45 protein-coding genes (1 of these 45 running past the window's edge) are annotated in these 57671 nt (G+C 69.2%); 22 read left to right on the top strand and 23 right to left on the bottom strand.

Annotation, left to right across the window (positions count from 1 at the left end; genetic code table 11):
• On the top strand, positions 1–340 hold the end of the coding sequence (locus AAEX57_RS14260; RefSeq protein ID WP_342093011.1) for a winged helix-turn-helix domain-containing protein. 875 nt of this gene lie to the left of the window's left edge; only the last 340 of its 1215 coding nucleotides appear in the window; the start codon falls outside the window, past its left edge; its stop codon occupies positions 338–340.
• Positions 341–384: 44 nt separating this feature from the next.
• Entirely contained in the window at positions 385–3129 is a 2745-nt protein-coding gene (gene secA / locus AAEX57_RS14255) for a preprotein translocase subunit SecA (RefSeq protein ID WP_446721172.1), read from the top strand.
• Here secA and AAEX57_RS14250 read toward each other — a convergent pair.
• On the bottom strand, positions 3104–3631 hold the full coding sequence (locus AAEX57_RS14250) for an Rv3235 family protein (RefSeq protein WP_342093010.1): 528 nt from the start codon (positions 3629–3631) through the stop codon (positions 3104–3106). The two genes, secA and AAEX57_RS14250, sit on opposite strands and share 26 nt — an antisense overlap.
• A gap of 98 nt (positions 3632–3729) precedes the next feature.
• On the opposite strand from AAEX57_RS14250, the gene AAEX57_RS14245 reads away from it, so the two are divergent.
• The 3 genes from AAEX57_RS14245 to AAEX57_RS14235 are packed head-to-tail and all read left to right on the top strand — an operon-like array spanning position 3730 to position 5274.
• Positions 3730–4212 (top strand): DUF6912 family protein, encoded by a 483-nt coding sequence (locus AAEX57_RS14245; RefSeq protein WP_342093009.1) that lies wholly within the window; start codon positions 3730–3732, stop codon positions 4210–4212.
• Position 4213: 1 nt separating this feature from the next.
• Positions 4214–5065, top strand: coding sequence for a non-homologous end joining protein Ku (ku, locus tag AAEX57_RS14240; protein ID WP_342093008.1), 852 nt, complete (start codon positions 4214–4216; stop codon positions 5063–5065).
• A complete protein-coding gene (locus AAEX57_RS14235; RefSeq protein ID WP_342093007.1) occupies positions 5065–5274 on the top strand; it encodes a hypothetical protein in 210 nt (69 codons plus the stop codon). Before ku ends, AAEX57_RS14235 begins: the two co-directional genes overlap by 1 nt.
• A gap of 18 nt (positions 5275–5292) precedes the next feature.
• Here AAEX57_RS14235 and AAEX57_RS14230 read toward each other — a convergent pair whose 3' ends face one another.
• Positions 5293–5769 carry a DUF2505 domain-containing protein gene (locus tag AAEX57_RS14230; RefSeq protein ID WP_342093006.1) on the bottom strand — a complete coding sequence of 159 codons (477 nt, stop codon included), beginning with the start codon at positions 5767–5769 and terminating at the stop codon, positions 5293–5295.
• A gap of 116 nt (positions 5770–5885) precedes the next feature.
• Here AAEX57_RS14230 and AAEX57_RS14225 point away from each other — a divergent pair, with 116 nt between their 5' ends.
• From AAEX57_RS14225 to trpS, 3 genes are all read left to right on the top strand, one after another.
• A complete protein-coding gene (locus AAEX57_RS14225) occupies positions 5886–10604 on the top strand; it encodes an NAD-glutamate dehydrogenase (protein ID WP_342093005.1) in 4719 nt (1572 codons plus the stop codon).
• 21 nt (positions 10605–10625) lie between these two features.
• On the top strand, positions 10626–11477 hold the full coding sequence (locus AAEX57_RS14220) for a PHP domain-containing protein (RefSeq protein ID WP_342093004.1): 852 nt from the start codon (positions 10626–10628) through the stop codon (positions 11475–11477).
• A gap of 110 nt (positions 11478–11587) precedes the next feature.
• The gene (gene trpS / locus AAEX57_RS14215; protein ID WP_446721171.1) at positions 11588–12712 is read left to right on the top strand and encodes a tryptophan--tRNA ligase; all 1125 of its coding nucleotides are present in this window, start codon (positions 11588–11590) and stop codon (positions 12710–12712) included.
• A gap of 6 nt (positions 12713–12718) precedes the next feature.
• Here the strand turns inward: trpS and AAEX57_RS14210 are convergent, their stop codons facing one another.
• Complete coding sequence (locus AAEX57_RS14210; RefSeq protein WP_342093039.1) at positions 12719–14335, bottom strand: DEAD/DEAH box helicase; 1617 nt, start codon at positions 14333–14335, stop codon at positions 12719–12721.
• A 232-nt stretch (positions 14336–14567) separates the two neighbouring features.
• On the opposite strand from AAEX57_RS14210, the gene AAEX57_RS14205 reads away from it, so the two are divergent.
• Entirely contained in the window at positions 14568–15269 is a 702-nt protein-coding gene (locus AAEX57_RS14205) for a ferritin-like fold-containing protein (protein ID WP_342093003.1), read from the top strand.
• A gap of 27 nt (positions 15270–15296) precedes the next feature.
• Here the strand turns inward: AAEX57_RS14205 and AAEX57_RS14200 are convergent, their stop codons facing one another.
• Genes AAEX57_RS14200 through AAEX57_RS14185 form a run of 4 tightly spaced genes read right to left on the bottom strand, consistent with a single transcriptional unit; the run spans position 15297 to position 17576 of the window.
• On the bottom strand, positions 15297–15521 hold the full coding sequence (locus tag AAEX57_RS14200; RefSeq protein ID WP_342093002.1) for a DUF3107 domain-containing protein: 225 nt from the start codon (positions 15519–15521) through the stop codon (positions 15297–15299).
• A 9-nt stretch (positions 15522–15530) separates the two neighbouring features.
• On the bottom strand, positions 15531–16373 hold the full coding sequence (locus AAEX57_RS14195; protein WP_342093001.1) for a PP2C family protein-serine/threonine phosphatase: 843 nt from the start codon (positions 16371–16373) through the stop codon (positions 15531–15533).
• A 46-nt stretch (positions 16374–16419) separates the two neighbouring features.
• Complete coding sequence (ligD, locus tag AAEX57_RS14190; protein ID WP_446721174.1) at positions 16420–17325, bottom strand: non-homologous end-joining DNA ligase; 906 nt, start codon at positions 17323–17325, stop codon at positions 16420–16422.
• A gap of 47 nt (positions 17326–17372) precedes the next feature.
• Positions 17373–17576 (bottom strand): cold-shock protein, encoded by a 204-nt coding sequence (locus AAEX57_RS14185; RefSeq protein WP_342093000.1) that lies wholly within the window; start codon positions 17574–17576, stop codon positions 17373–17375.
• A gap of 135 nt (positions 17577–17711) precedes the next feature.
• On the opposite strand from AAEX57_RS14185, the gene AAEX57_RS14180 reads away from it, so the two are divergent.
• From AAEX57_RS14180 to nudC, 3 genes are read left to right on the top strand one after another with little or no spacing between them, the layout of a single operon-like run.
• A complete protein-coding gene (locus AAEX57_RS14180; protein WP_342092999.1) occupies positions 17712–20903 on the top strand; it encodes an ATP-dependent helicase in 3192 nt (1063 codons plus the stop codon).
• The gene (locus AAEX57_RS14175) at positions 20900–24121 is read left to right on the top strand and encodes a UvrD-helicase domain-containing protein (RefSeq protein ID WP_342092998.1); all 3222 of its coding nucleotides are present in this window, start codon (positions 20900–20902) and stop codon (positions 24119–24121) included. Before AAEX57_RS14180 ends, AAEX57_RS14175 begins: the two co-directional genes overlap by 4 nt.
• Positions 24122–24131: 10 nt before the next feature.
• The gene (nudC, locus tag AAEX57_RS14170; RefSeq protein WP_342092997.1) at positions 24132–25019 is read left to right on the top strand and encodes an NAD(+) diphosphatase; all 888 of its coding nucleotides are present in this window, start codon (positions 24132–24134) and stop codon (positions 25017–25019) included.
• Between the two features lie 15 nt (positions 25020–25034).
• Here the strand turns inward: nudC and recD are convergent, their stop codons facing one another.
• From recD to AAEX57_RS14155, 3 genes are read right to left on the bottom strand one after another with little or no spacing between them, the layout of a single operon-like run.
• Positions 25035–26891 (bottom strand): exodeoxyribonuclease V subunit alpha, encoded by a 1857-nt coding sequence (gene recD, locus AAEX57_RS14165; RefSeq protein ID WP_342092996.1) that lies wholly within the window; start codon positions 26889–26891, stop codon positions 25035–25037.
• Positions 26888–30244 carry a UvrD-helicase domain-containing protein gene (locus AAEX57_RS14160; RefSeq protein ID WP_342092995.1) on the bottom strand — a complete coding sequence of 1119 codons (3357 nt, stop codon included), beginning with the start codon at positions 30242–30244 and terminating at the stop codon, positions 26888–26890. Before AAEX57_RS14160 ends, recD begins: the two co-directional genes overlap by 4 nt.
• Positions 30241–33417 carry an exodeoxyribonuclease V subunit gamma gene (locus AAEX57_RS14155; RefSeq protein WP_342092994.1) on the bottom strand — a complete coding sequence of 1059 codons (3177 nt, stop codon included), beginning with the start codon at positions 33415–33417 and terminating at the stop codon, positions 30241–30243. The genes AAEX57_RS14160 and AAEX57_RS14155 overlap by 4 nt, the downstream gene beginning before the upstream one ends.
• A 59-nt stretch (positions 33418–33476) precedes the next feature.
• Here AAEX57_RS14155 and AAEX57_RS14150 point away from each other — a divergent pair, with 59 nt between their 5' ends.
• Positions 33477–35603: an ATP-dependent DNA helicase UvrD2 gene (locus tag AAEX57_RS14150; RefSeq protein ID WP_446721170.1), complete on the top strand. Its 2127-nt coding sequence runs from the start codon at positions 33477–33479 to the stop codon at positions 35601–35603.
• Positions 35604–35927: 324 nt separating this feature from the next.
• The gene (locus tag AAEX57_RS14145) at positions 35928–36245 is read left to right on the top strand and encodes a WhiB family transcriptional regulator (RefSeq protein WP_446721169.1); all 318 of its coding nucleotides are present in this window, start codon (positions 35928–35930) and stop codon (positions 36243–36245) included.
• A 16-nt stretch (positions 36246–36261) separates the two neighbouring features.
• On the opposite strand, the gene AAEX57_RS14140 is transcribed toward AAEX57_RS14145, so the two are convergent.
• Together AAEX57_RS14140 and AAEX57_RS14135 are read right to left on the bottom strand one after the other, a co-directional pair.
• Positions 36262–37176, bottom strand: a complete 915-nt coding sequence (locus AAEX57_RS14140; protein WP_342092992.1) for a TOMM precursor leader peptide-binding protein — start codon at positions 37174–37176, stop codon at positions 36262–36264.
• Positions 37177–37327: 151 nt separating this feature from the next.
• Positions 37328–37492 (bottom strand): DUF5679 domain-containing protein, encoded by a 165-nt coding sequence (locus tag AAEX57_RS14135; protein ID WP_094765022.1) that lies wholly within the window; start codon positions 37490–37492, stop codon positions 37328–37330.
• 281 nt (positions 37493–37773) lie between these two features.
• Here AAEX57_RS14135 and AAEX57_RS14130 point away from each other — a divergent pair, with 281 nt between their 5' ends.
• A complete protein-coding gene (locus tag AAEX57_RS14130) occupies positions 37774–38385 on the top strand; it encodes a M48 metallopeptidase family protein (protein ID WP_342092991.1) in 612 nt (203 codons plus the stop codon).
• A 3-nt stretch (positions 38386–38388) separates the two neighbouring features.
• Here AAEX57_RS14130 and AAEX57_RS14125 read toward each other — a convergent pair whose 3' ends face one another.
• Positions 38389–39741, bottom strand: a complete 1353-nt coding sequence (locus AAEX57_RS14125) for a zinc-dependent metalloprotease (protein WP_342092990.1) — start codon at positions 39739–39741, stop codon at positions 38389–38391.
• Positions 39742–39817: 76 nt separating this feature from the next.
• Between AAEX57_RS14125 and AAEX57_RS14120 the strand changes: the two genes are divergently transcribed.
• Genes AAEX57_RS14120 through AAEX57_RS14110 form a run of 3 tightly spaced genes read left to right on the top strand, consistent with a single transcriptional unit; the run spans position 39818 to position 44308 of the window.
• On the top strand, positions 39818–40867 hold the full coding sequence (locus tag AAEX57_RS14120) for a YlbL family protein (protein ID WP_342092989.1): 1050 nt from the start codon (positions 39818–39820) through the stop codon (positions 40865–40867).
• Positions 40861–41400 carry a PPA1309 family protein gene (locus tag AAEX57_RS14115; RefSeq protein WP_342092988.1) on the top strand — a complete coding sequence of 180 codons (540 nt, stop codon included), beginning with the start codon at positions 40861–40863 and terminating at the stop codon, positions 41398–41400. The genes AAEX57_RS14120 and AAEX57_RS14115 overlap by 7 nt, the downstream gene beginning before the upstream one ends.
• Positions 41401–41404: 4 nt before the next feature.
• Positions 41405–44308, top strand: coding sequence for a UPF0182 family membrane protein (locus AAEX57_RS14110; protein ID WP_446721168.1), 2904 nt, complete (start codon positions 41405–41407; stop codon positions 44306–44308).
• On the opposite strand, the gene AAEX57_RS14105 is transcribed toward AAEX57_RS14110, so the two are convergent.
• Positions 44282–45658 carry a M16 family metallopeptidase gene (locus AAEX57_RS14105; protein WP_342092986.1) on the bottom strand — a complete coding sequence of 459 codons (1377 nt, stop codon included), beginning with the start codon at positions 45656–45658 and terminating at the stop codon, positions 44282–44284. The genes AAEX57_RS14110 and AAEX57_RS14105 overlap by 27 nt on opposite strands.
• Entirely contained in the window at positions 45655–46956 is a 1302-nt protein-coding gene (locus AAEX57_RS14100; protein WP_342092985.1) for a M16 family metallopeptidase, read from the bottom strand. Before AAEX57_RS14100 ends, AAEX57_RS14105 begins: the two co-directional genes overlap by 4 nt.
• A 162-nt stretch (positions 46957–47118) precedes the next feature.
• Here AAEX57_RS14100 and brnQ point away from each other — a divergent pair, with 162 nt between their 5' ends.
• Positions 47119–48459, top strand: a complete 1341-nt coding sequence (gene brnQ, locus AAEX57_RS14095; RefSeq protein ID WP_342092984.1) for a branched-chain amino acid transport system II carrier protein — start codon at positions 47119–47121, stop codon at positions 48457–48459.
• A 70-nt stretch (positions 48460–48529) separates the two neighbouring features.
• On the opposite strand, the gene AAEX57_RS14090 is transcribed toward brnQ, so the two are convergent.
• The 3 genes from AAEX57_RS14090 to AAEX57_RS14080 form a co-directional block, all read right to left on the bottom strand.
• Positions 48530–49024, bottom strand: a complete 495-nt coding sequence (locus AAEX57_RS14090) for an FBP domain-containing protein (protein ID WP_342092983.1) — start codon at positions 49022–49024, stop codon at positions 48530–48532.
• Between the two features lie 10 nt (positions 49025–49034).
• Positions 49035–49520 (bottom strand): SRPBCC domain-containing protein, encoded by a 486-nt coding sequence (locus AAEX57_RS14085; protein ID WP_342092982.1) that lies wholly within the window; start codon positions 49518–49520, stop codon positions 49035–49037.
• Positions 49521–49660: 140 nt separating this feature from the next.
• On the bottom strand, positions 49661–50476 hold the full coding sequence (locus tag AAEX57_RS14080) for a helix-turn-helix domain-containing protein (protein ID WP_342092981.1): 816 nt from the start codon (positions 50474–50476) through the stop codon (positions 49661–49663).
• Between the two features lie 50 nt (positions 50477–50526).
• Between AAEX57_RS14080 and AAEX57_RS14075 the strand changes: the two genes are divergently transcribed.
• Positions 50527–51042 carry a VOC family protein gene (locus tag AAEX57_RS14075; protein WP_342092980.1) on the top strand — a complete coding sequence of 172 codons (516 nt, stop codon included), beginning with the start codon at positions 50527–50529 and terminating at the stop codon, positions 51040–51042.
• A 97-nt stretch (positions 51043–51139) separates the two neighbouring features.
• Here AAEX57_RS14075 and AAEX57_RS14070 read toward each other — a convergent pair whose 3' ends face one another.
• The gene (locus AAEX57_RS14070) at positions 51140–52300 is read right to left on the bottom strand and encodes an acyltransferase family protein (protein WP_342092979.1); all 1161 of its coding nucleotides are present in this window, start codon (positions 52298–52300) and stop codon (positions 51140–51142) included.
• Positions 52297–52902, bottom strand: coding sequence for a TetR/AcrR family transcriptional regulator (locus tag AAEX57_RS14065; protein WP_342092978.1), 606 nt, complete (start codon positions 52900–52902; stop codon positions 52297–52299). Before AAEX57_RS14065 ends, AAEX57_RS14070 begins: the two co-directional genes overlap by 4 nt.
• Positions 52903–53067: 165 nt before the next feature.
• Between AAEX57_RS14065 and AAEX57_RS14060 the strand changes: the two genes are divergently transcribed.
• Positions 53068–53568: an SDR family NAD(P)-dependent oxidoreductase gene (locus AAEX57_RS14060; RefSeq protein ID WP_342092977.1), complete on the top strand. Its 501-nt coding sequence runs from the start codon at positions 53068–53070 to the stop codon at positions 53566–53568.
• A 401-nt stretch (positions 53569–53969) separates the two neighbouring features.
• Here the strand turns inward: AAEX57_RS14060 and AAEX57_RS14055 are convergent, their stop codons facing one another.
• Together AAEX57_RS14055 and AAEX57_RS14050 are read right to left on the bottom strand one after the other, a co-directional pair.
• Positions 53970–54800, bottom strand: coding sequence for a VOC family protein (locus tag AAEX57_RS14055; RefSeq protein WP_342092976.1), 831 nt, complete (start codon positions 54798–54800; stop codon positions 53970–53972).
• A 43-nt stretch (positions 54801–54843) separates the two neighbouring features.
• The gene (locus tag AAEX57_RS14050) at positions 54844–55584 is read right to left on the bottom strand and encodes a helix-turn-helix transcriptional regulator (protein WP_342092975.1); all 741 of its coding nucleotides are present in this window, start codon (positions 55582–55584) and stop codon (positions 54844–54846) included.
• Positions 55585–55950: 366 nt separating this feature from the next.
• Between AAEX57_RS14050 and AAEX57_RS14045 the strand changes: the two genes are divergently transcribed.
• Entirely contained in the window at positions 55951–57081 is a 1131-nt protein-coding gene (locus AAEX57_RS14045) for a tyrosine-type recombinase/integrase (RefSeq protein ID WP_342092974.1), read from the top strand.
• 35 nt (positions 57082–57116) lie between these two features.
• Here the strand turns inward: AAEX57_RS14045 and AAEX57_RS14040 are convergent.
• Positions 57117–57671: IS3 family transposase (locus AAEX57_RS14040; RefSeq protein WP_342092973.1), on the bottom strand; the 555-nt coding region annotated here is incomplete at its 5' end.

Raw genomic sequence — 57671 nt, 5'->3', positions numbered from 1 at the left:
CTCGCTGATCTTCGAGCGCAACCGCGCCCTGGCCCTGTTCGGTCTGGACTACAAGATCGAGATCTACGTGCCGGAAGCCAAGCGCCGCTACGGCTACTACGTCTACCCCTTCCTGCTGGGGGAGGGCTTCGCTGCGCGGGTGGACCTCAAGGCCGATCGGGCGGCGGGCGTGTTGCGGGTCAAGGCCGCCTGGCTGGAACCCGGGACCGGCCTGGCGCCCGAACTCGTCGCCGGCGAACTCCTGGCCGAATTGCGCAGCCTGGCCGGATGGTTGGGTCTGGCAAGCATTGACGTCGAGCCGCGGGGCGACCTGGCACCGTTGATTCCGGTCACCCCCTAGGATGGGTTGAGTCTGACACCATCTCGGCAAAAGGAATCGACCACATGGGCTTCATGGACAAGCTGCTCTCCGTCGGCGAAGGCCGCACGCTGAAGAAGCTGCAGAAAGTGGCCGAGCAGGTCAACAGCATCGAGGACGACTACGTCGCCATGAGCGACGACGAACTGCGAGCCCAGACCGAGCAGTTCAAGCAGCGCCACGCCGACGGCGAGAGCCTGGACGACCTCATGCCCGAGGCCTTCGCCACGGTCCGCGAGGCCTGCAAGCGCGTGCTGGGCAAGCGCCCCTATGACGTGCAGATCATGGGCGGTGCCGCCCTGCACCTGTGCAACATCGCCGAGATGAAGACCGGTGAGGGCAAGACCATCGTCGCCCTGATGCCCGCCTACCTCAATGCCATCACCGGCAAGGGCGTGCACGTGGTCACGGTCAACGACTACCTGGCCCGCTACCAGAGCGAGCAGATGGGCCGTGTGCACCACTTCCTGGGTCTCGAGGTGGGCGTGATCCTGTCCAACATGGATCCGGTGGAGCGCCGCGCCGCCTACAACGCGGACATCACCTACGGCACCAACAACGAGTTCGGTTTCGACTACCTGCGCGACAACATGGCGCTCAGCATCGACGAGTGCGTGCAGCGCGGCCATTACTTCGCCATCGTCGACGAGGTGGACTCCATCCTGGTGGACGAGGCCCGAACCCCGCTGATCATCTCCGGCCCCGCCGAGGACGACCACTCCTGGTACCCGGAATTCGCCAAGCTGGCCGCCCGGCTGGAGCGCGACGTCGACTACGAGGTGGACGAGAAGAAGAAGACCATCTCGGTCACCGGCAGCGGCATCGAGGCCGTGGAGGACCGGTTGGGCATCACCAACCTGTACGAGAGCGCCAACACCCCGCTGATCGGCTACCTGAACAACGCCATCAAGGCCAAGGAGCTGTTCAAGCGGGACAAGGATTACGTCGTGATGGACGGCGAGGTGCTGATCGTCGACGAGCACACCGGCCGCACCCTGATCGGCCGGCGCTACAACGAGGGTCTGCACCAGGCGCTGGAGGCCAAGGAATCGGTCGAGATCAAGGACGAGTACCAGACCCTGGCCACCATCACCCTGCAGAACTTCTTCCGGATGTACACCAAGCTCTCCGGCATGACCGGCACGGCCAAGACCGAGGAGAGCGAGTTCCAGAAGATCTACGGCCTGGGCGTGGTGGTGATCCCCACCAACAAGCCGATGCAGCGCATCGACCAGAAGGACCTGATCTACCGCACGGAGCAGGCCAAGTTCGAGGCAGTCGTCGCCGACGTCAAGGAACGCCACGCCAACGGCCAGCCGGTGCTGATCGGCACCGCCAGCGTGCACAAGAGCGAGATCATCTCCCAGATGCTGAAGCAGGCCGGGGTGCCGCACGAGGTGCTCAACGCCAAGCAGCACGAGCGGGAGGCGGGCATCGTCGCGATGGCCGGCCGCAAGGGGGCCGTCACCGTGGCCACCAACATGGCCGGCCGTGGCACCGACATCATGCTCGGTGGCAATGCCGAGTTCCTGGCCGACCAGGTGCTGCGCACCAAGGGCCTGGATCCGGTGGAGACCCCCGAGGAGTACGAGGCGGCCTGGCCCGAGACCTTGGCGGACATCGAGCAGCAGGTGGCAGCGGAGCACGAGGAGGTCGCCGAGGCCGGCGGCCTGTATGTCGTCGCCTCCGAGCGGCACGAGTCCCGACGGATCGACAATCAGCTGCGTGGCCGTTCCGGCCGTCAGGGTGACCCGGGCGAGAGCCGTTTCTACCTGAGCCTGGGTGACGACCTGATGCGGCTGTTCAAGGCCGACGTCGTCGAGCGCGCCATGATCACCCTCAAGGTGCCGGACGACCAGCCGATCGAGCACAAGTGGATCAGCAACTCCATCGAGAGCGCCCAGAAGCAGGTGGAGGCGCAGAACTTCGAGATCCGCAAGAACGTCCTCAAGTATGACGACGTGATGAACCGCCAGCGCCACGCCATCTACGCCGACCGGCGCAAGGTCCTGGAGGGCACCGACGTCGAGGAGCAGCTGCGCGGCACCGTGAAGCGCGTGGTGGAAGCCGGCGTCCGGGCCCGCACCGAGGGCTTCCACGAGGAGTGGGATCTGGAGGGCCTGTGGAATGACATGCGCACCCTCTACCCGGTGGGCATCATCGAGGAGGAATTCCACGGCGAGCAGGACGTGCAGGCTATCGTCGACGCCTTCATCGAGGACGCGATGGGCGCCTACGACGAGCGCGAGGAGGAACTCGGCGAACAGAACATGCGCGAGCTGGAGCGCCAGGTGCTCCTGACCGTGCTGGATCGCAAGTGGCGCGAACACCTCTACGAAATGGACTACCTGCGCGAGGGCATCGGCCTGCGGGCCATGGCACAGCGTGACCCGCTGGTGGAATACCAGCGCGAGGGTGGCGTGATGTTCAACGCCATGATGGAGGCCTTCATGGAGGAGGTCGTCGGCTTCCTGTTCAACTTGGAGGTGCAGGTCAACCAGGAGCCGCAGGTGGGCCTGATGACCGGCGAGGATGGCCAGGCCGTCGACGTCGACTCCCTGCTGGGCCAGCAGAAGGCCCCGCAGATCGAGGCCAAGGGGCTGGCGCCGCGACGCGCCCAGCAGCTCACCTACACGGCTCCCGACGAGCAGGGTGAGGCCGAGGCGCACACCGACGGCCCGGCCGAGGATCCCTACGCGGGGGTGGGGCGCAATGCCCAGTGCCCCTGTGGCTCCGGCAAGAAGTTCAAGCACTGCCACGGCAAGAGCTGAGCCGTGAGCCCGCGGCCGGTGGCACCATCACCTCGAAGACGGTGACGTGCCACCGGCCGTAGCGTTGCTCCAGTCGCAGCAGCACCGGGAAGGCACGCTGCGCGTCATGCAGCAGCGCGGTGCCCTCCACCACGGTGGCTGCCACCCGGCAGGCGCGCACCGTGAGGATCCGGGTGGCCAGCCAGTCCCGCTGCCGGGACCAGGCCACCAGCAGCAGGTGGCACGGTTCGTCCATCCACATCGCCAGCTGGGCGGGGGAGCGGCGGCGCTGCAGCACCTCCAGCAGACTGCGACTGATCGAGGCCACCAGGCGATTCGCCTCGGCCTGGCCGTCGTCCTTGGCCGGATCGGAGTCGGCGGGTGAGCAGCGCAGCAGCGGATCGCGCTCCAGGGCGGTGGGCAACGGCGCCTGCGCCAGCCGCGGCAGGTCGCCGTGCGGGAGCGGCGGGACCATCAGCCAGATCTTCTGGCCCTGCAGGGTCAACTGGGTGGGACGATTCATGTCCACCAGCCTTGGCGCCCCCCGTGCGGCTTGCCAAGGCCCGTCGCAGAATCTGTGGATAACTCCCCGATCCGGTGGGACGGTCTACTGTGGTGGCCATGAGTGGTGTCCTCGTCTTCGTCCCCTGCACGGCCGATCAGGCCGCCATCCTGTGGCGCGATGGCTCGCTGCCGGGCTGTCAGGCCTTCAGCGTCACCCCCCAGTTGCAGCAGACCCTGGGTTATGGCCCCGCCGATGCCGAGGATGCGGAATATGCCTGCTTGGTGCTGGCGTCGGTGCACGGCCTGGCCAGTCATGGGAGCCGGCTGGTGCTGGTGGCCGAGGTGGCGCCCGCCACCGTCAAGCCCGGCGCCGAGACCGACAATGGTGGGGTGCGTCTGACCGGGCTGGCCCGCAACTCGGTGCGCAGCTTCTTCACCGACCAGGATCCGCAACCGCTGCTGGCTCCGGCCCTGGCGGCGGTGACCGGCCTCTCACTGGACGAGGCCTGGGAGCGCGACGAGGTGCAGGCACTGATCCGCGACGCCGACCTGCTGTGGCACTCGGTGGAAGAACTGGCCGTTCTCGGCAAGGATGTGTGACATGCCTCGTTCACTCTGGAAGGGCGCGATCTCCTTCGGCCTGATCACCATCCCCGTCAAGCTGTACGGCGCCACCGAGGAGAAGGACATCTCCTTCAAGCAGGTGCATCCGGCCGACGGCGGCAAGATCAAGTACAAGCGGGTCTGCGAGAAGTGCGGCGCCGAGGTGCCCTATGCCGAGATCGGCAAGGGCTACGAGGCGCCCGACGGCCGGATGGCGGTGCTGACCAAGGAAGACCTGGAATCCCTGCCGCTCACGTCGGCCAAGACCGTCGACGTGGTGCAGTTCGTCACCGACGAGCAGATCGACCCCACCTACTTCGAGAAGAGCTATGTGCTGGAGGCCGAGGGTCCCGGTGCCAAGCCCTATGTGCTGCTGCGCGACGCGCTGGCCAAGACCGGCAAGAGTGCCGTGGTGAAGGTGGCGCTGCGCAGCCGTGAGTCGCTGGCCCTCATCCGCCCGCAGGGGGACGTGCTGGTGATGCACTCCATGCTGTGGCCCGACGAGGTGCGCGACTCATCCTTTGCCGCGCCCAGCGACGAGATCAAGGCCTCCGAGGCGGAGGTGGCGATGGCGGAGATGTTCATCACCCAGATGGAGGGTGAGTTCAACCCGGCCGACTACACCGACTCCTACCGGGAGGCCCTGGAGCAGGTGGTGCAGGCCAAGCTCTCCGGCGTCGCGGTGGAGGAGAAGGCCGAGGCTCCCACCAGCGGTGGCGGCGAGGTGGTTGACCTGGTGGCCGCGCTGAAGGCGTCGGTGGAGGCAGCCAAGGCGAAGCGCGCGGCGGCCGCCGACAAGGCCGCGGAGCCCACGACAGCAGACGACGACGAGAAGAAGGCGGCCAGCTGATGGTGTCCCGAATGCACTTCGACGACGAGGACGAGGCGATCAAGGCCGCGGAAGCGATCGACGCCGCCGGTCACGAGGTTGCCCTGATCAAGGAGCGTTTCGCCGGGGAGGACGACGACGAGGCCGTTGACTACGTCGTCGCCACTCCCGCGGATCCCGATGCCCTGCGCCCGCTGGTGGGCGAGGACACCTTCATCGAGACGGACTGACGCCCCTCCCGGGCAAGGTCAGCGGTGGGAGATCAGCCATTCGTCGCCGACCTCCTGCTGAGCGTCGATCGCGTCCTTGACGTAGGGCGCGGCCTGCTGCTCGATCTTCTTGCCCATCAGGGGGATGCTCACCTTGAGCTCGCCCTGGTAGTCGACGATCGTTCCCTTGCCACCCGGGTAGAGCCTGGCGGTTCCGTCCATCTTCACCGGCATGCCGGGAACCTCGATGGTCAGGCTGCCCTCGCGGGAGTCATCCGCCGCGGGATCGCCCCAGGTCACCACCTGGTTGAGCTTCAGCGCGCTGCCGACGAAGCGAGCCATCTCGCCGGGCGCGGGCAGGGTCATCTCCACCCGGGTGGTCTGCCCGGCAATGTCGATCGAGTGGCTGGTGGCCTCCGAGCGGCTCACCAACTGCTCGAGCCAGCCCTTGTCGGTCAGCATCAGGTAGGTGGTCTTGGGGTCGGCCTCGAAGTCGAGGCGGGAAGAGATCTCCATGCCCTCATTCTTACCGGCTGCGACGCCCCGCTGTCTGGCTCTTCGCCCACGGCGCAGCGTTGGGTAGGGTCATGGGTGGACGGCAACGCGGCCGCTGACCCGATGGGAGTTTGCGAATGATCTTCGCTGGCCAACAGCGCACCGGAATCCTCGACGACCTCACCGCGCGCCTGCAGGACAAGCTGACGGGGATGCCCTCGCAGCGCCTCCGGCAGATGCTGGAACAATGGCTCTCGCACGTTCGTGACGAAGACCTGACTGCCCTGGACTCCCAGGTCTTGGCCGACCTGATGCAGGGCCACCTGGAACTGGGCATGACGCGTCGGACCGGGGAGGATCTGGTGCAGGTCACCGCGCCGCGTCGCCCCGGGGCACCCACGCTGATCCAGGTGGTGGCCACCGACCGGCCCTTCATCGTGGACACCGTCGCCATGGCCCTCACCTCGTCGGGCTGGAGCGTGGTGGAACTCTTCCATCCGCAGTTCCGGGTGGTGCGCGACGACAAGGGGCGTCTGCTGCGCGCCGACCTGACCGAGGACGAGCACACCACCGATGAGTCCTGGGTGGGGGTGTTGGCCACCCCGCCGCTGGGCGGTTCGATGGACGCATTGGTGCCGGCCCTCGAGCAGCGGCTGCGGGTCGGTCTGCGGGATCTGGGCCGTGCGGTGGAGGACTTCGAACCGATGCGTGACACCATGCGGCGGATCGCGGACGAATTGCCCTCCCGCCCCGGGCCGGCCACCGAACAGCAGCGCAATGCCGCTGCGGAGTTGCTGCGCTACCTGGCCGACGAGCGTTTCACCTTCCTGGGCTACCGCGAGTACGACTATCGCGATGGCACGGCGGTGCCGATCCCTGGCACCGGACTGGGAATCCAGCGGGGAAATGAGGAACCCGACGAGTTCAACGCGATGCCCACCTATGATCCGGTGCTGCTGCTGGCGATCACCAAGGACTCCCGGCATGCCACGGTGCATCGCAATGTGCTGATGGACTACCTGGCCATCCGGCGTTTCGACGAGGACGGCAGGCCGGTGGGGGAGCAGCGCTTTTTGGGCTTGCTCGGGCAGCGCGCCTTCACCGAGAGTGTGCGCACCATCCCGGTGCTGCGGGACAAGGCGCAGCAGATCATCACCGACTTCGCCTACGACGAGGACAGCCACGGCGCCCGCACGGTCTGGTCGGTGATGGACGCCTTCCCGCGCGAGGAGCTCTTCCATGCCACCGTCGAAGAGCTCAAGCCCGTGGTCTTCGACGTCAGCCAGCTGAAGGAACGTCGACAGGTGCGGCTCTTCGTCCGCAAGAGCCGTTGGCCCGGCCGGATGAGCGCGCTGGTCTACTTCCCCCGCGACCGCTACAACACCGACGTCCGGGAGGCGATGCAGAAGATCCTCCTGAAGGCGACGGGCGCCACCGGGATCGACTACCAGGCGCAGGTGACCCAGTCGGTGTTGGCCCGGCTCTACTTCACATTGGACCTGCCTGCCGATTCCGACGTCGAGTTGGACGTGCCCGCCGTCGAGGCCCAGCTGACCGAGGCCACCCATCACTGGGACGATGACTTCATCGACTTGGCCTCGTCGATGCCCTCGGAGGAACGCGGTGTGCAGTTCCCCGAGACCTACAAGCAGCTGTACACGGCGCGCCAGGGCGTCGCCGACCTGAAGGCGCTCAACCAGGTGACCGGCGAGGACGGGATGCAGTTCGCGGTCTACGCGCCGGATGCCCCGGAGGACCAGTCCGACCTGCGGCTGAAGGTGATGCGCGTCGGGCAGACGATGCAGTTGCAGGACGTGATGCCGCACCTGACCAGCCTGGGCGTGCGGGTGCTGGACGAGCACCCCTTCGAGGTCACCCTGCGCGGAAGCCAGGCGATGATCTACGACTTTGGGCTGGATCTGGCCGGGGGCCGGGACGGTTGGGACGAGACGGCCCGACGCCGCTTCACCGACGCCTTCCACGCCTCCTGGCGCGGCGCCACCGAGGTGGACGCGCTGAACGCGCTGGTCACCGAGGCCGGGATGACCTGGCGGCAGGTGATGGTGCTGCGCGCCATCGGCCGCTACCTGCAGCAGCTGGGGACCCCCTTCAGCCAGACCTACATCGCACAGACGTTGCGGGCCAACCTGGCGGTGGCCAAGCACCTGGTGGGGCTCTTCGAGACCCGCTTCGATCCGGATCTGGGGGGTGACCGGGAACAGGCCATCGCGCTGCGCCTGACCGAGCTGGACGCCGAACTGGACGAGGTGGCCTCCTTGGACCAGGACCGGATCCTGCGCTACTTCCTGGAGGTGATCCAGGCGAGCGTGCGGACCAACTTCTTTGCCGCCGACGCGCCGGCCTTCGCGATCAAGGTGTTGCCCGGCCAGCTGTCGCTGGCGCCGCAGCCCCGCCCGGCCTTCGAGATCTACGTCCATTCACCGCGGGTGGAGGGCGTCCACCTGCGCTTCGGCGCCGTCGCGCGCGGCGGCCTGCGCTGGTCCGACCGGCCGGAGGACTTCCGCACGGAGGTGCTCGGCCTGGTCAAGGCGCAGATGGTGAAGAACACGGTGATCGTCCCGGTGGGTGCCAAGGGTGGCTTCTTCGCCCGGAAGCTGCCCAACCCGGCCGTCGACCGGGCCGCCTGGCTGGAGGAGGGCAAGGCCTGCTACCGGCTGTTCATCGGCAGCCTGCTCAGCCTGACCGACAACATCGTCGACGGCGAGGTGCGGCCGCCCGCCCGCGTGGTGCGCCACGACGCCGACGACCCCTACCTCGTCGTGGCGGCGGACAAGGGCACCGCCAGCTTCTCGGACATCGCCAACCAGATCTCCGTGGAGCGCGCCTTCTGGATGGGCGACGGCTTCGCCTCGGGCGGTTCAGTGGGCTACGACCACAAGGCGATGGGCATCACCGCCCGCGGCGCCTGGGAATCGGTCAAGCACCACTTCCGTGAACTGGGCATCGACTGCCAGAACGAGGACTTCACCTGCGTCGGGATCGGTGACATGGCCGGCGACGTCTTCGGCAACGGGATGATGCTGTCCCGGCACACCCGCCTGGTGGCCGCCTTCAACCACCTGCACATCTTCCTGGATCCGACGCCCGACGCGGAACGCAGCTTCGAGGAGCGGGTGCGGCTGTTCAACCTGCCGCGCTCCAGTTGGGCAGACTACGACGCGGAGCTGATCAGCGAGGGCGGCGGCGTCTTCTCCCGACAGGCCAAGTCGATACCGATCTCCACGCAGGCGCGCGAGGCGTTGGGGCTGGACGACGGCGTCGAGCACTTGACCCCCACCCAGTTGATCCGCGCCATCCTGGCCGCGCCGGTGGACCTGCTGTGGAATGGCGGCATCGGCACCTATGTCAAGGCCGCTTCCGAGACCCATCAGGACGTTGGTGACAAGGCCAATGATGCGGTTCGGCGCAATGGCTCCGAGATCCGCGCCCGGGTGGCCGGCGAGGGCGGCAACCTGGGCTGGACCCAACTCGGCCGGATCGAATACGCCCGCACGGGTGGACGGATCAACACCGACTTCATTGACAACTCGGCCGGGGTGGACACCTCCGACCATGAGGTGAACATCAAGATCCTGCTGGACGGTGAGGTCCGGGCCGGCCGGCTGGAGAAGGAGGAGCGCGATGCGCTGCTTCCCCAGATGACCGACGACGTTGCGGCCCTGGTGCTCAGCCACAACGTGGACCAGAACCTGGCGTTGGCCAATGCCCGTTTCCAGGCCCCGTCGCTGGCTGGCGTGCACGAGGACTGGATGACGGAGCTGGAACAGGCCGGCTACCTTGACCGCACGGTGGAGAACATGCCCTCGACGGCGGTGATGAAGCAGCGGATCGGGGAGGGCTCCGGCCTGACCAGCCCGGAGCTCGCCACCCTGTTGGCCTGGAGCAAGATCTGGCTCTCGGACAAGATCCTGGCCTCCGACCTGCCCGATGATCCCTTCGTCGCGGATCGGCTGGTGCAGTACTTCCCGCCGCTGCTGCGGGAACGCTACCGGGAGCGGATGCCCGAACACCGGCTGCACCGCGAGATCATCGCCACCGTCGCGGTGAACCGCTTCGTCAACTCCCAGGGCATGACCGCCTGCCACCGGCTGGCCAGCGAGACCGGGGCGGAGCCGGCGCAGGTGGTCCGTGCCCAGCTGGCCGCCCGCAGTATCTTCGACGCGGGCCGGGTGGAGGTCAACACCCGTCGGGCCGCGCTGGATGCCGAGTTGCAGACCCGGCTACGCCTGCGGCTGCGGATGCTGGTGGAGTACGGAGCCCGCTGGCTGCTGCACCACTTTGCGGAGGGGATCGACATCCAGGCGGTGATCGACCGCTTCCGCGACGGGGTGCGGGGCCTGTTCCGGGTGTTGCCGGAGCTGCTGGCCAGCAAGGCCCGCGCCAGCTACGACGAGCAACTGGCCCAGGTGCTCCAGGCGGGAGTCGACGAGGACCTGGCGGCCGTGGCCGTCGGGGCCGGCTGGGCGCACCTGCTGCTGCCCTGCGTGGAGATCGCCCAGGATCAGCAGCGGGACGCCGCTGAGGTGGCCACGCTCTTCTTCGAGACCTCCGAGCGGCTCGGCCTGGACCGCATGCTGGAACGGATCGAGGGCCTGCCCCGCACCAACAGGTGGGACACGATGGCCCGCTCCGCGCTGCGCGACGACCTGTTGGCGGTGCAGAGCCAGTTGGTGGCCCAGATCGCCCCGCACGGGGATCTGGACGCCTGGTGGGCCACCACACCCGCTGTCGAACAGCGCAGTCAGATGCTGAACGAGATCCTGGACAGCGAGCCGGACCTGGCCCGGATGTCGGTTGGTCTCAGAACGGTGCGCTCGCTCATGACGAACGCGTGACGAGTCGGGCATGATAGGACCATGCGGATCGATCTCCACACTCACTCGGTAGTCTCTGACGGCACCGACACGCCCACCCGACTGGTACTCAAGGCGATGGAGGTGGGGCTGGACGTCATCGCGCTCACCGACCATGACACCTTCGACGGCATTCCCGAAGCCATTGAGGCCGGCAAGCGGATCGGCGTGAAGGTGCTGTGCGGCATTGAGATGTCCACCCAGGTGGATGGCCGCTCGGTGCACCTGCTCGGTTACGGCTGCGACCCCTTCCACCGGCCCCTGGTGCAGGAGCTGGCCAAGATCCGGGTGGCGCGCACAGGTCGGCTGAAGGCCTTCGCCGAACGGATGACCGAGCTGGGCATGCCGCTGACGGTCGACGACATCATCACTGCCGCTGGTGCCTCCCCATCCATCGGCCGCCCGCACGTCGCCGATGCGCTGGTGGCCAAGGGCTACGTCAAGGATCGCGACGACGCCTTCGACCAGTGGCTGCGCGACGACAAGCCCGGCTACGTGCCGCGCTACGCCTGCGAGCTGGGTGCCGCGATCGACCTGATCCACGACGCGCACGGCATCGCGATCCTGGCGCACCCGTGGGGCCGCGGCAACGAGCAGGTGCTGACCGCGCCGCTCATCGAGAGCCTGGTCAACGAGCACGGTCTGGAGGGGATCGAGGTCAACCACCCCGACCACGACGAGCGCGCGCGTGAACTGCTCTTCGCCCTGGGTGGTCGGCTGGGCCTGATCCGCACCGGCAGCTCCGACTACCACGGTCTGGGCAAGCGCAACAACCCGCTGGGCTGCGAGAACACCCGCGACACCGCTTACCGCGAGATCCTGCGTCGGATCCGGTTGCGCGGCGGCATCGTCTGAGCCAGCATCCCGAGCATCGACCCGCGGCGTCGCCCCCCAGTGGGCGGCGCCGCGTTCGTCGTGCAGGAAAGGTAAGCTCGCCTGCTGTGGGTGAGCGAGGAGAGGACATCATGAGCCAGGACAAGGTCGGCATGCAGTCACAGGCCGAAGAGGTGCTCAGCGAGGAGATCAGCGACGCGTCGCTGAACCGATCGCTGGAGCGCAGCCGCCAGATCGAGGCCGACATTGCGGTCAATCCGGGCAAGTACCGGATCCTTACCGGAGATCGGCCCACCGGCAAGCTGCACATCGGCCACTACTTCGGCTCGCTGGCCAACCGCGTGCGGCTTCAGAACCTGGGTGTCGAGACCATGCTCGTCGTGGCCGACTACCAGGTGATCTACGACCGCGATGGCGTCGGCACCCTGCAGGACAATGTGCTCAACGGCATGGCCGACTACCTGGCCTGCGGGATGGATCCGGAGCGCTCCACCATCTTCACCCACTCGTCGGTGACCGCGCTCAACCAGCTGCTGCTGCCCTTCCTGAGCGTGGTCACGGTGCCCGAGCTGCACCGCAATCCCACGGTCAAGGACGAGATGGCCAACAATCCCAACCGGCCGATGAGCGGGCTGATGCTCACCTTCCCGGTGCACCAGGCCGCCGACATCCTGTTCTGCAAGGCCAACCTGGTGCCCGTCGGCAAGGACCAGCTGCCGCACATCGAGATCACCAGGGTGATCGCCCGTCGTTTCGACGAGCGTTACGGCCGCGTCGACGCCGAGAGCCCCGTCTTCCCGCAGCCCGATGCCCTGATGAGCCCCGCCCCGGCGATCCTGGGCCTGGACGGCACCAAGATGAGCAAGTCCAAGGGAAACACCATCGAGATCGGGATGACCGCTGACGAGACGGCCAAGCTGATCAAGCGCGCCAAGACCGACTCCGAGCGGCACATCAGCTACGACCCGGCCACCCGGCCCGAGGTCAGCAACCTGGTGCTGCTGGCTGCGCTGGCCACCGGGGGCGACCCGGTGCGGATCGCCGACGAGCTGGGCGATGCCGGCGGCGGCGGCCTGAAGAAGCTGGTCACCGAGGCGATCAACGAGCACTTCGCGCCGATCCGGGCCAAGCGGGCCGAGCTGGCCGCCAACCCGGACCACCTGCGCGCCGTGCTGCGCGCCGGCAATGAGAAGGCAAATGCGATCGCGGAGCAGACCCTGGATGAGGTCCGCTCCGCGATGCAGATGAAGTACTGACCGGGGTCAGGCCTCGGGGGAGTCGCCGGCCGACGGGGCGTCGGTACCCTCCGGCTTGGCGCCGCCGCGGCCGCGGCTGCGGCGACGACGACGGGGCTTCTTCTCGCCGTCGGCCGGGGCTTCGGCCTGCGGGGCTTCGGCCTGGGCGGCCTCGGCGGTGGCCTGCTCGGTGCCGGCCTCGACGGGCTCGCCATTCTTCAACCGGCGACGGCTGCGCTTGGGGCGCTCCTTGCGCTCCTCACGAGGACGTTCGGTGCCCTCGTCGTCGCTGGCCGTGTCACGTCCCCGCCCACGGCCGGCGTCGCGCCCACCGCGTCCGCGGCCACCATCACGGCCGCCGCGATCGTCGTCGCGCTTGGGACGATCCTTCGGCACGGCACCGGCCAACTTGCCCTTGGTGCCCTCGGGAATGTCCAGATCGGTGTACAGGTGCGGGCTGGTGGAGTAGGTCTCCACCGGATCGTCGAAGTCCAGCTCGAGGGCCTTGTTGATGGTCTTCCAGCGCACGATGTCGGCCCAGTCCACCAGGGTGATCGCGATGCCCTTGTTCCCGGCGCGGCCGGTGCGGCCGATCCGGTGCACATAGGTCTTGGCATCTTCCGGGCACTCGTGGTTGATCACGTGGCTGACGCCGGTGACGTCGATGCCGCGGGCGGCGACGTCGGTGGCCACCAGCACCTTCACCTCACCGGCGCGGAAGCGCTTGAGCGCCTTCTCCCGCATCGCCTGGTTCAGGTCGCCGTGGATGCTGGCGGCGTTGAAGCCGCGATCCTCCAGGTCGTCGGAGAGGCGCTGGGCGGCGCGCTTGGTCTTGCAGAAGACCATCACCTTGTCGACGTCATTGCTCTGCAGCACCCGGGCGATGATCTCCGGCTTGTCCAGGTTGTGCGACTGGTAGACGAACTGGGTGGTGTCCGGCACGGTGGCCTGGGCGTCGTGGCCCTCGGCGCGGACATTGATCGGCTGGTGCATGTGTGCGCGGGCCAGGCCGACAATGGCCGACGGCATGGTGGCGGAGAACATCAGCATCTGCCGGTCGGCCGGGGCCTTGCCGATCAGGGTCTCGACGTCGGGCAGGAAGCCCAGATCCAGCATCTCGTCGGCCTCGTCCAGCACCAGCATCCGCAGCCAGGACAGGTCCAGCGTGCCCCGGTCGGAGAGGTCCTTCAGGCGGCCGGGGGTGCCGACGACCACGTCGACGCCCTTCTCCAGCGCCTCCAGCTGCGCGTCATAGCCGACTCCGCCATAGACGGTCAGCACCCGCACCTTGCGTACGGTGGAGGCCACCTGCAGGTCCTTGGAGACCTGCAGCGCCAGCTCACGGGTGGGGCACATCACCAGCGCCTGCGGCTTGCCCGGGGGCATCGCCAGCTCTTCATAGCCCTCGTCGCCCTCCAGCAGACAGCGCTGCAGGATGGAGATGCCGAAGGCCAGCGTCTTGCCGGTGCCGGTACGAGCCTGACCCATCAGGTCGGTGCCCATGATGGCAATCGGGATGGCCAGCGTCTGGATGGGGAAGGGGTGGGTGATGCCCTGGGTCTCCAGCGCCTGCTGCACCTCGGGCAGCACGCCCAGATCGTCCCAGGTGGTCTGCACATCAGGCTTGGGCAGGTCGGAGTGCACGTCGTCGCCGACGAGGGCGTCGACGCGCTCGGCGTCGACATTCAGGTTCTCGGTCACAGCTCAGGTCTCTTTCGATCCACCGATCGTCAGACCGGCGCGTTTGCTGCAGGTGGCCACATCCGCGTGTGCGGGGCTCGACCTGCGGTTGCACGGGAACGTGCAACACAGCAAGGCTACCGGTTCGCGGTGATCCCCGTCGTGCAAGGCACGCTGGGCGACTAACCTGTGCCTCGTGATCGCGAACAAGATGGCAGCAGAGCATCAGCCACCGGGCAACCAGGCAAGTATCCGCACCGCGGAGGTGGAGCTCCTGGGGCTGGTTGCCTACGGCTCCCTGGCCGCCTTCGAACGCACCGCGTCGGCGGCCACCGAGGCGCCGAGCATCAAGGACAAGCTGGTGCTGGCGCGGATCGCGGCCCAGCGGTTCAGCCATCTGGGCCGGCTGGAACGCGAACTGCAGACCCGGGGCAGTCACCTCCAGGGCGCCATGCAGCGCTTCATGACGCCGGTGGACGCCTTCAACGGGCACACCGAACCCAAGACCTGGGCGGAATCCCTGGTGAAGCTGTGCATCATCGGCGGGTTGGTGCGTGACTTCGCCGACGGGGTGGGCGGCAACCTGTCCGCCGAACTGCGCGAGATCCTCACCGGCTCCATCGACGACGCCGAGTTGGCGTCGGAGCCCGGCCGGATGCTGGCCGAGGCGATCACCGCGGACCCGGACCAGCGGGGTCGGCTGGCCCTGTTCGGCCGTCGGCTGCTGGCCGAGGCGCTCAGCCAGGCCCAGCGAGTCGCCGCCCGCGAGGGCGAGCTGACCACGATGCTCACCGGGCTGGGAGAAGGACAGGGCGACGACCTGGCGGCGATCAGCGCTCTGATGTCCCGCCTGGCCGCCGCCCATGGCGAACGGATGGAGCTGCTGGGGCTGACCTGACCAGCCCCCGGCTTTCGGCCTGCCGTCTCAGAGGTTGCCGAAGCCGACCGGACGGCTGTGTTCCTGACCCAGATCGACGTAGCCGATCTGGGCGGCCGGCACCAGAACCTTGCGGCCCTTCGCGTCGGTGAGGGTGAGCAGGCCACCCTCGGTGAGGGCGGTGCGCAGCGCCTGTTCGACCTGATCGGCCGAGGCCTCGGTCTCGATGCTGACCTCGCGCGGGATGTTGTTGACACCAATCTTGATTTCCACGGCCCCAACCTACCCGTTGTCGGCAAGCGTGCCGTCCCCGACGCGGGTCAGGGCGACGGTGATGTTGTCCCGGCCGCCCTGCTGGTTGGCCCAGCCGACCAGCGCCTCCACGGTGGCCGCCACCTGCTGCTGGCAGTCGGCGGCGGTGCGCAGCACCAGATCGCGCATCTCATCCTCTGCGGAGCAGTAATTCCACAGCCCGTCGCTGCAGATCATCAACCAGCCTGCGCCGGGGGAGTCGATGGTGGCCTGGCGAGGGGTGACGTCGGCGCTCTCGGGCCCGAGCCAGCGGGTGATGGCGTGCGCCTGGAAGCTGCGTTCGGCTTCCTCCCGGCTCATCCCGAGCTCGATCCGGGCCTGCGCCAGGGAGTCGTCGACGCTGAGGATCTGCGCCTGGCCGTCGTCCCCGATCCAGTAGCCACGGCAGTCGCCGACATTCCCGACGGTGATCCGGCCATCATTGAGCACCGCGCCGATCAGTGTGCAGGAGCCCGGCTCCGGGCCGGGGCCCTCGCTGGCCAGCACCGCACCATTGGCCTGGTGGAAGGCGGCCGTCAGGCCCGCCTGCACCTGCTCCGCCGTCGCATGCGGCTCCTCGCGCAGCATCGCCACCAGGGATGCCGAGGCGACCTCCGCCGCCAGCGCCGCCGACAGCTCGGAGCCGAGCGAGGTGGAGACCCCGTCGCTGATCACCAGCACCGCCAGCGGACCATGCGCGGTCTCGCGGCCGGCCAGCGCCAGGGCGTCCTGATTGGTCTCGTGCCGTTGTCCCCGATCGCTGCAGCCTGCCAACCACGGCAGGGGTTGCAGCGTGTAATGGTCTCGCTCCGGACCTGCCGGCTGCTCTGTCATGGGGGTTAGTCCACCATGCGGTGGGCCGATGGTGCCAGTCACGGGTTCAGATGTCGCTGCGGGCCGGTGGCAGCGGGGCCGCGAGCGCGGGATCGAGCAGGTCGGCCCACAGGTCGCCGTGCTGTTCGACGCGGTGCAACACCTCGTCGGCGCGGAACTGCAGCGCATCGGGGGAGTCCACCGCGGCCACCTCATCCCAGGTCAGCGGCGTGGAGACCGACTCGAAGGCACGGGCACGCAGCGAATAGGGTGCGATGGTGTTGCGCGCTGCCTGGTTCTGCAGATGGTCGACGAAGATCCGGTTGGGGCGTTCCTGCTTGGCCATCACCGCCACGAAGGTCTCGGGATGGCGCGCGGCCAGCTGGATGGCCAGTGACCGGACATAGCCGGCCACCCGCTGCCACGGTGTGGGCTCGATCGCAGCGAAGATCTGCAGGCCCTTGTTGCCGGAGGTCTTGACGAAGGGCACCAGGCCGTCGCCCGCCAGCTCGGTGGCCACCATCATCGCGGCGCGGCAGGAATCGACGATGGTGGTGCCCGGCCCCGGATCCAGGTCCAGGACGACGCGATTGCTGCGCACCAGGTTCTGCGCGTCGAGCCTGATCGTCCTGCTGGGAGAACCGGGGCCACCGGCCAGGTCCTGGACCCGCCATTGGGGGGTGTGCAGTTCCAGGGCGGCCAGGTTCGCCAGCCAGACCAAGGTGGCGGGCGAGTCGGCCAAGGGGTAGCTGATCGGCACGTCGGAGGCGTCGACCAGTTGCGTCGTGACCCACTCGGGGGCGCCGTTGGGCAGGTTCTTCTCGTAGAAGGACTCCGCTGACGCCCCTTGTGGAAAGCGCTTGCGGGTCAGGCAGCGGCCCTCGAGATGGGGCAGTGCCACCGAGGCGATCCGCAGCTGGTAGTCGATCACCTCGGCCTTGGTGAAGCCGGTGTCGAAGAGCTGCCGATCCAGATTGGTGAGGCTGAGGCTGCGGCCGTCAACCTCCGTCAGCAGCTGGCTCAGAGCGGGCGGACGTGATCGGCCTGCTGGCCCTTGGGGCCCTGCACCACGTCGAACTCGACGGGCTGACCCTCATCCAGCGAACGGAAGCCCGAGGACTCGATCGCGCTGTAGTGCACGAAGACGTCCTCCTGGCCGCCGTCGACGGCGATGAAGCCGAAGCCCTTCTCCGCGTTGAACCACTTGACGGTGCCGGTTGCCATGCTGTTCTCCCTTGATGGAACTTGGTTGCTCCAGCCTGTCACAGATTCCGGTTGAGGCACACCCACCCGGGGGGGGGGAGTGCCCGCATCGGGTGGCGGGCGAAAAATGTCAGAGGGCTCTGATTGCATGTTCCCGTGGCAGATCGCAGCTTCATCCTGGTTCCTCCCGTCGCCTCCGACGGGCAGCGCGTCGTGCTCGACGACGCCCAGCAGCGGGTGGTGGACACCGCCCGGCAAGGTGGCGCGCCGTTGCTGGTGGTGGGCGGGCCGGGCACGGGAAAGACCAGCACCCTGGTGGAATCCGTCGCGGCCCGTGCCGTCGACGGTGACCTGAGCCGGCACCTTGTGCTGACCTGGTCCCGGCCCGCCGCCCAGGAGCTGCGCGCCCGGCTGGTGCGGCGCGTCGGGCGTAGTCAGGTGGCGCCGAAGGTGATGACCATCCACGGCTTCTGCCATGCGCTGCTGCGTCGCTTCAGCGATCCGGAACTGGTGGGGCAGGTGAAGCTGCTGACCGCCCCCGAGCAGGAATTCCGGGTGCGGGAACTGCTGGCCGGGCACGACACCACCGGTTGGCCCGATGACCTGCTGGCCGCCGCCGGAACCCGCGGCTTCGCCACCGAGGTGCGGGCCGTGCTGGCCCGGACCCGCCAGCTGGGGATGGATCCGGCGCAGGTGGCCGACGCGGGCCGGGCGGCCGGCCGTCCGGAGTGGGTGGCGGTCGGCACCTTCTACGACGCCTATCTGGACGTGTTGGACGCCGAGGGCAGCCTGGACTATTCCGAGCTGGTGCACCGCACGCGGCTGTTGCTGCTGGATGAGCAGGTGCGCAGCAGCGTGGCCGCGGAGCTGGAGAGCGTGCACGTCGACGAGTTCGCCGAATGCGACCCGTCGCAGATCGCCCTGCTGGCTGATCTTGCCGAGCTGGGCCTGGGGCTGGTGGCCTTCGCAGACCCGAGTACCACCGTCTTTGCCTTCCGCGGGGCGGACCTGCGGAGCGTGACCGACTTTGCCCGGACCTTCGGCCGCGCGGGCGTCACGCCCGAGCGGATCGAGCTGCTGACCAACCACCGCAACTCCCGGGAGGCGACCAAGGCCTGCTCGCTGGTGGCCGCTCGGCTGCCCCGCAATGGCGCAGCACACGGCCAGCAGCCCCGTGAGGGGGCGCCGAAGGGGGCGGTGCGTGCCCGGGTCTACGAGAGCTTCGGATCGATGCTGGAGCACGTGGCCGAGGTGCTGCGTCAGGCCCACCTGGAAGGGGGGCTGGCCTGGCAGGAGATGGCGGTGATGACCCGCTCAGGGCGGGGCGACCTGCCCGCCCTGACCCGCGGCCTGAGCGCCGCCGGGGTACCGGTGGAGGTGGCCGGCGACGAGATTGCCCTGGCCGAGGAGCTCGCCGTCCGTCCGCTGCTGCTGGGCCTGGAGCTGGCCGCCGATCTGGCCGCCGGGCGCGAGGTTGACCCCGACGAGGTGGCCCGGCTGCTCCGCTCACCACTGGGCGGGCTGGACAGCCTGGCGCTGCGCCGGCTGGGACGGCTGCTGCGCTCGCGGGAACTGGGGCTGGACAGTCGGCCGTCGGGCCAGCTGGTGGCCGAGTTGGTCACCAACCCGGCTGTGGGCGCCGGGCTGGCGGGGGAGGACGGCACGCTCCCCGCCGAGGCCCGAGCGGCGGTGGCCCTGGGTGAGCTGCTGGCCCAGGTGGGCGGTGTGATCTCGCGTGGCGGCACCGCCCAGGTGGCGCTGTGGCAGCTGTGGAGCGGTACCCGCTGGCCCCAGCTGCTGCGCCAGCAGGCGCTGGCCGGCGACGACGGCTCGGGCCGGGCGCACCGGGACATGGATGCGGTGTGCGCGCTCTTCGATCTGGCAGCACGCGAATCCCAACTGATGGGGGACAAGGGAGTTCGCGCGCTGGTGGCGGAGGTGTCCGGGCAGCAGATCCCCGCCGACAATTCCCGCGAGTCAGACCTGCAGGACCGCGGCGTCCGGCTGGTCACTGCCCACCGGGCCAAGGGCGAACAGTGGCCGCTGGTGGTGGTCGTCGGCGTGCAGGAGGGCAGCTGGCCCAACCTCACCCGGCGCGGCACCCTGCTGGAGCCTGACCGGATCACCCCCGACGGGGTGCTTCCGCCCAGCCCCACCAGCGGCGTGCTGGCCGAGGAGCGGCGGCTCTTCCACCTGGCCTGCAGTCGGGCCAGTGACACGCTGGTGGTCTGCGCCGTCGAGGGCGTGGAGGGGGAGGGCGACCAGCCGTCGCGCTTCCTGGGCGAGCTGGGGGTTGAGGTGGAGCACGTGCTGGGGCGCTCCCGGCGGGCGATGACCCTGCCCGCGCTGGTGGCCGAGCTGCGCCGGGTCAGCACCGACCCCACCCAGGCCCCGGACCTGCGGGAGGCGGCGGCGGCCCGGCTGGCCCGGCTGGCCGACGAGCGTGATGCCGCCGGCCGTGCCCTGGTGCCCAGCGCGAACCCGGGCAGTTGGTGGGGGGTCAGCGACTACTCGCGGGCGGAGCAGCCGGTGGCCGAACCCGGCGCGCCCATCAGCCTGTCGGGATCCCAGGTGGAGGCGCTGTTGGACTGCCCCCGGCAATGGTTCCTGGCCAGGCAGGCCCGGGCGGAGGCGCAGCGCGGCAGCGCGGCGTCGCTGGGCTCGGTGGTGCACGTGCTGGCCCAGCATGCGATGAGCGATGACCTGGCGGCCGACGAGATGGCCGAGCACCTGGACGAGGTGTGGCAGCAGATCCGCTTCGATGCGCAGTGGTTGTCCTCCTCGGAGCGGGTGGAGGCCGAATCGGCCCTGGAACGCTTCACCGCCTGGGCCGAGGCCGCCGAATCCCGCGAGGTGCTGGGGGTGGAGGTGGCCTTCACCACCCGGATCGAGGTGGACGGGGAAGTGGTGGAGGTCCGCGGCAGCGTCGACCGGCTGGAACGCGACTCGCAGGGACGGTTGCGGATCGTCGACTTCAAGACCGGCCGGCATGTGCCGACCCAGGCCCGGGTGGACCAGATGGACCAGCTGGGGCTCTACCAGCTGGCCGCGCAGCAGGGCGCCTTCGACCACCTGGCGCCCGGTGAGCGGCGGGTCGGTGGGGCGGAACTGGTCTACTTGCGCAAGCAGGACGGGCAACTGCCGTGGCCCAAGGTGCTCAGCCAGCCGCCGCTGGACGAGGCGCCCCCGGTCGAGGGGCATCCAACCTGGGTGCACGAGCACCTGGCGCGGGCCGCCCGGACCATTCGCGACGAGGATTTTCCCGCCAGCCGGTGCGAGCGCTGCCAGTTCTGCCCCTTCGCTCTCAGCTGCCCCGCAACCCGCACCGCCGAGGAGGTCGTCCAGTGAGCATCACCCCCATCCCCAGCCCGCGTCGGCTGCTGCGCAGCACCGACGAATTGTGCGAGGCGCTCGGCATTCCCTTCTCCGACGAGCAACTCGCGGCGATCACCGCCCCGCTCGGCCCCGCCGTGATCATCGCCGGTGCCGGCTCGGGCAAGACCACCGTGATGGCCGCCCGGGTGGTCTGGCTGGTCGGCACCGGTCAGGTGGCGCCGCAGCAGGTGTTGGGGCTCACCTTCACCCGCAAGGCCGCCGCCGAGCTGGGGCTGCGGGTGCGTTCTGCCCTGGTCACCGCCGGGGTGCTGGAGGCCGACGGGGAGGATGCCGATGGTGAAGAGGTGATCATGACCTATGACTCCTTCGCCGCCCGGCTGGTCAACGAGCACGGCCTGCGGATCGGCGTAGAGACCGACCCGCTGATGCTGACCGGCGCCTCCCGCTACCGGCTGGCCTCCCGGGTGGTGGCCAACACCCCCGGACCCTTCGAGCACATCTCCCGGCTGCGCCCGGCCAGCGTCACCGACCGGGTGCTGCGGCTGGACGCCGACATGTCCTCCCACCTGGCCACCCGGGAACAGATCATCACCCACGCCGACGACTTCCTGGCCCATCTGGCGCAGGCACCTTTGAACAACCGCGGCAATCCCTATGCCGCCGTCAAGGCCGCCGAGGCCAACAGCCGGGAAAGGGTGGAACTGCTGGAGCTGGTGGCCGGCTACCAACAACTCAAGCGGGAACTGGGCCTGGTGGAATTCGCCGACCAGATGGCCGTGGCGGCCCGGTTGGTGCAGCGGGTGCCCGCGGTCTCCGCCGCGCTGCGGCAACGCTTCAGCGTGGTGCTGTTGGACGAGTACCAGGACACGTCGTCGGCCCAGGCCCAACTACTGCGCGGGCTCTTCGGCCGTGGTCACGCCGTGACCGCCGTCGGGGATCCCTTCCAGGCCATCTACGGTTGGCGCGGTGCGGCGGCCAGCAACATCCTGCAATTCGCCGGTGAATTCCCCCGGGCCGACGGCAGCCCGGCCGACTCCTACACCCTGAGCGTCAACCGACGCAGCGGGCAGAAGATCCTGGACGTCGCCAATGACGTCGCCCGGGTGCTGCGCGACGACCCGCTGCTGGTGCGCGACGGGCACGAGCCGGTCCAGTTGGTGGCGCCACCGGAGAAGCCCGGCGGTGAGGTGCGGGCCGCCACCTTCGAGACCTGGCCCCAGGAGGTCCAGTGGCTGGCCGACCAGGTGGTTGCCGACGGCCGTGCCGGGGACTGGGCTCGGATCGCGGTGCTGGTGCGGCGCAATGCCGACATCGCGCCGATCTTCCGGGCGCTGACCGACCGGGACGTGCCGGTGGAGATCGTCGGTCTGGGCGGGCTGCTGCGGCTGCCGGAGATCGCCGACGTGGTGGCCACCCTCACCCTGGTCAACGACGTCACCGCCAATCCTGAGGCGGTGCGGCTGCTCACCGGCCCCCGCTGGCGGATCGGTGAACGAGACCTGGCGCTGCTGGGCCGTCGTGCGGTGGAACTCTCCCGGGAATCCCGCCCGGAACGGCCCGACGCCCCAGACCTGTATTCGGACCTGGCCGATGCGATCGCCGAGGTGGATCCCTCCGAGGTGGTCTGCCTGCTGGATGCCGTCGACAATCCGGGTGAGGCGCCCTTCAGCGAGGAGGCCAGACGGCGGTTGGCCGCCTTCAGCCGGGAGCTGGCCGGCCTGCGTCGGCATGCCGACGAGCCGGTCACCGAGCTGGTCCGACGGGTGGTGCACACCCTGGGGCTGGACGTGGAGCTCTCCGCCACGGCCGAGCTGGAGCGCACCAACCGCCGCAGCCAGCTGGCCACCTTCACCGACGCGGTGGCGGAATACACCGACGTCGATGGGGATGCCTCGCTGGCCGGGCTGCTGGCTTGGCTGGATGCCGAACTGGACCATGGTGCCGGGCTGGACCAGGCCACCCCCAGCGAGCGCAATTCGGTGAAGTTGCTCACCGTGCACCGTTCCAAGGGTTTGGAATGGGACGTGGTCTACCTGCCGTCGTTGGTGGAGGGCGTCTTCCCCTCCGATCGGGTGACCGACAACTGGACCAAGAATGCCGCGGTGCTGCCCGCCGACCTGCGCGGTGATGCCGACTCCATTCCGCAGCTGCAGGATGTCAGCAATGCCGCCTTCACCGACTACGGCAAGGAGCTCAAGGAGGCGCAGGGGCGCTCGGAGGATCGGCTGGCCTATGTGGCGATCACTCGGGCCCGGCAACAGCTGACCGCCACGGGCCACAGCTGGCGTCCCGGGCAGGCCAAGCCGCGCAAACCCGCGAACTACCTGCTCAGCGTGCTGGCCGAGGCCGAACGGCAGGGTCAGGTGCTGGCCGTGGCGCCCCCGGTGGCCGAACAGAACCCGGCGGCCCCGCCGAGCGCCCGGGTGGGCTGGCCGGTGGCCCCAGACCCGGAGGCCCAGCAGCGCCGCCTGCTGGCCGCGGAACTGGTGGACGCCGCCCGGGAACGCCGTGCCGCCACGGGCAGCTATGACGCCCCCGAAGCACTGCTCACCCTGGACCACGAGGCGATGGTGGCCCGCTGGGATGCCGAAATCGACCAGTTGCTGGCCGAGGCCCGATCGGGGGACCTGCCCGAGGTGCCGGTCCCGATGCCCGACTCGCTGTCCGCGTCGGCGCTGATGGCGGCCCGCCGGGATCCGCAGGGCTATGCCGCGTCGCTGATCCGGCCGATGCCCCGTCCGGTCTCCCCCGCGGCCAGCCTGGGTACGCGCTTCCACGAGTGGGTGGAACGACGCTTCGGGGTGGCCAGCCTGATGGATCCCGACGACTGGCCCAGCACCGAACTGACCGAATCGGACCTGGCTCTTCACCGGCTGATCAGGGCCTTCGAACAGGGCCCCTATGCCAGCCGGCAACCCGTCGCGGTCGAGGTGCCCTTCGTGCTGGTTCTGGGCAGCAGCTTGCTGCGCGGGCGGATCGACGCGGTCTACTCCACCGATCCCGAGAGCGGCTACGACTACCAGGTGGTGGACTGGAAGACCGCCAACCAGCCCAGCGACCCCACCCAGTTGGCGATCTACCGGGTGGCCTGGGCCCAGGCCCACGGGATCGACCCGGAGCGGGTGGACGCGGTCTTCCACCATGTGCTCAGCGGTGAGGTGGAAAGGCCCGAACACCTTGCCAGTGAGCAGGAACTGCGCCAGATGAGTCTGGGTCGTGCGTCGGAGTAGCCTCGGGGGCGTGACTGGACCCTGGACCCTGACGCCGCGACTCGACCGGATGGCCCCCACCCGCCACCACCACGCCGAGCTGGCGGCGCTGTGGGAATCACCGGATGCTCGGCTGCTGGTGGTGGACCCGCGCGGCGGGGTTTCCACCGAACCCTTCGGCCAGCCCACTGCCGAGGCCGGGGGCCTGCCGGGATACGACGACCAGCGCGACGTGCTGCTGGGCCGCACCACCACCGAGGGGCGGGAGCAGGTGTGGTTCGCCCGCCGCGGCGACGTGGAGCAGGGCCGCACGCTGCGCGAATCCACCTTCGAGGGAGCCGAGCTGGAGTTGGTGACCGCCGCCACCGCCGTCCTGGCCTGGCATGACTCCGCCCGCTACTGCGAACGCTGCGGTGCCGCCACCGAGATGGCTGGTGGCGGCTTCCAACGTCGCTGCACCGGCTGTGAGCGTGAGGTCTTCCCCCGCACCGATCCGGCGATGATCGTCGCGGTGCTGGATGACGAGGACCGAATCCTGCTGGGCCACCAGGCGGCCTGGCCCGAGGGGAGGGTCTCGATCCTGGCCGGTTTCCTGGAGTCGGGGGAGAGCGGTGAGCACGCCGTCGTCCGGGAGGTCTACGAGGAAGCCGGGCTGCAGGTGACCGAGGCGCGCTTCCTCTCCAGCCAGCCGTGGCCCTACCCGCGTTCACTGATGCTGGGTTTCGTCGCCCGGGCGCACGGCGAGATCCGCGTCGACGAGCAGGAGATCGCCTGGGCGCAGTGGTATTCCCGCACTGAACTGGACGCGGCAATCGAGGATGGCCTGACCCTGCCGGGTCAGGGGTCGATCGCCGGCCGGATCATCGGCGCGTGGCGGGCCGGGGAGCTCCCGGCGCCGGAGGGCGCGCTGCGGATCTGACGTCGATCCACCCGGTCACCAGCCGCGGCCCAACCCCGAGGCCCGCACCGCGGGGGTCTCGATTGCCTTGCGGACGGCGTCGGCCTCGCCGATCAGCCGGACCCCCTCACTGGCCCGGGTGACCGCCGTGTAGAGCAGTTCCCGGGTGAGCAGCGAGGACTCGGCCGGCGGCAACACCACCGTGACCCGCTTGAACTGGCTGCCCTGAGCCTTGTGCACCGTCATGGCGTGCAGGCTGGTCACCGCGTCCAGCAGGAAGGGGGAGAAGAGCCGCGCCTGATGGCTGGTGCCGACGGCGGCCCGGGCACCCTGCGGGCTGCTCACCACCACCCCGGAATCGCCATTGGAGAGTTCCAGGTCACGCAGGTTCTGGGTGATCAGCAGCGGTCGTCCGACATACCATTCGCCGTCGGTGCCGTAGTCGTCGATCTGGGAACGCAGCGCATCCTCCACCATCCGGCCCCAGCGGGAGACGCCCCAGCGGCCCTCCCGGTGGGCGCACAGCACCCGATGGGAATCCAGCTCCGCCAGCGCCTCGACGACGTTCCCGGCGACCGCCGCCGCGTGCACCTTGGTACCGGATTCCAGAACCTGTCGTCGAACCGTAGGCAGGTCGTCCAGCTGCAGGCCGCCGGCATTGGTGTCCACCAGCTCCACGTCGCCGCCGGTGGCGAGCCGGTCCAGCGCCAGATCGGCGTCGCCGGTGCGGATCGCCTCCGCCAGGGCCGCGATGCCGGGCCCGAATCGCCAGGTGTGGGTGAGTTCGGTGACACTGCCTCGCGGGCGACGCCGGGTGGCCGACGGCAGCCCGGCGGCCCGCACCAGATCGGCCAGCACCGCGCCGGCATCCACCGAGGTGAGCTGGTTGGGATCACCCACCAGCACCAGTCGGGTGTCGGGCCGCAGGGCCTCCAGCAGCCGGGCCATCAGTGGCAGCGCCACCATCGACATCTCGTCCACCACCACCACCTGACAGGGCAGGGGATTGCCCGGCCCGCGGCCGAAGCCCCGGCCTGCGCCGCGGGCGTCGAGCAGCTTGTGCAGGGTGGAGGCGGAGCTGATCTGCGGCGTGGACACCGCGGGGGGAATCGTGGCCAGCGCCTCGGCGACGGCCTGTTCCAGCCGGGCCGCGGCCTTGCCCGACGGCGCGGCCAGGGCGATCCGCAAGGGCTCCGCGGACGTGGCCTGCAGCACCGCGAGAAGTTTGGCCACGGTGGTGGTCTTGCCGGTGCCCGGCCCGCCGGCCACCACCGAGGTCCAGTTGTGGGCGGCGCGCTGGGCGGCCTCCCGCTGGTGGTCGGGTTCCCCGGCGGGCAGGCCGGTGCCGTCGAAGAGCGCGTCCAGCACCCGGGTGAGTGCGTCCTCGGCCACCGGGGGTGCGGGGCGGGCGGCGCGCTCGTCCAGCCGGGTGCGAACCGTCGTCTCCTCGGCCCAGTAGCGCTCCAGGTAGAGCAGGTCTTCCACCAGCCGCAGCGGCCGGTCATTGATCGGCACGTCGAAACCCTGCGCCACCAGCCGGGAGCCGCGCAGCGTCGCCAGCCACGGCTCCACGTCCGGCCAGGGCAGCGCATCGACGTCGGTCTCGCGGTCCGCGGCCCGGTCCAGCGCCGGGTCGAGCATGTCCGCCACCACCCGTTCCCGCACCCCGTCGAGCTGCAGGCAGACCGAGCCCAGCCGCAACGCCCGCACGGCCAGGGCCGCGGCCAGCAGCACCTGCTGGTCGGTCTCGTCGCACAACCGGCCCAGCGTCTGGGCGACGTGTACGTCCGACGGCGACAGCACCCCGGCCTTGTTGAATTGCGCCAGCAGCCCCGTGGCGGAGAGTACCTCGCTGGCGGTGGGTGGGGTGGCCGGGGGGGTGGGTGCGTTCATCGTGCGCCTCCGATCAGGTCCGAACAATGGGTCACCAGGGTGGCCGACGGCAGCCAGGTGAAGACCCCGCATGGCATGCCGTCCACGACGGGGGTCTGCGGACCCGCCATGCCTCGGACGAAGAGGTAACCCACCCCGCCCAGGTGCACCTCGGGCCGATAGCCCGGCAGCCGCCAGGCCAGGAAGCGGTGCAACGCGACGCAGTAGAGCAGCGCCTGCAGCGGGTAGTGCGCCTCGATCATCGCCAGCCGCATCGGCTCGGGTGTGTAGTGCCGGCAGCCGAGCTCTTCCCCCTCGGCCACCGGGATTCGGTTGGTCTTGTAGTCCACCACCCAGAAGCGCTGATCGCCGTGTTCACCGGTGGTGCGCAGAACGGCGTCGATCGATCCGGTGAGGAAGCCGTTGAGCGACTTGTCCGCCACCCCGCTGGCCGCCAGATGCGCACCGTAGCGGGCGGCGAAGGCGTCCCCGCCGGTCAGGACCTCGTCCTGCAGGGCCGTGGCCAGGTCGCGCAGGGTGGCGGCGCGACGGCCGGAGCCCATCGGCAGCTCGAAGTCCAGCTCGGCCAAGCGGTCCACGGGCCGGATGTTCCGCAGCCGCAGCCCGTCGGCAACCGTTCCCAGCGGGGTGTCGAGAACCTCCAGCAACCCCTCCACCAGTGCGTCCGGATCCAGCCCGGACACCGGTAACCGGGCGGCCAGATGGGCGGCGTGCCCGGCCAGCTCCGCGCGCAGGTCGGCAGCGGTGGTGTCGGTGACTTCCAGCACCCCGTGCACCAGACTGCCGAACTGGGTGCCACCCGGCAGCGGCGCCAGCGCAGAGACCGGCGACGGTTCGTCGGCCCGGGCCTCGACGGCCGTGTCGACCGGTGCCTCGGTGGGGAACAGGTCGCCCTCCACCTCGTCCACCTCCACCGGCAGCGGCGCGGTGCTGCGCTGGCCGTGCACTTCACTGGTGAGCCCGGAATAGGAGGTGCGCCGCCAGCTGTGGTCGATGCCGCGGGTGAACCGGCGGGCGGACATCCCGGGATTGCGTTCCTCACGGGGTTGCCACGTGCGCTGCGGCTGCGGCTCGGCCCGGACCAGTTCCACCAGGGTGGGGTCGATGCTGGGCAGGACGCACGGGTCGCTGGGCAGCTCGTGGGTCAGGTCCGGGGTGCCGCCCGGGATCCGTGGGCCGTGCAGCAACCGGTGCAGCGCCGAACCCTCGGTATTGGCCTTGGTGGGGGCCCACCACATCACCAGCCGGGACTTGGCGCGGGTCATCGCCACGTACAGGGTGCGCAGGCTCTCGGCGCGCTCCTGTTCCATCCGCTGCCGCTGCCGGTGTGCCCAGCCGGCGTCGACGCCGACGTCCAGCACCCGTCGCCCGTCCAGGTGCAGCACGCTTGGCTCACCCTGCCGCGGTTCCCGGGGCGCCTCGTTGGCGGCCTCGGGCAGCAGCACGATCGGGAATTCCAGCCCCTTCGCGCCGTGGATGGTCATGATCTGCACACAGGAGGTGTCGGTCTCCAGCCGTCGGGTGCGGTCGTCGTCCTTGGTGCGCCGTGCCTCGGCGATCCGGTCGGAGAGCCACTCGGCCAACGCCAGTGGCCCCAGTTGGTGGCGCACCGCGGCGTCGTTGAGCAGCTGCGAGATGTGCCGCACGTCGGTCATCACCCGTTCACCATCGGGGCGGGTGAGCAGCCGTCGATACAGGTCGGTCTGGTCACACAGCGCCTCGAAGACCGCGGAGACGCCCTGGGCCACCAGCGTGCGGCTCAGGGTCTTGATCTGCACCGCCAGCTCGGCCATGGTGCGTCCGGCCGCGGTCTCGCCCCGGTCAGCGACGGCGCGGGCCAGCTCGGTCTCGCTCCAGCCGATCAGGCAACTCAGGGCGGCCCGCTTCATGGCCTGCGCCGACGGCTCCACCAGTGCCTTGAGCAGGTGCAGCCAGGCCAGTGCCGCCTCGCTGGACATCACCGTCGCCGCGCCGCCGAAGACCGCCTTCACCCCGGCGGCCTCCAGCGCGCGCTTGACCTGTTCCCCGCGCCAGTTGGAGCGCACCAGCACCGCGATGTCCTGCGGCCGCACGGCCTTGCCCTCGATGCTCCAGCCGTCGCTGAGCAGCGCGACCACCTGGTTCACCAGGTCGGCGTCGACGGCCCTGGCGCCGGCGGTGGCACCGAACTGGCCACGCGGCGGGCCGGCCACACAGCGCACCTGCACCGCCGGGCAGGGTGCGGGGCCGGTGATCCGGGCACCCCGGTGGGCGGCGTCGACCGGCCGGGGGATGATCTGTTGCGAACCCATCGCCACCCCGCCGAAGACCTCCAGCACGCCCCGCACGATCGGCTCGTCGCTGCGGTGGTTGGTGGGCAGGGTGAAGACCTGCTCGGCGTGCCGCACCGCATCCAGATAGGCATTCACATCCGCGCCGCGGAAGGCATAGATCGCCTGCTTCGGGTCGCCGATCAGCACCACGATGCTGCGCCCGACGAAGGCGTGCTGGACGATCTCCCACTGGGTGGGGTCGGTGTCCTGGAATTCGTCGATCAGCACCAACCGGTATCGGCTGCTGAGGGCCTCCGCGGCCAGCTCACCGGTCACGGGATCGGTCAGGGCGTCGCGCAGTCGCCGCACCATGTCGTCGAAGGTGTAGACCCCGGCCCGGCGCTTGCGCTGCTCGAACTGGCGGCGGACCTCGGCGGCAAAACCCACCCGGTCCGCGGACAGTCCCCGCGCCTCCACCGGCACCAGATCCGCGTCGGGCTCCCGCAGGGCCGCCCGTCCCACCTCCGCGAAGCGGGCGAAGGTGGCCAGCTTGCCCGGTGCGGCATCCGCGCCGTTCACCTCGCGCCCCAGATAGACGTCGTGCACCACCTGCTCTGCCAGGTCGTCCACATTCTCCGCAAACCGAGTGGTGTGGTCGTGATCCACCAGCAGCCCCAGCCCGGTCAGCATCCGGGCGCAGAACTCGTGGGTGGTGGCGATGGTGGCCGCGTCGATCTCGCCCAGCGCCGACTGGATCCGGTTGCGTCGGGTGAGCACCTCGGCTCGGGGCGCCGAGGCCAGGTACCGGTCGACCTCGTCCGCGGGCTGCACGCCGTCGCTCAACCAGGCATCCAGAGCCGCGAGGGTCTCGCGCAGCCGGGCGTAGACCCGGTGACGCAGTTCCCCCGTGGCGGCCCTGGAGAAGGTGACCATCATGATCTGGTCCAGGGTGAAGGCACCCTCGGCCAGGTAGCGGACCGCCAGCGCGGTGATGGCATAGGTCTTGCCGGTGCCGGCGGAGGCCTCCAGGACGCAGGTGCCGGTGGGCAGCGGGCCGCACAGGTCGAAGGCGGTCATCTCGGCGGCGGTGGTGCTGGTCATCGCAGGTTCCCCACGCTCAGGTGCTCGCGCAGCGGCGTGAACAACCAGTCGGACAGGTTCTCGAAACGGGAGGGGCCCGGCACCCCGGGATCGCCGGGCTCGGCCGGAATCCGGCGCAGACCGTCGAATTCCCGGGGCAGGAAGCGTGCCCAGTCGGCATCGTGCTCGAACGTGAATTCCCGGGCTGCCTGCTGCTCCGGGTCGTGATCCCGGTAGGGGCGCAGCGGGGTGGCTCGCTGCAAGGTGGCGGCGGCCTTGACCGGCAGGGGCACCAGACGGGTCAGCCCCTGGGAGCGCAAGGCGGCCAGTTCCGCCAACGTCGTGGCGCACCAGTCCGACGGCGGGGCCGTCAGGGTGGCGACGGCATCTCGTCCGATGTGCACGGCCCGCCAGCCCACCGTCGGGGCGGGCCGGCTGGCGGTCAGCAGCAACAGTTCGAACCACGCCTGCAGCAGGTGGGTGGCATTGGTGCGGGAGAACGCGAGGCTGACGATGCTTGCGTCGTGGACCCGCACCCGGCCGGTCAGCGTGCCCAGCTGCCCAGCCAACGGCAGTTCACAGTCCAGGTCTTGTGGCTCACCGGTGCGCTCCCGGGCCGCGGTGGCAACCACCTTGCCCACCACCGGCCCGATCTTGTTCAGCGTGCGGCTGCCGAGCTGACCGGGCGGCAGTTGACCGCGGAGCCGTTCCGCATTGCCCACCTGGCCGGGATCCAGCCCTTCCAGGGTGAGCCGCACCATGCGGTCGCCGATGGCCCATTCCTCCAGACCATTGGGTTCGATCGGCAATTCGTCGGCCAGTTGATCGCCCCAGTCACCCATGCTCACCCCGAGCTGGCGGCGCAGCAGTTCCCGCGCCGGGTGCTTGTAGAAGTTCAGCAGCGCGGTCAGGTCCAACCCGTCGGTCTCGGTGCCCGGCGACGGGAAAGTGGTCTGCCACAGCGGGACGACGGGCTCGGCCGGTTTGCCCAGCAGGAGCTCGCGTGCCTGGGCGCCGGCCAGGGCAGCAGCGTCGAAGCTGGCGGGCGGCTGTCGATCGTCGGCCAGGAAGTTCTTGCTGGACTGGGGTTGAAGGCTGTGCTCGAATTCCCGCAGCACGCCCGCGGCGGTGGCCGCCTCGGCCAGGTCCACCACCGCGACGGGCCGGGGAACCTTCTCATTGGTGCGCGGGGTGAAGCCCTGGTGTACCACCACCAGTTTCTCCCGGGCGCTGGCGACGGCATCCAGCAGCAACTGGCGGGAGATGGCCCGAGGGTCGGCCTCCGGATCGGTGGTTGGGCCGGCCACCAGATCGTCGCCATCCAATGGCGGCCGGGCCGGGAAGCGCTGGTCGTCCAGCCCCAGCACTGCCACCACCCGGTGTGAGACCCCGCCCAGATCGTCCAGACCACAGACCAGCAGTGAGCCATTGCCGAAATTGGGCCGGCCGCGGCCGGTGCGCAGCAGCCGGTCGAAGAGCGCCTGGACGTCGCCCAGCCCCAGCAGTGCCACCCGATCGGTGGTCAGGTCGGCGAGGTCGGCGAGTTCACCGCGGGCCTGGGTCAGCTGCCAGGCATCGTCGCCCTCCGCGCCGGCCAGCAGGTCCAGTGCTTCGTGCAGCCGACCGATCCAGTCGCCGATGCTTGCCGGGTTCCGCCAGTCGGCCACCAGCTTGCGACTACGGGAGACGATCTCGGCCAAGGTGCCGGCCGCCGGAATGTCGGTGGAATCCACCTGCTCCACCGGCAGGGCCGTACCCAACCAACGCAGGGGAGTCGGCCCCATGGCGACGCCGGTCAACACCCGGTCCAGACCCGCCAGCCAGGTGGACTGGCGCACCTGCCCCAGCCCGAACTCCGCGCGGTGCCGGCCGTCCAACCCCCAGCGGATGTCCGCCTGGGCCACCAGCCGCGCAATGCGTTCCAGCTCGTCCTCGCCCAGGCCGAAGCGGGCCGCCACCGGCGCGCTGCCGCAGAGATCCACCAGATCCTGCGAGGTGGCGCGATCCCCGGCGAGCTGCAACAGCAGGCGCAGCGTCTGCAGCACCTGATTCGGTTGGGAGAGCGACGCGTCCGCCAGCTGCACCCGCAGCTGGTGACCGGGATGCAGATGCGGCCCGACCACCTCCGGATCCAGGCAGAAGGCGGCGCGCACCAATGGTGCATACAGGTCCAGATCGGTGCAGGCGACCACGATCTCCCGCGGTTCCAACGTGGGATCATCGGCCAGCAGCGTGCACAGCACCTCCCGCAGCACCTCCACCTGCCGGTCGGGCCCGTGCGAGGCGTGCACCTGCACATCGGCAGGCAGTACCGCGGGGGACGCGTTGGGAGCCACCCGGCGCACCCGGGTGGCGATCTGCTGCCAGCGCCGCAGGCCGACGGCCGACGTCTTGCCCCACAGCGAAACCAGCGGCGACTCCGCCTCCGGCGCCAACTGCCACAGGGTCACCGGCATCTGCTCGGCCAGCGCAGCCACCAGCTCCCGCTCCAGTGGTCCGCACGGAGCGGGATTCACCAGCCGCAGCAGATCATCGCCCAACAGGGAGCCGTCGTGGCTGGCGATCCGGGCGCACAGCTCGTCGTGCCGGGTCACCGGATCGGCCAGCTCCAGCCGGTCGGCCACCAACCGCCAGATCCTGGGCTGCCAGCCGGCCCGTGCCGGCAGGGGCGCACCCAGCGGATCGACCTCCCGCCCGGCATTCCAGGCGCGTACCAGGCCCGGGCTGGTCCGGCAGTAGCGCAGTAGCAACCGGGCAATCCGGTCAGCGGTGGCCAGGCGTCGTCCGGGGCGCTGTTCCGCCTGACCCAGGTGATTGCGGATCGGCGTGAACCAGGCTTGGTCGCCCACCTCGTCCATCACGTCGAGCACCGCCAGGGCAAGACCTCGCGGCCGCCACGGATCACTGCCGGCATCCAGCCCCAGCAGCGCATGCTCCAGCTGGCGTCGCACCGCCCGCAGCCCGACGAAGTCCACCCCGGCGCTGATCCCCGCATCGCCGCTGGCCAGCGCCTGGGAGAGCGCCCGGCGGGTGGCCGGGGCATCCACCACCACCAGTCGGGACGCGAAGGGATCAGCCAGGGGCGCCGCCAGATCGGCGCAGACATTGACGGACAGGGATTCCCAGTCCGGGCACAGCACCAACTGCAGGCCAGCCGGCGCCGCAGTGGTCAGGGGATTCGGGAGCTCGTTCATGGTGCCTCCCACACTAGGGCCCGGTACTGACAAAGAATCTGTCCGAGGGCGCGGCTAAGGTGGCCGACGTGCCCAGCCCCCATCCCACCGGAGATCCCGAACAGATCCTGGCGGCCCTTGACCCGGAACAGCGTCAGGTGGCCACCACCTTTGACGCGCCCGTTGCCGTGATCGCGGGCGCAGGCACCGGCAAGACCCGCGCCATCACCCACCGGATCGCCTACGGAGCCCTGACTGGCGCCCTGGACCCGCGCGGGGTGCTCGCCGTCACCTTCACCACCCGGGCTGCCGGGGAGATGCGCGGCCGGCTGCACCAGCTGGGGGTCGGCACGGTGCAGGCCCGCACCTTCCACTCCGCGGCACTGCGCCAGATCCAGTTCTTCTGGCCCCGCACCTATGGCGTCGAGTTGCCGGAGGTGACCGACCGCAGGATGGCGCTGGTGGCCGAGGCCGCCTCCCGGCACGGGCTGAAGGTGGACACCGGGCTGTTGCGGGACCTGCTGGGGGAGATCAGTTGGGCCAAGGTCTCCAATGTCACCGCCGGCGAGTACCCGGCAATCGCCCGGGCTGCCAACCGCACCCTGGCCGGGGCGGATCCCGAGACCGTCGCCAAGATCTTCACCGGCTACGAGAATGCCAAGCGCAACCGCGGGCAGATCGACTTCGACGACATCCTGCTGTGCACCGCCGCCCTGCTCAGTGAGCATGAACAGGTTGCCGCCCAGATCCGCGGCCAGTACCGGCACTTCGTGGTCGACGAGTACCAGGACGTCTCACCGCTGCAGCAGACCGTGCTGAACCTGTGGCTGGGGGATCGACGCGACCTGTGCGTGGTGGGCGATCCGCACCAGTCGATCCACGCCTTTGCCGGTGCCCGGGCCGACTTCCTGACCGGTTTCGCCGCCGCGCACCCCGGCACGACGGTGGTCCGGCTGGTCCGCGACTACCGCTCCACCCCGCAGGTGGTGGAGCTGGCCAACAAGGTGATGGCTCCCCGTGGCCGGCGCGACGCCCAGCCAGCCGGAGCCCTGGCCGGGGTTAACCTGGTGGCCCAGCAACCCAGCGGCCCGGCCGTCGAGTTCGGATCGCACCCGGAGGAGGCCGACGAGGCCCGCAGCATCGCCCTGTGGCTGACCGCCCGACACGAGGAGGGCGTCGACTGGCGGGAGATGGCGGTGCTCTTCCGGATCAACGCGCAGTCGCCGGTGCTGGAGGCCGCCCTCAGCGAACGCAACATTCCCTACCTGGTGCGGGGCAGCGAGAAGTTCTACGAGCGGCCGGAGATCAAGCAGGCCCTGGCCCAGCTGCGGGCCGCGGTGCGCTCCGAGCCCGAGGGGCCGGGGCTGCCGCTGCTCAAGGATGTGCTGGCCGGGGTCGGCTGGTCTGCCGCGCCGCCCGAGGGCTCCGGATCGGTGCGGGAGAAGTGGGAATCGCTCAATGCGCTGGTGGAGCTGGCGCATGACCTCGCCGTCGAGAATCCCGAGCACGGGCTGACCGAACTGGTGGAGTCGCTGGGGGAGCGGGCCAGCCTGCAACAGGCGCCGGTCAGCCAGGGCGTGACGCTGGGCACCCTGCACGCCTCCAAGGGCCTGGAATGGGATGCGGTGTGTCTGTTCGGGATGCAGGAAGGCACCCTGCCCTTCCTGCTGGCCACCACCGACGACCAACTGGCGGAGGAGAAGCGGCTGCTCTACGTCGGCATCACCCGGGCCCGCCGCCATCTGCGGATCTCCTGGAGCCGCTCGCGCAGCGGTGGACGGGGCAATCGGGGCCCGTCGCGCTTCCTGGACGGGCTGACCCCCGCGGCCCTGGCCCAGCAGGCCCAACAAGCCGTCCCGAAGCGGCGCGGCACCCGCTCCGCCCAGTCCCAGACCTGCCGGGTCTGCGGCAAGGGACTCGGTACCGGCGCCGAGCGCAAACTGGGCCGACACAGCGGCTGCCCGTCGAACTACGACGAAGGTCTGTTCGACCGGCTGAAGCAGTGGCGGCTGGCCACCGCCCAGGCGGACAGCATGCCCGCCTTCGTGATCTTCACCGATGCCACCCTGATGGCCATCGCGGAGGCCGAACCGGCCGACGAGCAGGAACTGCTCAAGATCTCCGGGGTCGGGCGGACCAAGATCGAGCGGCACGGCGCCGATGTGCTGAGCATCGTCGCCGGTCGGGATCCGCAGGAAAACCCCTAGTCAAAAATGTCTTGCGCAGAACTTTGCGCGGGCCGTAGATTGGGCACCACGAACTCACACGGAGAAGCCGGGTGGGGTGACTGAGGAGAGGAGGGCTGTCGGGATGATCACAAACATCGTCGGCTGTGGCATCAAGCGCCCAGAGCAGCTCTCTGCCTTTGGCGACGCCTATGGCGCCACCTCTCTGCACCCCGACATCCCTTCTCCGATCCACCTGGTCTGAGCCAGCGCTGCTGGCAGGCCGTGACATCGGGGAAACCCGGAGTCACGGCCTTCTTCGTGTTCCGGGGCCCACCGCCCACCGGCCTCCAGGAGTTTCCAGACATGACCATGACCATGATGAGCGTGGACGTCGTGATCAGCGCGCCCAGCAGCCCCGCGGCGTGCTCGGACGCGGACCCCAACCTCTTCTTCGCCGACGACATGGCCACCGTCGAACAGGCAAAGCAGGTCTGCAGCTCCTGCCCGGTCCGCGAGCAGTGCCTCGACGGGGCTCTCGAGCGGGCCGAACCGCATGGTGTCTGGGGTGGCGAGCTCTTCGACGGCGGGCGGGTGATCGCCCGTAAACGGCCGCGTGGCCGGCCGCGCAAGCACCCGGTGGCGGCCGAGGCGCCGCGGGATGACGAAGCGCAGGCGGCCTGAGCCCCTGCTCGGCTCGTCACGGCGACCAGGTGCAACCGCACTCCGGATGTGCCTGGAAGCGCACCTCTCGCACCTCCGGGTAGTGCAGGTCGTGCAGCTCGATCCGCCCGTGCAGCCGCTGTGCCGCACCCAGCCCCCGGGCCAACCAGCCCACCTCCAGTGCCGCCCGCGCGGCCACGGTCTGCGTCAACGTGGGCTGGGGCCGGGCGGGCGTGCTGCTGAGCTGCGCCAGCACCTGACTCCAGACGGGATCCTGCTGGTTGCGGGCCACGTCCAGACAGTGCACGCAGGGGGAGCGGCCCGGCATCACCAGCGGGCCGATCCGGGCCAGATCTCGATGGCAGCCGGTGACCAGGTGGGTGAGGTCGTGCCGCACCAGCTCATCTAGGAGCCAGCGGTCGGCCTCCACCTGGGCGCCCGCCACCAGCACCAGGTCAACCCCGTCGTCGGCCAGATCGGAGACCTGGGTCACCGCCTTCAGCACGACGTCGTGCCGGGGACGCAGGGAACGCACCAGGGCCTCGGCACCGGTGCCGTGGTCGCAGTTGGGCCAGACCAGGGGATCCGGCCGGCCGGGATCCAGACACTCCAGCCGACGGACCCCGGCCCGCAGCAGGGTCTGCGCCAAGGCTCGTGCCAGGCTTCCCGATCCCGTCAGGCCGATGCTCAGCCCACGCAGGGGACGGGTCCCGGTTCCGTCCACCACCAGTCCGCTGTCCCGGAAGAGCCCCAGCAATGAGTCGAGTCGTCCACCCAGCTCCGTGCCCAACCCGCGGTGCAGGCGGCGGGTGGTGGTCCAGCCGTCGGCGCTGGCCAGCCGCCGGTCGATCTCGCGGTCAAGCTCCGGGAGTTCGGCCCAGCAGGTCTCGTCCACCCAGTAGCGCACGCCCCGGCTGGTCTCCACCCGCTCGGCCCGTACGCGTGGATTCATGCCCCCAGCCTTGCCGCCGGGACGTCACAGGGGAAGGGCGGACAACATCGGGACAACAATCGGGCAACACCTCGGCCGGGCCGGCTGGTGTCGTCGGGGCATGCAAGAGGGGGCGGGTCCGAAGACCCGCCCCCTGCACGTGTTGATCAGATCACTTGGCCTTGCCGAGGATCCGGTTCAGGTTGGTGCCACACTCGGGGCACTTGGCCTTTGCCATGCGGGTTCCCTTGTCGTTGACGACGACATTGCCCGAGGCCTCACGCTTGGCCTTGCACTTGACGCAGTAGAACTCACCGCTGTAGGTCTCTTCGGCCACGATTTCCTCCTGATTGATGTTGTCCGGCCGGCAGCCAAAAATGAAAGGCGGCCACCGGGCTCGCCGTTCACTGTAGCCATCTGTCCAAGGACTTCGCGCGGATATACACGCGGCGCGCCGCGCAAAGTCCCAAATCAGCGGCTTTTCCGGGCAATGGGAGAGGCCCTCGGCGATCTAGATCGTCTGCCTTCCCCTGCAAACGATCGACCCGCCAAGGGCCTCAGGAAGAAACTAGTGCCCCGTCATGGCACCCGTCAACCCCAGTCAGCCCGAATTTGTCGGTGCCATCTGCCACAGTGGACGCCGTGGCAGACAACCGGATCCAGATCGATGGCGTGAGCGTCGAGCTGCGCCGCAGCGCGCGTCGACGAAAGACCGTCTCCGCCCGTCGGGAGGGTGACGTGATCGTGGTGCTGCTGCCGCTTGGCCTGCCCCGGCGGGAGGAGCAGCGCTGGGCCGAGACCCTCACCCGGCGCATCCTCGGCCGGGAAGCAGCGCGGCAGACGTCCACCACCGAGGACGCGCTGTCCCGGCGTGCCCTGAGGCTGGCCCGGGAACACCTGGATCCGGTGGTGGGGCGCCCGGTGCGGGCCGGACAGATCCGCTGGGTGACCAACCAGAACCAGCGCTGGGGCTCCTGCAGCACGGACACCGGGGTCATCCGGCTCTCGTCGCGCCTGCAGACGATGCCGGACTGGGTGGTGGACTATGTGCTGCTGCACGAGCTCACGCATCTGGTGGAGCACAACCACACGGAGCGTTTCCATGCGCTGCTGGCGCACTATCCGTTCGCCGAACGGGCCCGTGGCTTCCTGGAGGGATGGGCCAGCGCCCGGGCCGACGGTGACGTCGACCAGGGCGCTGGGCCACAGCTAGCGGGGGAGGTGGACTGAAGTTCAGTCCTGGCCGCGGCCCTCCTCGTCGAGCAGCTTGGCCAGCTCGGCATCAAGGTCGTCCTCGACGGCATTGTGCGTGGCGCTCTCGCCGCTGACATAGGCCAGCGGATCGTCCAGGTCCGCGGCGGTGGGCACCAGATCCGGGTGGTTCCAGACTGCGTCCCGGCCCCCGACACCACGGTCGGCGCTCAGCGCGGCCCACAGGTTGGCGGCATCCCGCACCCGTCGGGGCCGAAGCTCCAGCCCGACCAGCGACTTCAGCACGTCCTCCGCGGGGCCACCCGCGGCGCGACGCCGACGCAGGGTTTCCGCCAACTGGGAGGAATTGGGCATCCAGCGGGCCGTGGCCTGGGCCACCACCTCGTCCACCCAGCCCTCGACCAGGGCCAGCAGCGTCTCCAGCCGGCCCAGGATCTCCACCTGTTCGGCGGACTGGGTCGGTTCGAAGAGCTTGCCCTGCAGATTCTCGGAGATCTCGGCCATCTTCTCCGGCGTCAGCTGGCCCATGTCGTCGATGTCGATGGCGCTCTCCAGCGCATTCGCGTCGATGCTGATCTCCCGCGCATAGTGCTCCACCAGCGCCAGGATCTGCGGCGCCAGCCAGCCCACCTGCTGGAAGAGCCGCTGACGAGCGGATTCGCGCAGCATCAGGTAGAGCAGCACATCCTGCGGGCCCACCTCCAGCCCTTCGGAGAAGGCGGCGATGTTGGTGGGCAGCACCGTGGCGCGGGGCGTCTTCAACAGCTGGAAGCCGATCTCGGATCCGGTGACCACCTCGCTGGAGACCTTGGCGATGGCCTGGGCCAGCTGCATCGAGTACATGGCGCCGGCCGCCTGACGCAGCATTGGCTGCATCATCGCCCCGAAGGCACCCAGTTCCGGCGGCAGCTGCGGGGCCTGGCCGCCCATCATCTCGCCCATCGCGCGGGCGATCGAGGCGACGATCGGCTCGGTGACCTGCTCCCAGGCCGGCATGGTCTGCTCGATCCACTCGGCGCGACTCCAAGCTGTCGCCGCCGTCGAGACCTGGCCAAAGTCGCAGGCCTCGTCCAGCCACAGGTTGGCCAGTCGCTCCGCGTCGGCCACCTCCCGCTGCTGCTGGCTGGTGATGCTGGGATCGGGCCCCAGACTGGCGGCCACCTGCCGGGCCGCATGCCGGGTCTGCTCCCAGTTCACGCCTGACGCGGACGCGCTGGGCTGACTCAAGGCTCCCATCTGCTGCTGCAGGCGGGCCATCAGCTGGTTCAGGTCGATCTGGCCATTCGGCCCCAGATTGATGCCCAACTGGCGCAGCATCTCCGCCATGGGATCCTTCGGCTGGTCGTCGCCATGGGCTCCGGTGGACTCACTCATGGCACCATTCAACCGCACGGCACAAGTTGAACCCAGCCGGTAGGGTGGCGCTCATGATTCCCGTGGGCGGTGTGCAGTGACACGTCAGACCTGGACCGCGATCGTCTCGGCCCTGTGCTTCGTGACGCTGGCGCTGCTGCTGGCCCTGCTCCCCGTTCCCTTCGTCGCCTGGGGCCCCGGGCGCACCCTTGACCTGCTGGGCAAGGGCGACGGCGACAAGGACGCCATCCAGGTGAAGAGGCTGCAGACCTACCCGACCACCGGCGAGCTGCGGATGACAACGGTCTCGGTGACCAGGGTCGACTCCCGGCTCAGTCTGCCGGAGGCGCTGTTCGCCCACTGGATGCCGAAGCGTGACGTGCTGACCCGCGAAGTGGTCTACCCGCACACCAAGAGCGTGGACCAGGTCAAGAGCGAAGAGATCGCCATGATGGACGACTCCAAGTCCGAGGCGGTCGTCGCGGCGCTGCGGGCGGCCAAACAGCCGGTGCGGGCCAAGCCGATGATCAAGGCGGTGGGCTTGGCCGGGCCGTCCTTCAACAAGCTGCAGCCCGGGGACATGATCGAGCGGGTGGACCAGACCGACGTCCAGACCCCCCACGACGTCGGCAAGTTGGTGAAGAAGCACGCCGTCGGTGATCCGGTGGTGCTCTCGGTGCTGCGCGACGGCAAGGTCAGCGACGTCACCGTCACCACCGTCTCCTCCAACCAGGACAAGAAGGTCGCCGTGGTCGGGATCAGCGTGGTGGACGGTTATGTCTACACCCCGAGCGTCGACTACGGCATCGACCCCGAGGTGGTCGGGCCCAGCGCCGGGCTGGTCTTCAGCCTGGCGATCTACGACAAGATCACCCCCGGCGACCTGCTGGGCGGCCGCAAGGTGGCCGTCACCGGGCAGATCGGCGCCGACGGCGAGGTGCGGCCGATCGGCGGCATCCAGGAGAAGGTGGCCGGCGCCGAAGGGGCCGGTGCCCAGGTCTTCCTGGTCCCCAGCCAGAACTGTGCGGACGTGCGCGGCGTGCACACCTCGATGACGATGGTCAAGGTGGGCACCATGAACGAGGCGGTCGACGCCCTGACCAAGCTCCGCGAGAGCGGCGAGACGAAGGATCTTCCCCGATGCTGAATGAGGATGCCCCCACCCCCGACGAGAACCCGGCGCCGGAGGCGCTGATCGCCGCCCTGGTGGAGATCGAGCACCACGTCGGGCAGTCGGGCTGGGACCAGCCGGCCCGGCTCTTCGCACTGGTCCACACCACGGATCTGGTGGCCGCCGAGCCGCAGTTGGCCGAGCAGCTCAAGGTCACCAGCGACGATGCCCTGACCTCCATCGAGCAGGAGGACTTCCGCGACGGCGAGGGCCTGCTGGAGACCCTCGCCGGGATCCAGTGGTCACCGAGCGTGCACGGCTGCGCCCTGAGCCTGGAGCGCAGCTTCCTGCCCACCGGGCTGGAAGACCAGATCCCCGCCGATCCCGCCGAGGCCGAGCGCTTCGTCGCCGCCCACCCGCAACACCAGGACATTCGCGTCGTGGTGGGGGCGCTGCGCGACGGCAGCACCCACGGCGTCGCCCGGCTGGTCAGCCAACCCGACGAACTGTTGGGCGGTCACGACCTGGTGCCTGCCCTGTCCCAGGCCCTGGCCGAGACCCTGAGGTGAGATGGTGAGCAGTCCACATCCACGGCATCCGTCGGGGCGCGCCCGGCCGCAGGTGCCCCAGACCAGCCCGCTGGCCCGGATCGCCGTGGGGCTGGGCGTGGTGCTGTTGACCACGATCGGTTTCGCCCGGATGTGGACCGACTGGCTGTGGTTCAAGCAGCTCACCTTCGGTGACGTCTTCCGCACCCGGATGGTCACCGGCATCCTGATGTTCACCGTCTTCGGCGGCCTGATGGCCGCCAGCGTCGGGATCAACCTCTACCTGGCGCACCGGCTGCGGCCCCGCACCCGGCTGGGTGGGCCGCTGGTGGGGCAGGCCCGCACCATCTTCGACGCCCGTCACCGCGGCGCCATCATCGGTCTGGCGGTGGGTTTCGGCGCGCTGAGCGGCGCCGCGGCCTTCGCCCAGCGCGACCTCTTCCTGGCCTGGCGGCATGCCACCCCCTTCGGCACCACCGACAAGTGGTTCAACAAGGACGTCGCCTTCTACGTCTTCGACTACCCGTGGTGGCGATTCGTGCTGGGGCAGGGTTTCTGGATCCTGGGCGCCAGCACCATGCTGGTGGCCGTTGCCCACCTGACCACCGGGGCGCTGCAGTCCTTCCAGGTGACCACCACACCCACGGGGCAGACCATCGTCAGTCGTCGGCCCGCCAGCCTCTCTGGCCCCGCGCAGGCCCAGCTCTCCGTCCTGGCTGGCCTGCTGCTGCTGCTCTACGCGATCAGCAGCTGGTTGGATCGCTTCGGCTATGCGGTCAGCAACAACTGGCTGTTCACCGGCGTCGGCTACACCGATCTGCATGCGCGGGTGATGGCCAAGAACATCGTCGCCCTGATCGCGCTGCTGTGCGCGGTGCTCTTCTTCGTCAACGCCAAGCTGCGGCGCTGGTCGATTCCCAGCCTGGCGGTGGTGCTGATGCTGATCAGCACCATCATCATCCAGGGGATCTACCCGACGGTGGTGCAGCGCTTCGACGTGATGCCCAAGGGCCCAGCCCGGGAACGCGCCTACATCGAGCAGAACATCAACGCCACCCGCGCCGCCTACGGCCTGACCGACGTCGAGATGACGGAGAACTACGACGTCACCACCACCGCCTCGGCCGGCCAGCTGAGGGCCGACGCCGAGGCGCTGCCCGGCATCCGGCTGATCGACCCGTCGTTGATCGGGCAGACCTTCGAGCAGCTGCAGCAGGTGCGTGGCTACTACTCCTTCCCCGACGTGCTGGACGTGGATCGCTACACCATCGACGGGAAGGCCACCGACGCGGTGGTGGCGGCGCGGGAGATCAATGCCGACGAGATCCCCGACCGCAACTGGACCAATCTGCACACCGTCTACACCCACGGCAATGGCCTGGTGGCGGCCTACGGCAACCGGCGGCAGGGCAACGGTGAGCCGGAGTGGATCGCGCGCGACATCCCCACCGTCGGCGAGTTGAAGGAGACGCAGTCCCGGATCTACTTCGGGGAACGCACCAACACCTATGCGGTGGTCGGCGCGCCCGAGGGCGCCGCGCCGGTGGAGCTGGACACGCCGGGTGGTGGCAAGCTCGGGGTCAACGAGACCCGCAACACCTATGACGGCAAGGGAGGCGTGGGGATCGGCAACCCGATGATCCGGGGGCTGTATGCGCTGCGCTTCGGCGACGCGAACCTGCTGCTCTCCACCGGACGGGTCAACTCGGCCTCCCGGCTGCTCTACGACCGCACCCCGCGGGAAAGGGTGCAGAAGGTGGCCCCTTGGCTGACGCCCGACACCGACGCCTACCCGGCGGTGGTGGACGGCCGGGTGGTGTGGATCGTCGACGCCTACACCACCAGTGACAAGTACCCGAACTCCAACCGGGTGGACCTGCGGGGGGCCACTGCCGATTCGCAGACCTCCACCCTGCAGCAGCCGCGGCCGGTGAACTACCTGCGCAATTCGGTGAAGGCCGTGGTGGACGCCGGTGACGGCGACGTCACCCTCTACGCCTGGGACGAGTCCGACCCGATCCTGCGCACCTGGCAGAAGGTCTACCCGGGCCAGGTCAAGGCCAAGGCCTCCATTCCCGCGGGCCTGCTGCAGCACATGCGCTACCCGTCGGACCTGTTCAAGGTGCAACGCGAGGTGCTGACCCGCTACCACTCCAGCAATCCGGACACCTGGTTCCAGAAGTCCGACCTGTGGGAGGTGCCGAATGATCCGGTGGCCGCTGAGAAGGGCAAGAAGGAGGCCCCGAACTACCTCTCGATCCGGTGGCCGGGCGATCCGGCGCCCGTCTTCAGCCAGACCTCGGTGATGGTGCCCAAGGGCCGCGAGACCCTGGGCGCCTACCTGGCGGTCAATGCCGACGCCGCAAGCGCCGACTACGGCAAGCTGCGGGTGCTGAAACTCTCCGACCGCAAGCAGGTTGCCGGCCCGGGGCAGACCTTCAATGCGATCAACTCGGACACGACGGTGGCCAACAAGCTGCGGCCCTTCATGATGCAGGGCTCCGCCCAGGCCCACTTCGGCAACCTGCTGACCCTGCCGGTGGGCGGCGGTCTGCTCTACGTCACGCCGGTCTACACCCAGCAGAGCACCACCAGCGGTGGCTATCTGGTGCTGCGCTTCGTGGTGGTGCGCTTCGGAGAACAGATCGGTATCGGCGCCACCCTGCAGGAGGCGCTGGACAGCGTCTTCAAGGGCGACGCGGGTGCCTCGACGGGGGAGAAGACCGACGGCAAGAATCCGGGCAAGAAGCCGACGCCGCCCACCACCCCGGCGAAGGGGCAGGCGGCCGCGCTGAAGCTGCTGGACGAGGCCGCGAAGGCCTTCGACGCCGCCGACGTCGCGCTGAAGAAGGGCGATCTGGCCACCTACCAGAAGCAGCTGGCGGCGGCACGGGCCAAGATGTCAGCCGCCGAGGCCGCCCTGAAGTAACTCGACCGGCTGCACCGCGTAGCCGGCGCTCTCCAGGGCGGGGCGCAGCTGCTCGGCGTCGCCCACCAGCACGACGTGAGAATTGTCCGGCCGCACGATCTTGCGGTAGGCGACGCTCGCGCTGCCCGGCGTGACCTGTCCGACCCGGGTGAAGTGCAGGTTCACGAAGTCCGCCTCCCAGCCCGACGCGGCCAGGGTGGCCGCCTGGTTGGCGATCGCGCCGGCGGTGTCGTAGCGCAGCGGGGCGATCCCCAGCTGCTGGTTGATCGCGTCGCTGACCTCGTCGGCGGTGAAGTCCTCGTCCAGGGCCATGATCCGCAGGGTCTCGGCCAGGGCGTCGACGGTCACCTCGGTGCGCACGCTGGCGCTGACCGCCCAGCTACCCGACAGCCGGGCCGGGGCGACGGAGAAGTGCACGCCATAGGTGTAACCCTTCTCTTCCCGCAGCACCGTGTTGAGCCGGCTGCCGAAGCTGCCGCCCATCGCATTGGCGGCCACCTGCAACGGCGCGAAGTCCAGGCTGGTGCGATCGACGCCGATCCCGCTCACCCGGATCTCGGTCTGCACCGCGCCCGGGAGGTCCACCAGATGCACCACCCGCTTGCCGTCGAGCACGGTCTGGGCGCCCCGCGGGGTGGGGATGACGTGCAGCGCGGTGCCGCTGACCGAGCCCCAGCCGCCGAAGGCCTGGTCCACCAGGACATCGACCGAATCGTCCAGGTCCCCGGCCAGGATCAGGGTGGCGCCGTCCGGGCGCCAGTGCCGGTCGTGGAAGGCGCGCACCAGCTCCGGGGTGATCGCCGCGACGGTGCCGGGCAGGCCACCCTGCGGGCGGGCCTCGCGGGAACTGTCGTCGAAGACCACCCGGCGAACCGCCAAGGCCGCCAGCGAGGGGGCGCTCACCATGGTCTGCTCCAGCTCGGCCAGCCGCAGGGCGACGTGCCGTTCCACGTCGGCCGGGTCGTACTGCGGGCTCTGCACGATCTCGGCCAGCAGCGGCAGGGCGGTGGCCAGCCGGGTGTTGGGCACGTCGATCGAGCACAGGGTGGCGCTGGCAGAGGCGCCCCCGTCGAAGGCGGCGCCGGCGGACTCCAGGGCGTCGACCAGCTGCTCACCCGGGTGCTGCACCGTGCCCTCGTCGCTGGTGCGCAGCGCGATGGTGGCGATGCCCTCCACCTCCGGCACCTCCAGGGTGAGCGGCACATCCAGCACCAGCTGCGCCGTGACCACGTGCTGGCCGGGCAGGTTGAAACGCCACACGGTCAGGCCATTGGCCAGTTCGCGGACGTCGGGGGTGGGGAAGCGCCAGCTGTTGGCGCTGCTGGCTTCGGGGCGGGGGAGCTGGTTCATGCCTGGTCCTCGGTGGTCTCGGAGCCGTTCTGCGGAAGGTAGTACAGCACACTGCGGTTCTCCGGTTTCAGCCAGCTGCGGGCGGCCCGGCGGATGTCGTCGGGGGTGACGGCCCGCATCCGGGCCAGGTGCTCGTTCAGCAGCGACGGGTCGCCCTGCAGGGTGGCGAAGGCGCCCAGCTGGTCGGCGCGGCTGTCGATCTGGGCCAGCTCACCCAGCCACTCCCGCTCATAGGAGGCATTGGCGCGGTCCACCTCCTCGTCGGTGACCCCGTCCTCGACAAGTCGGGTCAGTTCGGCAACGATCTGACCCTCCAGCTCCTCCAGGCTGTGGCCGTCGCGGGCCCGGGCCGAGACCAGTGCCAGGCTGGTGCCCTGCGCCAGGTCGAACTGCGAACCTCCGACGCCCTCCGCGGTGCTGGTCTGGCGGACCATCAGCTTGTGCAGCCGGCTGGCGGGCCCGCTGCCCAGGATGGCCAGCGCCTGTTCGACGGCAAGATGGTCGTCGTGGCCCAGCGGGGGAGTGCGCCAGCCCAGGTGCAGCGCGGCACGGGGCACCTCGCGCACCACCTCCACCCGCGGGATCCCGGTGTGCGGGGGTAGCGGATCGGCCGTGCTGCGCTCCGGGGCGGGCAGCGTGGGGAGCTCACCTAAGTAGCGTTCGGCAAGCAAGAGGGCCTGTTCGGCGTCGATCGCCCCGGCCAGGGTGAGCACCAGATTGGAGGCCCGGTACCAGCTGGCGAAGAAGTCCCGCACGTCGTCCAGGCTGGCGGCGTCCAGGTCCTCCATCGAGCCGATCGTCGTGTGGCCGTAGGGGTGCTGCTGCGGGAAGTTCAGCGAGAGCAGCAGCGGCAACTGGTCACCATAGGGAACATTGTCGTAGCGCTGCCGCTTCTCCTCCTTCACCACCTCGCGCTGGTTGTCCAGATTCTCCTGGCTGACGTCCAGACTGGCCAGCCGGTCGGCCTCAAGCCACAGGGCCAGCTCGACGGCGCCGGGCGGCACGGTCTCGAAGTAGTTGGTGCGGTCAAAGCTGGTGGTGGCGTTCACGTTGGCACCGACGGCCTGCAGCTCGGAGAGGTGCTCGCCCTTGGTGACCTGGGCCGAGCCCTGGAACATCAGGTGCTCGAACAGGTGCGCAAAGCCGCTGCGCCCACTCACCTCATTGGCGGATCCGACGTGGTACCAGAGGTTCACGGCGACGGCCGGTGAACTCGGATCCGGGTTGACCACCACCCGAAGCCCATTGGGCAGGGTTCGTTCGATGATCTCGTAGCGCAGCGTCAGGGCTTGTGACATGCCCCCCAGCGTGCCACAGCCAGGTGGGCTGGCGCTCCTCAGAGCCCGTCGACTACCCGAGCGACGAAGTTGTCCAGGTTCAGCCGCAGCCGGACGATCCTGGCGTCGAACTCGGCGAGCCTCCTGTGCGCCCTGGGTGGGTTCATGCGAAATACTGCGCTGGTGTCCACCACCGCATCCGATGCCCACCTGTCCACCCGCCAGTCCCTGTTGTTGGGCTCCCTGCTCTTCGGGCTCTTCTTCGGGGCCGGCAACCTGATCTTCCCCATCTCGATGGGGCTGGCGGCGGGGTCCGCTGTCCTGGCCGCGACGGCCGGCTTCCTGGTGGCTGCCGTGGGACTGCCGATCCTGGGCGTGGTGGCCTCCGCCATGGCCGGCACCGCCAGCCTGCACGAGCTGGCCTCCCGGGTGGCGCCCTGGTTCGGGGTGTTGTTCACCTGCGCGTTGTACCTGACCATCGGGCCCTTCTTCGCCATCCCGCGCACGGCGACGGTCTCCTACGAGATGGCCTTCGGCGGCACCATGTCCGATGGAGTCGGCCGCTGGGCGCTGGCGGGCTTCACGGCGGTCTTCTTCGCCGTGGCCCTGGCAGCAGCCATCCGTCCGGGCAAGCTGTTGGACTACGTCGGCAAGTGGCTGACCCCGGTCTTCCTGGTGCTGCTCGGGTTGCTGCTGGTCGTCGCGCTGCTGGGGTCCGGCAGTCCTGCCCCAGCGGCCACCGGGCCCTATGCGTCGCATGCCGCCAGCCAGGGTGTGCTGGACGGCTACAACACGATGGACGCCCTCGCCTCCCTGGCCTTCGCCATAGTGGTGATCGAGGCGGTGCGGCGGATGGGCGTCACCCAGCCGCGCCGGATCGCCGTGGAGGTGGGGCGCGCCGGCGTCGTGGCCGGCGTTGCGATGTGCGTGATCTACGCCGCGCTGGCCTTCCTGGGGGCGCGCTCGACGCACGTCGTGGCCCGCGACGCCAATGGTGCCGTCGCCCTGTCCCGGGTGGCCAGCGAGTCCTTCGGTGGCGTCGGACACCTGCTGGCGGCGCTCATCATGGGGGTTGCCTGCCTGAAGACCTGCATCGGCCTGCTGACTGCCTGCGCGGAGATGTTCGCGACGATGTTCCCCCGCAGCCTGTCCCACCGCGGCTGGGCCGTCGTGTTCGCGCTGGTCTCCTTCGCCGTGGCGAACGTCGGACTCGACACCATCATCAAGGCCGCGGTTCCGGTGCTGGTGCTGCTGTACCCGCTGGCCATCTCCATGATCGTGCTGGGCCTGCTGGATCCATGGGTCCGTCACCGCCCGTGGGCCTACCGCCTGATGATGCTGGGTGCCGGCGTGGTCTCACTGCTCTTCCTGCTGGCGACGCAGTCCGGCGTGCCCGCCGGGCTGGCATCGGCGGCGGGCGCCGCCGGGGGAGTCCTACCCGGTTTCACGCTCGGCTTCGGCTGGATCCTGCCCGCTCTGGTGGGGCTGGGCGCGGGGATGGCACTGCCGCGGCAGCGGGTCTAGGTTGCTGGCATGCTGACCGTTGCCGTGGTGGCCAACCCCAACGTGCCACAGCCAGGTGGGCTGGCGCTCCTCAGAGCCCGTCGACCACCCGGGCGACGAACTTGTCCAGGTTCAGCCGCAGCCGGGCGATCCTGGCGTCGACGTCCAGGGTCTCCTGGGGCTGTACCCGTCGGGGCTGCTTGAGCTTGCGGGCGTAGAGCGAGCAGGCCAGATCCGCGCACATCGAGGCGCCGACGGTGTTGCCGTCGCGGCCCCGGGCCCCGGCGCGCTTGGCGCCCATCAACACCACGTCGCCGCTGGAGTGGAAGGTGTAGCACAGCGAGCACATGCTCTGCTTGGCCGACAAGGGGCGTTGGGTGGCGCGTAGCGCGATGGAGATGACGTCGTCCCCGCGCCACAGCGCCATCCCGCCAATCAGTTCCGAGCCCGGATCCCGCCAGCCGAAGAAGTCCAGGTTCTCCCAGTCGACGGCGTCCAGGGTGCCCGGCACCATGTGCCGCTTGGCCTCACCCTTGGTGCAGTTCACGAAACCGCTGCGGATCTGGTCAGGGGTGAGGGCGAGCATGGGGGAGACTCTACTGCCGCGCGGCGTGGGCCTCCCGAAAGACCTCCCAGCTCGTACCCCAGTCGGGGAGTTCTGCACCAGCCAGATGCGCTTCCAGGCACCGCAGGTAGACCTCCCAACCGGCCGCATGTCCGACGTCCTGGCTGGTGGGCAACAGGCTGTGCACCAGGGTGAGCTCGGTGCCGTCCGCACCTTCTGCCAGGGTGAGGGTCACCCGCGACGCCTCGTCCTCGCCGGCATTGAGCCAGGCGAGGGTGAAACCGGTCGGCGGATCGCAGTGCTCGATCGGCCCGCTGGTTTGCTGGGCGGGGTCGGAGGGATCGAAGTCGATCCGGTAGTCGTCGCCGGTGATGGTGACGGCGGCCATCCAGCGCCCCAGCTCGGCGGGATCGGTGATGGCTTGCCACAGCCTTGCCTGGTCGGCGGGGAAACAGTGGCGCAGTGTGACGGTGCCGGAACCGGTGCTGCGGTTGAGTTCTCCCCAAAGCTCGGTCATCGGGGTCGTCCTTCCTGACTGATCGGTGGTAGTTCCCCCAGACTAGGAAGGACCGCTGGTATGGGTTTGTCCGATCGTGCGCAGTTCACCGCCAAGACCCGGGCAGCTGGACGGTCGACTCCTGACGGCCCAGTTTCTTGTCAGTGGAGAGGCGGCGGGGCCATCATCCCTGACGAGTGGAGTTCCCGACGGTAGGTCTGCAGCGGGTAGCCCATGAGTTCGCGCGCCTCTCTGGCCAGATGCGGCTGATCGACGAAGCCGAAGCGCGCGGCAATGCTGGCCAGAGACTCCTGCGGGTCTTCACGCGCGGCGGCGACGGCCTCCTGAAGACGGCGTCGCCGAATGATGCTGTACGGGGAGAGGCCCACATAGCCGGCGGCCAGGCGGTGCACCGAACGCTCGGAGATGCCCAGGGCGCTGGCGAGCTCGCTCACGCTGGAGATCTTCGGATCGTTGTTGGCAAGCTCTGCCATCCGATTGGCCAGCCGGGCTTCGTCTCCAATCGGCCCGACCCGGTCAACCAGCCAGGGCTCGACGTCGCCGACTGCGTCGCGCAGATCGCAGGCGGCGTGGGAGGCCACGGCCGTGTGGAGCGCGGACATGTCCACCGGCATCGAGTCGTCACGCAGCGACGCGGGATCGGTCACGAAACCGCGAACCGCGGCCGGGCGCAGCAGGGCGCCGAGGGCCCAGCCATGTCCGCGTAGAACCTTGGTGGAACGGCGGGTGCTGGAGCCCCAGAACCGCACCTGACTGTCTTCCAGAACCAGATTGCTGGCGGGAAAGGCGAGGAGCTCCTGATGGGATTCCTCTCCGTCGGGCAGTGCCCACTGGCTGATCCACCACCAGGAGACCAGCTCGCTGACCTCGGGCGATGCCGGAAGCCGCCAGAATCCGGTGGGCAGGCGTGCCGGAAACAGCGTCCCTCGGCTGTTGGGGGCCAGACCGTCGGTCATGGCAGGAATCTACAAGTCGGCGGGTGCGGCTGCTGCCTAGCGTGGCCGTCATGACCAATGATCACGTTCTGCCCGCCGACGGCTCGCACACCAGCAATGGCCGCCCGCGTGGCTTCTCGTCGCTGACGCCCTTCGTTGCGCTGCAGGAGCCGCAAGGGGCCATTGACTTCTACACCAGCGTCTTCGGCGCCCGGCTGATCGCCTCGTCGAGCATGGACGGCCAGATCATCCATGCGGAGATGGAGTTCCCGTCCGGGCGGCTGCAGCTGGGCAGTGCGATGGAGTCCTATCGGCTACGCGCCGTCGACCCCGACGACGAGGATTCCCAGTTCTCGATCGGCCTGTACGTGCCCAATGTCGACGAGGTGGTCGAGGCCGCGCTGGCGGCCGGCGCGACCCTGCGGGAACCCGTCGCCACCTTCGTGTCTGGGGATCGCTTCGGCAGCATCCGGGACCCCTTCGGGGTCCGCTGGTCGGTCATGACCCGCGTCGAGGATCTGAGCGACGACGAATCCACCCGCCGGGTCGAGCAGTGGCTCAAGGAGATGGCTGAGGAAGCACCCTGACCCAACGGCGCACGTCCAACTGCCTCGCGCACTTGCTGCAGCGCGTGCCCGGGGCAGTAGGACGTGCACAGTGGCCGGTGGCGGCGAGCTGGTGGGCTCAGAGACCGCCGCGGGGTGCGCGACGTCCGTTGAGCCAGCCGCCCAACGCCGTCGAACGGACGAACAGCTGGTAGCTGACCAGCAGGATCACTGTGGTGGCACCAATGTTCAGCCCAACCTTGAGCAGGATCGGCCAGCCGAGCGGTGCCAGCAGCACCTGGAAGAAGGTCAGCAGCACCAGGTGCATCAGGTACATCCAGTAGGAGGCGTCGGCCAGGTAGCGCACCCATGGACGCTCGGTGGTGAGGTGCCGCACGGCAAGCCCCAACAGTGCGTAGCAGCTGCTCCAACCGGCCAGCGCCATCAGCGTGAGCGCCACCCACTCCGGAAGGTCAGGGTCGACGGGCAGCACGTGGGTGCCCATTAGCGCACCGGTCATGGTGACCACCGCCAGCCCGGTGTGCCACCAGGCCAGTCGTGCCAGCCGGGGCAGGGAGTCCGGGTCACAGGAGAGCACCCATCCGACTCCGACCGCGCCGAGGTAGGCCACCAGCGGGACGGGTCCCGGCAGCAGCGTGGTGGGGGCGACGATCCCGGACAGGTCGCGCTGCAGGTTGGTGCTGATCGCGTAGGGGAGCGCCGCGAGCAGGACGCCGCCGGGGGCACCCAGCCAGCGGGCCAGGTGCCGGGAAGTGGCCGCAGTGGCGCGCGGCGAGACCCGGGTGACGAGCCACCGGATGGCCAACACCAGCAGGATGCACTGGGTCAGCACCCACAGGAACCACAGGTGGCCCAGGTCGAACTTGCTGGCGCCGCTCACGTCGGGACGCTCCAGCGGCAGCCCGGCGCGTTGGGCGTGCCAGGCGGCCAACAGGCCCAGGGGCAGGACGGCGACGGGCCAGAAGACGAACAGGGGCAGGGTGATCCGCTTGAGGCGGTCCTTCAGGTAGCCCCAACTCCCGCGACGTTCGCGCATCATGTGGCCGAAGTAGCCGGCCATCAGCAGGAAGAGCGTCATCCGGAAGAAGTGGATGCCGGAGATGATGGTGAACGGCCAGACGGCCTGTTGGCTGTCGGGCACCAGCCAGGGCATGCCCGTCACGTAGGGCATCAGGGAGTGGATCACGATGCCCAGCAGGAGGGCGCCGCCGCGCACGGCGTCGAGTCCGTGGATCCGGGTGCGTGCCGGGGCCTGCGTGGCGGGTGGTTCGGGGGTCATCGGGGGCTCTCATTCGTGATGCTGTGCAGGTAGGTGTGCACGACGGCGCGTGTGCTGGGGCTGGTGTGTTGGCCGAGGGGGATGGCGTTGGGGATGGCGTTGGGGAGGCTCTCGAGCAGGGCCCACAGCACCTCCGCGGCATGGACGGCGTCGACGCCCTCGCGCAGGCCGCGGCCCTCCAGCAGCCCGGTGAACAGGCGGATGACCTCGGCCCGGCCCTGGCCAAGCCGTTCGGCGGTGGCCGGGTGTCGTCGCGCTCGGTCGAGGAACATCACGTTGACCCGCTCGAAGACCTGATTGGTCTCGTCGGTGGTGAGGATCTCGTCGACGAGGGCGTCGAGGATGGCGGCCGGGGTGGGGGTGGACAGGGTCTTCACGGCGCGCTCGATGCGGGCGGTGCGTTGTTGCTGGACGTAGTCGAGGACGAAGTCCAGCATCGCCTCGCGGTCGGCGAAGTAGTGCTGCACGGTGCCCATCGACATGTCGACGTGCTGGGCCACCGTGCGCAGGCTGGCATTGTCTAGCCCGCGCTGGTCTGCCACCTCGACGACGGCGTGCGCCAGCACGCGACGGCGTTCCTCATGGTCCACGATCTTGGGCATCCATCCTCCTTGGACAAGCGACCCTGTTATTATCATGCATATGACCGAAAAAAGCGAGTGGGCGCCATCGCAGATCCCATCCATGGCCGGACGCCATGCCGTCGTCACCGGCGCCGACCACGGCCTCGGCCGCGAGATCGCGACGCAGCCTGCGGTGCGAGGCTCGTGGCGCAGGGGAGGCCCATCGACCTGCTGGTCACCAACGCGGGCGTGATGATGCTGCCCTACGGCACCACCACCCAGGGCTTCGAGCGGCACTTCGGCATCAACCACCTGGGACACTTCGCCCAGACCGGCCAGCTGCTGCCCCTGCTCACGGCGGCGCCCGACGCGCGGGTGGTCACGATGGCGAGCAATGGTCACAAGATGCCCGGCCTGGGCTTCGACGACGTCCGCTCCCGCGACGGCTACAAGCCGATACGCGCCTACGGCCGCAGCAAGCTGGCCAACCTCTTGTTCAGCCAGGAACTCGCGCGACGGCTCGCCGTCCACAGGTACTCGACGTTGTCCGTCGCCGCCCATCCGGGGCAGACCGCCACCAATCCCGGCGGCAAGCGGGGCCTGCGGGCCCTGGTGGACCGGTTGGTGGGCCAGAGCATCGCCCGCGGCGCCGAACCGGCCCTGCGGGCAGCGACGGACCCGACGGTGCAGTCCGGTGACTACTAGGGTCCCGACGGGCCGGGTGAACTGCGCGGCGCGGCTGTCCGGGTGGAGCCGTCAGCCGTCGCCAAGGATCCGCAGCTGGCCGCCGACCTGTGGCGACGCAGCGAACAGTGGACCGGCCTCAGCTGGCTGGACTGACCAGCAGGATCTCGCCGTTGCCGCCCTGGATCTGCACGCGATTGCCTGCTAGATCGAGGGTGACCTCCAGTCGCTCCCCGGCCGGGCCGCAATAGCGGTGATCCGATGCGATCCAGTAGCCGGTGCTGGCCCTGCTCGGAGATCTTCGCGAGCATGTGCAGTGCTGAACAACCTCAACGATGCACACCTATAGGGAGGGCCGCCTGTTCGGCCACCCTGCTTCCACGGGCCGAATGGGCGGGCGGCCGGTCAGGCGGGGGTGACGGTCAGCGCACGGCCTCGCCGGGGGAGCAGAGCTGGAAGGTGGCACCCATCGGGTCGGCGACGGTGGCGATCCGTCCGAAGGGGGAATCCTTGGGCCCGTCGAGCAGGCGCCCACCCAGCCGCTGGACGGTCTCGACGGCCTGGTCACAGCCGTCGACGGCGAAGTAGATCCGCCACCAGGAACCCTCGGACTCGGGCACGAAGCCGGCCACATTGCAGATGCCGCTGGACGCCGGGGCCTCGGGGCCGTTGGTGACGTAGGTGGACGCTTCGGTCTGGGCGCCGTCCTCCATCGGCGTCTCCATGGCGACGGGGTTGAAGTCGAAGACCTTGCTGTAGAAGGCCTTGGCCTTCTCGAAGTCCTGGGTCATCAGCTCGAACCAGACAGGGGTTCCGGGCTGGCCGGTGAAGGCATAGCCCTCGGTGTCGCCTCCCCGCCACATGGCGATGACCGCTCCTGTCGGGTCGGTCACGATCGCGAAGCGCCCGGCAGGACCAGCGTCCATGGCCGGGGCCACGATGGTTGCCCCGTTGTCGAGGGCCAGTTGCAGGCGCTCGTCGAGGTCGTCGACTGCGAGGAAGACGTCCCACGCGGTGCGCGGCTCCGTCTGGTTCTCCTCGGCGCACTGGGTCATGTCCATGGCGCCGCCGACGAGGCCCCCGTCCTTGGTGATCATGTTGTAGTGGGCCATGTCGGGGCCGGCGTCGTCGAACTGCCAGCCGAAGAGTTCCTGGTAGAAGGGCTTGACGCCCTCAAGGTCAGTCGTGCCGAGGTGGGGCTTCCGGTGGTGCGGTTCATGCTGTTCTCCATCGGTTGTCGGTGTTGACAGCACCAACGCTAGGGACGGTCAGTGCGCCGTGTTTGTCCAGATGTGCTCACCAGGCGAGCACCGGCAGGGCGCTCAGCAGGGGAATGTCATCCATCCGGGCCCGCCGGAACGGGAGTGGGATGTGTCCGGGGCTGGTCACCGGGCGAGGATGCCGGGCGACGACGGGCCACCGCGGGGCGAGTTCATGGCGGTGGTCATCGTCATCCTCGACGAGGAATCCGAGCAGCCATGGGGCGCCGGGGTGCAGGGCCAGGCACAGTGGTTCGTCGTAGGTGCGCAGCATGCCGGCCGCCGGCAGTCCGATCGGGGCCGGCGTCGGGTACCAGCCGAGCCACAGCCGGCAGGTGTCACGCACGTCGTCCGGCAGACTCGGCTGCACCGTGACCACTGGTTCCCCGGGTTTGGCGATCGCAAAGGGGCGCGGGCTGGCGTCGGCCAGCCGGTTGGCAAGCTCGCGAAAGCGCGCCGGGGTGGTGCCCACGGTGGTGGCGAAGCGACGGGTGAAGCTGGACAGCGAGTCGAAGCCCACCTCGACGGCGACGTCGATCACAGGGCAGTCCTCGGCCAGGAGCAGGTGCTTGGCGGAGTCGATCCGCGTCGCGGTGAGGTAGGCGCCGGGACTGATGCCGGTGCTCGTCTTGAAGGCACGGCTGAAGTGGTGGCGACTGTAGCCGGCGGCATCGGCCAGATCTGCCACGTCGATCACGTCACGGTGGTGTTCGCCGACGAACTGTGCGACGCGCTCCACTGATCGTGGCGGCAATCCCTGCATCCGGTTCTCAGACACCTCCCCGACGCTACCCGTCAAGGGGGTGCAGGTCCACGGTGCACGCCCAACTGCCCCGGGCAGCTGTTGCAGCGCGTGCCCGGGACAGTTGGACGTGCACCGTGCAGACCCTGCGCTCAATTCTGGGGCGGCGCGGAAAAACAAATGTGGCGCTGGTCCGAAGACCAGCGCCACATTCAACTTTGTAGCGGGGACAGGATTTGAACCTCCCTTGAGCCTAGGCACCGAGCGGGGCATTTTGCCTTGTTAGAGCGTTCCCACAAGCGGAGATGCCGTCCTGGAGAGCCTGATGCGTGAGTGCAGAAGTGGGCTCTGGGAGGCTCTCAAGTGCACGGTTAGTGCACGCGGAGTGCACGCGGAGGAAAGATGACAAGTGGTTCCCGACGAGGATTTGGCGGGCTGCGAAAGCTGCCTTCAGGGCGTTGGCAGGCTTACTACACGGGTCCTGACACTGTACGACACCAGGCGCCTGACACCTTCAGGACTAAGGCAGAGGCCGAGGGCTGGCTGGCCGATGAACGAGACGCTTGTACGAGAGCGGATTGGATTCCTCCTCGACTGCGTCTCGAACATGAGCGAAGCTCGCGGCCGCCGACCTTCGAGGAGTATTCGCTCGCCTGGGTAATGAGCCGAGATCTCAAGCCGGCGACGCGAAAGCTCTACGAGATGCTGCTGGACCGGTATCTCATGCCCCATTTCGGGCCGCTCACCCTGGACGTGATCACCCCCATCCGTGTTCGCAACTGGTATGCGTCCCTGGCACCTGGGACACCGACGAGTCGCGCCCACGCATACAGCTTGCTCCGGACGATCATGAATAGCGCCGTGCGCGAGCTTGATGGCCTCACGAGGAATCCCTGCATGATCCCCGGGGCGGGGAGTGTCAAGCGGGTGCATGAGCCTGAGCCCGCGACACTGGAGGAACTCGAAGTCATCGTGCGACACATGCCGGAACGACTCCGCCTCGCGGTGCTCTTGGCTGCGTGGACCGGGCTTCGGCAGGGTGAGATTCTGGAGCTGCGCCGAGGTGACATCGTGCTCTCGCGACAAGTCGTTCGAGTTCGTCGGGCTGTAACCAGAGTCGCCGGCCAGGCCCCCATCGTCGGCCTTCCGAAATCCCAGGCAGGCATCCGCGATGTCACCATTCCGCCTCACGTGATGCCCGCCGTGCACGATCACCTCAAGGACTTCGTGGGCCCAGCGAAGGACGCGCTGTTATTCGTTGGACGGGACTCGGGGGAACAGCTGGCCACCAGCACGCTGTATCGCTGGTACTACCCGGCGAGGGCGAAGGCCGGGCGAGATGACCTGCGCTGGCACGACCTTCGCCATACGGGCGCGACGATGGCCGCTGTCGCGGGGGCCACCCTCCCTGAGCTGATGAACCGGATGGGCCATTCCACAGTGGGCGCGGCAATGAGGTACCAGCACGTTGCGCGCAACCGGGATGCAGAGATTGCAGCACGACTCTCCGAGATGGCCCGAGGCCACGGCTGAGAGTCGGAGTGAATCGCCCCGGCATGTCCGGGGACTCAGTGGTGTGACAGTTCCAGTTCCTCGTGGGGCTGGTTGTGGCCAGCGTAGTAGGCCTGCTCGAGTTCGGCGGGCGGGACGTCGCCGCAGTACTCGTAGAGGCGGCGGTGGTTGAACCAGTCGACCCATTCCGCAGTCGCGAACTCGACTGGGTCGATGCCCTTCCACGGAGCGCGGGGCTTGATCAGTTCGGTCTTGAACAACCCATTGATCGTTTCAGCGAGGGCGTTGTCATAGCTCGATCCGACCGACCCGACCGAGGCGGCGATCTCGGCTTCCGAAAGCCGCTCTGACAAGGCAATCGACGTGTATTGACTACCTCTGTCCGAGTGATGCACCAACCCGGCCAGGTCGTGACCTTCGCGTTGACGGGTCCAGATCGCCTGCTCGAGCGCGTCCAGGACGAGCTGGGTGGTCATCGTGGTGCCCGAACGCCAGCCCAGGATCCTGCGGGCGTAGGCGTCGGTGACGAACGCGACGTAGACCCATCCCGACCACGTCGAGACATAGGTGATGTCGGCCACCCACAACCGGTTCGGAGCCAACGGCGCGAA

It is taken from the genome of Luteococcus sp. H91 (genome assembly GCF_038433135.1).
Lineage (GTDB): Bacteria > Actinomycetota > Actinomycetes > Propionibacteriales > Propionibacteriaceae > Luteococcus.
The sequence above is the reverse complement of the archived record's forward strand: the minus strand, read 5'-3'. Positions and strand labels throughout refer to the sequence as shown.

Excerpts from the sequence above, each read along its gene's own strand:
- secA (WP_446721172.1), top strand. The coding sequence starts at position 385 with ATGGGCTTCATGGACAAGCTGCTCTCCGTCGGCGAAGGCCGCACGCTG.
- AAEX57_RS14105 (WP_342092986.1), bottom strand. The coding sequence starts at position 45,658 with ATGAACCAGCTCCCCCGCCCCGAAGCCAGCAGCGCCAACAGCTGGCGC.
- recD (WP_342092996.1), bottom strand. The coding sequence starts at position 26,891 with ATGAACGCACCCACCCCCCCGGCCACCCCACCCACCGCCAGCGAGGTA.
- AAEX57_RS14100 (WP_342092985.1), bottom strand. The coding sequence starts at position 46,956 with ATGTCACAAGCCCTGACGCTGCGCTACGAGATCATCGAACGAACCCTG.
- ku (WP_342093008.1), top strand. The coding sequence starts at position 4,214 with ATGCCTCGTTCACTCTGGAAGGGCGCGATCTCCTTCGGCCTGATCACC.
- AAEX57_RS14235 (WP_342093007.1), top strand. The coding sequence starts at position 5,065 with ATGGTGTCCCGAATGCACTTCGACGACGAGGACGAGGCGATCAAGGCC.
- AAEX57_RS14140 (WP_342092992.1), bottom strand. The coding sequence starts at position 37,176 with ATGAATCCACGCGTACGGGCCGAGCGGGTGGAGACCAGCCGGGGCGTG.
- AAEX57_RS14145 (WP_446721169.1), top strand. The coding sequence starts at position 35,928 with ATGACCATGACCATGATGAGCGTGGACGTCGTGATCAGCGCGCCCAGC.
- trpS (WP_446721171.1), top strand. The coding sequence starts at position 11,588 with ATGAGCCAGGACAAGGTCGGCATGCAGTCACAGGCCGAAGAGGTGCTC.
- AAEX57_RS14220 (WP_342093004.1), top strand. The coding sequence starts at position 10,626 with ATGCGGATCGATCTCCACACTCACTCGGTAGTCTCTGACGGCACCGAC.
- AAEX57_RS14225 (WP_342093005.1), top strand. The coding sequence starts at position 5,886 with ATGATCTTCGCTGGCCAACAGCGCACCGGAATCCTCGACGACCTCACC.
- AAEX57_RS14250 (WP_342093010.1), bottom strand. The coding sequence starts at position 3,631 with ATGAATCGTCCCACCCAGTTGACCCTGCAGGGCCAGAAGATCTGGCTG.
- AAEX57_RS14075 (WP_342092980.1), top strand. The coding sequence starts at position 50,527 with ATGACCAATGATCACGTTCTGCCCGCCGACGGCTCGCACACCAGCAAT.
- AAEX57_RS14070 (WP_342092979.1), bottom strand. The coding sequence starts at position 52,300 with ATGACCCCCGAACCACCCGCCACGCAGGCCCCGGCACGCACCCGGATC.
- AAEX57_RS14085 (WP_342092982.1), bottom strand. The coding sequence starts at position 49,520 with ATGACCGAGCTTTGGGGAGAACTCAACCGCAGCACCGGTTCCGGCACC.
- AAEX57_RS14115 (WP_342092988.1), top strand. The coding sequence starts at position 40,861 with ATGCTGAATGAGGATGCCCCCACCCCCGACGAGAACCCGGCGCCGGAG.
- AAEX57_RS14045 (WP_342092974.1), top strand. The coding sequence starts at position 55,951 with ATGACAAGTGGTTCCCGACGAGGATTTGGCGGGCTGCGAAAGCTGCCT.
- AAEX57_RS14230 (WP_342093006.1), bottom strand. The coding sequence starts at position 5,769 with ATGGAGATCTCTTCCCGCCTCGACTTCGAGGCCGACCCCAAGACCACC.
- AAEX57_RS14195 (WP_342093001.1), bottom strand. The coding sequence starts at position 16,373 with ATGACAGAGCAGCCGGCAGGTCCGGAGCGAGACCATTACACGCTGCAA.
- AAEX57_RS14160 (WP_342092995.1), bottom strand. The coding sequence starts at position 30,244 with ATGACCAGCACCACCGCCGCCGAGATGACCGCCTTCGACCTGTGCGGC.
- AAEX57_RS14125 (WP_342092990.1), bottom strand. The coding sequence starts at position 39,741 with ATGAGTGAGTCCACCGGAGCCCATGGCGACGACCAGCCGAAGGATCCC.
- AAEX57_RS14080 (WP_342092981.1), bottom strand. The coding sequence starts at position 50,476 with ATGACCGACGGTCTGGCCCCCAACAGCCGAGGGACGCTGTTTCCGGCA.
- AAEX57_RS14065 (WP_342092978.1), bottom strand. The coding sequence starts at position 52,902 with ATGCCCAAGATCGTGGACCATGAGGAACGCCGTCGCGTGCTGGCGCAC.
- AAEX57_RS14090 (WP_342092983.1), bottom strand. The coding sequence starts at position 49,024 with ATGCTCGCCCTCACCCCTGACCAGATCCGCAGCGGTTTCGTGAACTGC.
- AAEX57_RS14245 (WP_342093009.1), top strand. The coding sequence starts at position 3,730 with ATGAGTGGTGTCCTCGTCTTCGTCCCCTGCACGGCCGATCAGGCCGCC.
- AAEX57_RS14155 (WP_342092994.1), bottom strand. The coding sequence starts at position 33,417 with ATGAACGAGCTCCCGAATCCCCTGACCACTGCGGCGCCGGCTGGCCTG.
- AAEX57_RS14185 (WP_342093000.1), bottom strand. The coding sequence starts at position 17,576 with ATGGCAACCGGCACCGTCAAGTGGTTCAACGCGGAGAAGGGCTTCGGC.